The following is a 57,671-nucleotide window of genomic DNA, read 5'->3' on the forward strand; positions in this document are numbered from 1 at the left end:
ACAACGAAGTAGGGACAGTAACTCCTTCGTCAAAAATATCATCCTGCAGAGCTACGGTCACGATACCATCTTCTCCAGTTACGACCGATTCTAGAAGTGTGCCTGCTGTCAGCACCATATCCAGTTCACCGCTTCCCGGTCCTTTAATGAGTTCAGTCAGAGCTGATTTGAGGCGATCGTTACTCGGTTCTATTAACCTCGTCACTGGAACATAGTACTCTACTCCGTCTGGAGTCGAGTCGGTAAAATATACCGTAACAGGGCTTGAGTTTGTGGACAGCGAACTGCCAAGATCAAGATTGATCCCCATCCCTCGTGTTAAAGACTGTGCAACCGGTGTTCCGTTCACTGGCATTTCGTTTAGCTTCTTCCCATCTACCCACAGCTGTACGCTCTGCACATCTGGGTTTCCCGTCAGTGTCCAAGTGAGTGCTTCAAGAATTTGACGCTCTTCTTCCGGCTTATACTCCGTAAATTTGGAGTTGAATTCAACAACAGCCAGCTTGTTATCTGTATCAATACTTACATCCTTAATTTCTGTTCCTTGTGGAAGCACACCTGTAAATCCTTCCGGCAAATACCCCGAGTAAGCTCCTCCAGTTACGAGTGCGGCGAGTTCTGATTCTGCAAAGGTTAAATCTCCAAAAGTAGGAAGTGACATAGTAACAGGAGCAAGTAGACCATTCTGATCTTTCAAATAAACCGTAGCTTGCGCTGTTTGAAGAATGCCTCCTTTTCCCTCGGCTGCCTTGATCATCGCAGATTCAATGATGGAAGGCGGCTCGTCAATCGGCTCAGAAGTTTGAGATGGAAATATACCGCATCCTGTAAGTAATACAGGAACCGTAATCAGCCCCGCTGCAGATATCATTTTAACCTTGCGCTGGAAACGACTCATATCGATGTCCTCCTAACAATTTTGTACAGATTGTACTACTATGTATACGAGCCCTTGTTTAAAAAATAACTAAATTTTAAAGAAACGGGATAAACTGTGCTTTGACAAAGGAGTGAAGACAATGACACTGGACAATATACCTTATAGCTTGAACAGCCGAAAGGTAGCCGAGGCAACGAATGAATGGCTGGAGAAACGTGGTGTGAAAGTAGAAGAGATTGCGGAACTCGTCATGCTGCTGCAATCAAAATACTATCCAGAGCTCACAATGGAAGAATGCATTCATAACGTGAAACAAGTGCTCAAGAAACGCGAAGTGCAAAATGCAGTGATTACAGGGATCCAGCTAGATATCCTTGCAGAAGAAGGCAAACTCATCTCGCCGCTGCAGGATATGATTAAACATGATGAAGGCCTTTACGGAGTGGATGAAGTGCTCGCATTTTCCATTGTGAACGTATATGGCAGTATTGGATTTACCAATTACGGATACATTGACAAATTAAAGCCGGGAATTTTAGAGAAATTAAACGATAAAAACGATGGTCATATTCACACATTCCTTGACGATATTGTAGGTGCTGTCGCTGCTTCAGCAAGCAGCCGGATTGCTCACCGTAAACAAGCGGAGCGGGAAGAAGAACTCGGCGGATATCCGGTTAGAGACGATATGGAAGAGATCATGGAAATCGAAAAATAAACAGTCCTCTATCGCTGCACGAGATTGATAAGTTATTAGAAAAAGGACAACCCTATTCTCTAATCAAGGGTTGTCCTTCGTATTGATTACATAAACATACAGCGGATGCTTTCTTCCCTGCTCTGAGATCGGAATGAGATCAACTCTTCCCTGACGAACAAGCTCTTGCAGATGAGCTAACGTCTCTGCCATGGCAAAGCGCATTTGATGAATACCAAATTTCTCTCCAAATAGGGCTATGCAAACTTCAAATGCAGTCTGCGGCTGTTCACCAATCATTCTCTCCATCTGATTCAGCCGTTCTTCGTGGTGAATCTTCAGCGAACTCACACGCTCACGAAAAGATTTCATCGGATGGCGGTGACCTGGAAAAGCTTTGCGCACAGAGAGTGCTCCGAGCTCGTCTAATCCTTGCATAAAATGCAGCAGGGGCTCTGGATCACTGCCAGGCAGTAAGCTTATATTCGGTGAAATTTGCGGCAAAACCGCATCTCCGCATAGGATCAGCTCTCGGTCCACCTCGTAAAATGACAAATGTCCCGGTGCATGCCCGAAAGTTTCAAAGACCTGAAATCTCCGTCCTCCCACTTCAAAATCACCTTCTTTTACATATTGGACTATGGGTGAAGGAGTGACCTGCGGATCGAAACTTTCTAGGTGAGGAAGCAGCTGCTCCGCCCACTTCTCTGTCATACCATGGCTGCGAAAATACGCGGGCAGAACGTGATTAATCTCCGCCGCTTTTCCCCACATAAATTCCGCTTCCTGATGAGCCCTCTGAGACATCCATACGCTTGCACCTGTCTGTTCCTGCATCCAGCCGGCTAGTCCATAATGATCCGGGTGATGATGCGTCAGCACAATATCCGTAATCTCCTGCGGCGAAATCGATAGTTTATTCCAGACTACGCGCCACTCCTCTTCCGTCTGATTGCTGCGCGGGCCAGGATCCACAATGACAACACCTGTCTCCCCTCTCCACAGATAACTGTTCACCCATCGTAATGGGCCGGACATGGAGATTTTAACCTGTGTCAATTGTTCTTCCTCGTGGAATGTCCACTCAGGCAGTTTCATATGTTTCCTCTCTCTTCTATAACTGACATAAATATAAATATAAATATAAATATAATGATTCCCGTCTGTTTCAAACCGATAGGTAAGGTCGTATTAAAATGGTAGAGGTTATCGCATTTGAACCCCTATAAAACTTACTATATAATGTGCGGACAAAGAAAGCTTACCAGAAAAAAGAGGCGAGGAGGTACACCTTAATGATCCATATTGGCCTAACGGGCTGGGGCGACCATGATGATCTGTACCTGCCCGGCACGAAATCCAAAGATAAACTGGCCGAATACAGCGCCCATTTTCCCATTGTGGAAGTAGACAGCAGCTTCTATGCTGTTCAGCCGGCAGATCGCATGGCAAAGTGGGCCGAAGATACACCGGAACACTTTTCATTTATTGTTAAGGCGTATCAAGGGATGACAGGCCATCTTCGCGGCAAACCTTACTTTACAGACACAGAAAGTATGTATGCTGCTTTTAACGAATCTCTTAAACCTATGATCGAATGCGGTAAACTAAAAGCTGTGTTATTTCAGTTTCCGCCTTGGTTTGATTGTACGCGGGACAACGTAAATACACTGCGTGAGATCAAGGAACGTATGCAAGGAATTCCTTGTGCACTGGAGTTTCGCCACCAGAGCTGGTTTGAAGGAGACATGCAGGCTAAAACACTTGCCTTCATGCGCCGGGAAGGCTGGATTCACAGTATCTGCGATGAACCTAAAGCAGGACAAGGTTCTATACCTACCATCCTATCTGCCACAGACGATGACCTGTCCATTATTCGGTTCCATGGAAGAAATGCCGCCGGCTGGCATCAGAGCGGGGCTCCTAACTGGAGAGAAGTGAGATATCTTTACCGCTACAATGAAGAAGAACTTGCCGATTGGAAGCTGAAACTGGATAAGTTAGCTCGTCAAAGCAAAGAAATCTGCATCGTTTTTAACAACAACTCCGGCGGAGATGCCGCTGCTAATGCGAAACAGCTCATGACCTTATTAGGCATGTCACCGCAGCCTCTCGCTTCCGATATCGTGAAACAAAGACAGGAAGAAGAACCCGAGCAACTTGAACTCTTCTAGTCAGGAGCTATACACAAAAAGGGCAAGGGACTCTATATGAGCCTCTTACCCTTTTTTATCATTTGAACGAATCTTTGGATTCACACTTAAGAAGAACGAGGTGAAACCGCTGCGGCTTCAGCAGCTTCTATTTTTTTAAGCTCATTTTGTAAACGAAGCGCTTCTACACCTGCAAGAAGCACGATTCCAATTCCATGTGTATCATTTAGGTTCCATCCTAAATCATCTTTATAATAAGCCGCTGTAAACGAATATCCTGAGCCGCGGCAGACACCGTAAATATTGCCTTTCGCATCAATCGCAACACGAGTCAGCCCTCTCCAGCCTTGGAATACCGCATCAATATACGGAGCAGGATCGGTCAACCAGCCGTTACGAATCCCTTTGGCATAAGCATAGATAAACATAGACGTGCAAGAGCTTTCTTCATAACTATCAGGACGGTTTAGTACCTGATGCCACAGACCATTTTCTCCTTGCAGACGAAGATAACCTTCACACAAATCTCTGTAAAAAGATATCAGTTCGGAGCGCTTCGCATGATTCTCAGGAAGGATCTCCAGAAGTTCAGTGAGTGAGAAAAGAACCCACCCATTTCCTCGTCCCCATGGGATTCCCGTTGCACTGCCTCTAACAAAATCATATACATGAGACATCACTTGCAGTTTCGGAATATAGAGATATTTACGGAACAGCAAAAATTGTTGTACCGCATCCTCTAGATATGAGGAATCCCCGGTTAGCCGCGCGTAACGGGAGAGAAAAGGAGTGCTCATGTATAAATCGTCGCACCACATTGTCTCCTGGCGCATCTCACCACTGCCTCTTTGGCGAAAGAATGCCCCGTCTTCCAAACGTTCTTGCTCCTCCGTAATATAAGTAGCAATACGGTCTGCTGTCTCTCTTCCATAAGGAATATCCGCTAGATCCATCGCAGCCATCATCGTCGATCCAAAAGAACCACAGTCATCCAAACTATCGATGGCTGACAGCTGATTATTAATCCCTGCCGCTCCATACATTGCTCTGTCCCATAACCCATACTGATCAAAGGCAGTACTGAGTGAAATATGATCTACGCCATAGCGAATATAATCTTCTCTTCCAAGCTCCGTTCCCGTATGCAGAAGGCCGAGTAATGTAACCCCTAAAGGATAATTCCATTTGCCATAATGTGTGTTTTCGAGATAAGGCCGGATGGTCGTTCCTGGCTGATCCAGCTCATAGTATACGCCTCGTTTACCATCATCAAATACACGGTGCACTTCCTGAACCTGAGCAGGGGTCAGGTTGGTTCCCGGCTCAAAAGGTCCTAGGTATAAGTATGGATCGCGGCTACCCGCTACTGGATAAGGTGAGATCAGTGCTGCCCCGCTCTCCTGCTCGATCTTCTCCAGATGAAATCCCCACTTGGAAACCGAAGAATCAAGACAGGCTCCCTTAATGACTAGATGATGAACACCGAACTTGCGCTGAATCGGCAGTGTTAGTTCTCCTTCAGATGCCTTTGATTCATAGATCATCGCTCCATCTAAGTAGACCGTAATCGGTCCGTCGTGTCTGCCTTTCAATAAAAGAGGGGTGCTTCCCGGCTTATTTACAGCAATTGTTGTCCAGGCGTACGCTTCCGCCTGCTGCTCTGTTCCATAGAGCCTTGCGAATACTCCAGAATGGTCCTCTAGTTCAGTCCAATGCTGCCGAGGATACCAAGTAAGCCCTGTTTCTTCTTCGGTCATCCCTTGGCGAGGCAGCTCTGCCGGAGGTTCCTCAAACGCTTCTGAATATAGCCACCCTTCCATTCCGTCCCGGTCATGACTTGGAACAATAAAATGAAGAGGGAAATTCTTAAACGAACCTGTACCAAAGACACCACCAAACCCAACATCAGTCTTCACAAACTGAAGAATGACATCATTCCAGCCGTACTGAACGGGAATTTGCAGAGCAGTACGGCTTTCGGGAAATAGCTCCTGATGCAGATCCGAAGTGAAAAACAAGGCCCCGTTCACATAAATTTTCACAGGACTATAGCAGCTTAAACTCATATTCAGTTTCGTTTCCTGCGGATGTCCGCTCCACAACTTTCCCCATACATAAGCATAACTTCCGGTAGTCGCTTCCGGCAGACGTTCACAGAGATCCATCTCATATCTATAATCCGAAAGTCTCTTAAATCCTTCTCTATGAAAGGCGCGAAATAGAAACGAATGCTTAGGATTATCCCCGATATATCGCTGTGCGATGGTCTCAAGCACTTCTGGTATCGAGTCAGGTACACGGCTCGCTATCGCTTCATTAGCATGAAAATATCGAATGAGGACCAGTCCCTTCTGTTCTTAATTTATAGAGTCCGTCATCACGGAGAATACTCTAGTAGAACTTCACAAGATCATCAATCTGTACAGGAAGTCCGGTACGAATGGCTTTGTTAGCAGCAATCCCTGTCAAAATAGAACGTGCTCCATCCACATGATTCGCCGCGCGGTCAAATGGATCATGCACCGGCTCACCAAACAGATCATTCAGAAGAACTGGGTCGCCTCCTCCGTGTCCTCCTTCTCCTTCCTCTACATCAACCAGGTAAGGCGCATCAAACATTGGGAATACTTTGATACTATGTCCTTGCAGCGCACCTTCGTTCGCCCGGTCTCCACCTGCATTCACATAGGACTGTTCAACAATATTCATTTCAATCCGTCCCTTACTGCCGTTAAAAGCAATACGGTATCCTTCCCACGGCATATACGCATTCAGGGAATACGTAAGGACTGCACGGTTTTTGTATTTCACAAGGACACCCATCGTATCTTCGATACTAATCCCGTCTCCAAAAACGTTTTGGTCCCGCTGATATCCATCTTCGTGCTCTGCATCAAGATACATCGCTTTGAGTGATTCGTTCTCATCTAGATGCAATGCAAAAGGATCATCTTTCGCATGTTCATTCCCTGTTGCCCGCTGATAAGGATGGCTTTCTCCGCGATTCTCCGCATTCTCTTTACCATAGAAGAGTAAATCGCCAAACGCGAAGACGGTCTCTGGCTGAGAGCCGATCCAGAAATTAACCAAGTCAAAATGATGTGTTGATTTATGTACGAGCAGTCCCCCGCTGTTCCGTTTATCACGGTGCCATCTGCGGAAATAATCTGCACCATGACGAGTATTCAAAAGCCACTCAAAATGCACGGAATGAACATCGCCGATCGTTCCGTTCATGATCAGCTCACGAGCTTTCGTATGATGCGGAGCATATCTATAGTTAAACGTCACCCGAACATTCCGTCCGGTTCTTTCTACCGCATCAAGAATCTCCTGACATTTTTCCTCGTCAACCGTCATCGGCTTTTCTGTAATGACATCACAACCGAGTTCGAGAGCTCGGATAATATAGCGGTGATGCGTTCGGTCGATGCTCGTAACAATGATAGTATCCGGCTTATGCTTTTCAATCATCGTTTCAAATTCAGTATCTTTATAAGTAGGTACCTCAGGGTAATCACATTTCTCCCTCAGCACTTTATTGGCATAATCCATACGTGTCTGATTGGTATCACAAAATGCAAGAAGTTCAGACTGATCGCGATAATCCTTTGCCAGTGCCGTATAGAAAAATCCTGCTCGTCCTCCCGTACCTACAACCGCATAAGTCTTTTTGCTCATTTTATGTTACCTCCTAAGGTTTCTATTTTGTACTTTGGGATGTTAACTGTGCTTCATTTTGTCTTACTCTCACATCTACAGCGGCATGCTGCTCCTGATCAAAATAAGTACCTTCGAGCAGGCCAATCAGCGTTCCGGTAACTTTTACTTCTACATCATTGTCTCCTTCACGAAGAAGTGAGGTACTGCCCACCCAGCAGTAAGGAGACCAAGCACGAATCCCCAGCGATTGTCCATTAACTAGCACTTCGATTACATCTTGCAAACGAAAATCCGTAAATAACAGTTCAAACTGGTCGGAGCCCTGCTCTTCTACCGCCCTGCATTCAAAGGTCCGTTTTACACTTAGCGTCCCTGCATAATGCGGGAAACCTGCCATCGGTTCTGGTAGTAGGGTATCCATAGATTCAGGTAATGCTCCCAGTACAGGCATATCGTCCTCGTAGTAAACACCGAATGCGCCAGACAACATGAGCGGATCTACGATACCGTCATAGTCTTTGGTCACTTCCACGCAAACACGTATCTCATTCAGTCCTACCTTAAGGTATGGAGCAATCTCAGTCCCGATATTGGTATAATCCGTGATCCAGACAGGAGCGAAATCAGAAGCACTCAGCCGGTGCTGATTCACTTCGATTACGTAATTCCCCGAGATGGCGCTTCCATCAAAAAATAATAAGCAGTTCTCTTCTTTTCTATGACATATGAACGGAGACTTATAAACAGCATCTAGCGGATAAGCCACTTTGGCTTTCTTCGGTGTACCGAATACTTGATCAAATTGGAGAGGCAGGCTGCTTCCCGCTTCACCCGCAATCTGCTCAATGAACGTTTTAGCCTGTACTTCCAGGTCCTGAATATGTACCTGCCCGAGCGAATCAATTACGGTTAATGAAAAATCACCGATACGCAGTTTATTATCCTGCTCTGGAGTTACCGTCCACCCCCCTGCTACAGGAAGTTCGATTTGATATGGACTCGGTACTATTTTCGGTTCTCTATCCGTCATCACGTTTGCCGGGACAACGTCGAATAGGAAAATCACCGCTTCATAAGGAGCAAGTGTAACTTCCACTTCTTTATGGTCAGTGACAGACCGTCTTTCACTGGTTTCCCCTGTACGAAGTGATAAGTTCCGCACGTCCACTTGGATATTATCAATCTCCGCATTCGTACCTAATCTGCTAAGCAGTGCCTTCTTATCAATCTGCAACTTTCCTTGCAAGGTTTCTCCTTCCTGATTCGTCAGGAATAAAACAGCCTCATGCGCTGAGATCATGCGGAACTGCTGAAGGATATGCAGAGGGTCATTCTCTACCCTTAGTACGACAGCATCATCTAGCCATTCATCGAGCTGTGGTAGTAAATACTCTGAAATTTTCTGTTCCATAGCTCCATCTACAGGAAGAGAGTACACATTCTTCTTTTTGCAAAGTTTTTCCCAGTCCAAGACACCCGGAGATCCCGGTTCGACTGACTCAACTGGAAGGCACCCTGTTGTAATCACTTTTCCACCTGCGCTGACAAAAGCTTGAAGCTGATTCCAGGCAGCAGCCTCCAGATTCAGCATAGGGGGCAGAATCAACACCTCATAGGATGCTTCACCGATTTCGATGTTCCCCTCTTTAATCTGTGCTTCAGCAAGCAGTTCTGGATCAAGATGATCATAGTCACGGCGATATCGAAGCAGCAGATTTGATAGAATCAGCCAGTCTTCCTTGAGCTGATCAAGCTGTGCTTTTTCTTCTTCCTCTTCTCCGCCGTACGCAAATCCATGCAGTGGATTCCCCATCAGAGTCCAGAACGTGGTTGTTGGGTCAAGCAAAGCGATTCGAATATCTGCCTTCCCTTCACTCATTAGATAGCTAATGCGCCCTACATAATCTCCGAGCTCACGGAAATAAGGCCAATAGGGATTCTGTAAAAATTGGGACGGAGGTGCATCATGTTTTGCAAGCCCGCTGATCGTGTAGAAAAAAGCATGGAAATTATAAAAATTCGTGCCCATTGCAGCCATTCGGTCGATCATCCATTTTGCATCCTGTAAGGTCATGGACCAGCCTACGCTATGAAAGCATTCGATCATATTGCGCGGTCTGCCGAGCTGCCGAGCCAGGGAACTAACCATCTTCGGGTTATCTCGCATATTCAGTCCGTAGCGCTGTAGTATATATTCAAGCGAACGGCCTGTTTTTTCATGAGCAGAATCACCGCCTGGCAGATGACTGTACAGCTGTGTTGTCATTCGCAGGGATGGAACCTCAGCTGCATATTCGATTTGTGCCTGTTCACAGAAATCGTGCGCCTGCTTATGAACGGATTTTCGCAGCAGCAGATGAACGGATTGATAATAGTCATACCGAGTCTGTTTTGCCTTGGGTACATCACTTCGCAGTAAGGCAGGAAGCTGCTCGATAAGATCATAACCAGTTCTTTCTTTGAAAAAAGACGGCAGCTGCGGTGACCATGGAATTCGGCCAAGAGGTGCAATTTCGTCCGTAAACATCCCTTTAATCACGGTTCCGAAATCTTCTCCGAGTTCCTCCTGATACCGCTCATGCGTCAGTTCAATGAATCGTTTCATCGCCTTCTCATTAAGAGGATCTACAAAATTGCCGTAATATTTAAAATCATCGATCTCCTGCTCCATGAAAATAAAGATTTCATATTCTCCTTCAGGCACTTCCCATTCCAAACGAAACGCAGTTTCATAAGTGAAAAATCGCTTGCGATTATATGAAGTAAGTCCCGTTTCCTGATATACCTGCTGAAGCTGGATATTCCCGATCTGTTTTCGAAGTTCTATTGTTTGTTCCCACTCGTATGTCCCGTCCGCCCTAACCGGCACTGCTTTTGCATACAGAATCACCGCCCATGGCAAGGTCCATGACACATTATCGCCATGGCTCACCCTACCTGTGTGATGTATGAGTGCACGCTGTTTTGCTTCCGGCATTTCAAGGGTCACTTCTCCGCCAGCCATGCCGCTTGGATACGGATATTCGTCGTATAGCCAAACCTTCATCCCTTTTGCCTTCGCTTCCTTTACGGCAAACCGCACCTTATGAAACCAAGCCTGTGAGAGATAAGGGACGGTTAGTCCCTGTCTCGCACAGATAAAAAATCCGCCTACGCCCTGTTTTTCCATCTCAGAAATTTGGTGTCTGATCTGCTCATCATCCATCTCACCATTCCAGAACCAGAAAGGATGAGCACGATATTCATTTCCTGGATTCTGAAATGTCCCTATATTCCACATGCTGATAACCTCCCTGAAGCCTTTTATTTCTGCAGCTCGGCGTAAAGTGTATTCATCTCTTCTATATACTCTTTCCCTCCGTTTTTCTCCCACAAGGCAAAAGCGTCCTGCAACCCTTTTTCATCAATCTGACCCACGATAAACTTCGTACGCGCATCATTAATGATATTGTCAAGCTGCGGTCCTTTTTGTGCATAGACATCCGAGATCAGCGGTTCACCCGGGTTAGGAATAACGATGGATTCGTTTGCCTTTTGCACTTCAGCTACCTTCTTACGTATTTCTGTCTGCTCTACAGTGAGTCCCCGTGTCTCCGGAATAAACATGAGAATTTGGTTGGTTCCATTCAGATCTCTCATGGCAAGCTTATCTGTAGTAGGAACGATGTAATCATCCTTTTTCTCATAATGAGTGCCTTCGAGTCCATAAGACATCAGCATTTGCAGCTCCTCATCATTCAAACGGTCAAGGAAAGTAAGCACTTGTTTCAGCTCTTCCTCCGTTTTCACTGCACTTTTGGAGATAGCAATCATGCCAGCATATCCGGAAGTGGGAAGATCACGATGACCTTCAGGCCCTACCATAGCTTGCAAAACATCTACAGCATCTGTATGATTCGGGTCCTTCTCCAATATTTTTGATTCAATACGCTGCGCATTATCTGCTACATCGACCATGACTCCACCGTTGCCGTTGACCATCAGATCCGACATTTTGGTAGCATCCATTACAGCAAAATCTTTATTAATAAGGCCCTCACTATACAACTGGCGGAAGAACTTCAAAGCCTCCAGATATTGAGGTGTCTGATGCGCTGGGATCAGCTTTCCATCTTCTTCTCCCCAGCCATTTGGTGCACCAAACCACACCTGCATGATGTCCCATGGACCATTAAATTGACTCGCGATGAGCCCGTACGTATCCTTTTTCCCATTACCATCCGGGTCATTTTCTGTAAACGCCTTCATGACATTGTAAAATTCATCAATCGTAGTCGGTGCTTTTAGCTTAAGGGCATCCAGCCAGTCTTTCCGAATCGTAACCCCGTTTCTTCCAAGTGCCCGAGCCCGGTATATGCCATAGGTTTTCCCATCAATCGATGCATTGTTTAGTATGATCTCATTCGCACCTGATAGATTTTTATAATCTTTCAAATAGGGGCCGAGCTCCCAGAATGCACCACTGCGGGCCGCATTGATAAAGCTTGGCGATTTGCCGAGTACTACCATGAGACTAGGAAGCTTGCCTGATGCGAGTGTGATATTGAATTTATCATCATAGGAACTGCTTGGTACCCACTGAAACTCTACTTCTGTATCCGTAAGTTCTTCAAGTTTCTGTAGAACCGCGTTGTTATCCGCCGGCGTTTCTGCTTGGAAGTTTGGTACCATAATACTAATTTGATTTTTCGTTTCTGGACTTTTCTGACTTTCGGGTTCAGCTGTATTCTCTTTTCCCCCTGGTGAACAAGCGGCAAGCAAGGAAGTAATCAAGAACGCAGTACTCACCATTTTTACAGAATACGCTAACGTGCCTTTGGTTTTTTTCATGAACCTATACCCCCATATATGTTTAGTTTCTTGTTACCCCTTAATGGAACCAAGCAGGACCCCTTTTGCAAAATGCTTTTGCAAGAACGGATACACGATTAGAATAGGGATCGTACCAACCACGATTACCGCCATTTTAATGGACTGTTCAGGTGGCTGAACAAAGTTTTGATCAAGGTTAGCCATGTCTCCCACCGTACCTTGCGATAGAAGTACAATCTGCCTAAGCATGATCTGAAGCGGCCATTTCGCACTGTCTGTTAGATATAAAAGGGCCGAGAAAAAGTTATTCCAATGACCTACCGCGTAAAATAGAGCGAAGGTGGCAATGACAGGTTTTGATAATGGGAGTACAATTCGCCATAGCACGCCGATATCCGTACACCCATCGATTCGAGCCGCCTCCTCCAATCCTGCTGGAAGTTCTTGAAAAAAGTTTTTGACCACAATCAAGTTAAACGCGCCAATCGCCCCTGGTAGAATCAAAGCCCAGTAGCTATCGAGCAGACCGAGTCCACGAATGACGAGATAAGTTGGGATCATTCCTCCGCCAAATAACATGGAGAAGATAACTAAGTTCATCACTACATTTCGTCCCCAAAAGTCTTTGCGAGACAGGGGGTATGCCATCGTCAGCGTAAACAACAGATTGACAAAAGTTCCGGCAACCGTAATGAAAATGGAATTCCCAATACTTCTAAAAATGGTGGAAGATGAGAAGATATACTGATACGCACTAATCGAAAATTCCTTTGGTATCAGAAAGAAACTTCGGGCCGTAATCTCTGCTTCTGTGGCAAATGAATTACCAATGATGTAGAGAAACGGCAGTACTGTGACAAGTCCAAACAGACCCAAGAACACGTAGTTGAACGCATCAAACACACGCCCGCCTGGGGTATTAAACCGTTTGTTCATCTTGCGGACCCCCTACAAAAAATTTAGAATCGATGCAAGCTAACCAGCCTTGGACTAGTAGATACCGGAGTGCCCAAACTTTTTGGCCAGTTTGTTAGCTCCAAGAATCAGGACAATGCCGATTAAGGATTTAAATAATCCAACCGCAGTACTGTAGCTGAAAGCTCCCTGTGTGATACCGACTTGATACACATAGGTATCAAACACATCCGCTACATCACGGTTCAAGGAATTAGTCATTAGATAAATTTGCTCAAATCCGGTGTCCATAAAGTTACCCAAACGAAGAATCAGCAAAATAATAATCGTATTACGTATAGCAGGAAGGGTAATATGCCATATTCTTCGCATCCGTCCCGCCCCATCTACAATAGCAGCTTCATATTGTTCCATATCTACCCCTGCAAGTGCGGCCAGGAATATGATGGTTCCCCATCCTACTTCTTTCCACAACATTTGGATAATGATCAGAGGCCGGAAAGCATCTGGATTCGACAGCACGTCCACTGGCTTTCCCGTGACTTGGGCGATCAGTTCATACAGAACACCGCCATTTGGTGTAAGAAACACATACGTAATACTTGCGATAATAACCATGGATACAAAGTGAGGTACATAAACAAGCGTCTGAATCGTTCTTTTGAACCATGATTTCGTAACTTCATTAAGAAGTAAGGCGACTAGGATCGGCGCGGGAAAGAAGAAGATCAAATCATATACAGCAAGAATCAAAGTGTTTCGGAGCAGCCTGAAGAAGTCTGGATTCTGAAAGAAGGTAGTAAAGTTATCAAACCCTACCCACTGACTGTCACGAATTCCAAGAAAGGGTTGATAGTCCTGAAATGCAATGACGACCCCCCACATCGGTGCATATTTAAAGACAAGAAAATAAAGCAGTCCAGGGGCTAAGAGGACATAAAGCCACTTGTTTCGTTTTAATTGAGCCAGCCATCTTTTTCTTGCTTTTTGTTTCGCTTCAGCCTTGGTCATTCTATTCGGTGTATACGGCTGTAATGTTGCAGAATCCGGTGAACCACCAGGCAAATGTTGATTCATGAGCGATCTCCTTTCTTTGGCGAATGAAACCAGAATATTTTGTAAGCGTTAACATTTGATTAACTTTACTTTACAGACCGCTGTTCATTTCTGGCAACTGACCATTTTTGTATGTAGATGAAATCGCTCAAAAAGCCTGGTGGAACAAGGAAATTATGTCTTTTTTACTTTTTTGCTTTGTCTTTCATATCACTTTTTTGCACTCATTTCTTTTTTTGTATAGAAAGATCCGCCCCCTCCTTTAGCAGTGATTTGCATGGAGCAAGGCGGAAATTACACATCAAAAAGCAGCTGAATGGTGCATATAAAAATCAAATTAACGATTCCACTGTTCACGGTACTGCCCTGGGGTCAACCCTTCTTGTTTCTTGAAGATACGATTAAAGTAGCTGTGCTGATAACCTACCTGATCTGCGATTTCGTTAATTTTCAAATCGGTTTCTCGCAGTAAACGTTTTGCCATGTCCATACGCCGAAAGGTGACATAATCAATAAAATTGATTCCTGCAACTTGTTTAAAAGCTTTACTAAGTGCATAAGGAGTCATATCTTCCAGATCGGCACAAGCTTCAAGCGATATATCCGTCATATACTGCTGATCGATGCGTTCCATGGTGCGTTCAACTGCGGGTTTCAGCCCTGAGTGTGATCTTTCTTCCATAAAGGTAATAAAAGGAGTAATGACTTCAGATTTCAGCCAAGCTTCAATCTGCACTGGTTCCCTTAGCTGGGCAAGCTCATCATATAAATTACGGCCACTAAACAGTTCGTATGGAGGAATTCCAGACTGCAGCATCATATGCAGCATGCTTGCCAGCAGTTGAAGCATCATCTGCTGCAGCTGATAGATCGTACATTGACGCTGTGTGACTTGTTTTACAAAATCACGGAGCAGATCTCGTGCCTCTTCTTCTTTTCCCGTTCGAATGGCATGGATCAGATCTCGTTCAATAAGAAACGGATAACTCGATTGTTCTATATCGTGAGCGAGTGTCAAATGGTCCAAATCCAGAAGCTGGTTAAGTTCTTCAATGCTATGGAATGCTTCTGCTTGCTCAAGTTCCATAAATAGGGAGGGTAAATCACAAACAGAAGCCGTAGGTCTACCCACCATAATTGTCACATTCATTTTCATAATTTGGTTAATGACCACCATCAATTCTTCGGACCATTCAAGCACAGATGCCTTTAGTTTTTCTTCTTCACCGGTTAAAAGGATTGCAGCAGACAGATCGTGGAAATTCAGCACACTGACTTGCTCAAAACGCTGCTCTGCGAATTCCTCAATAATATTCACTACTGTCAAAGTAACAAGGCCTTTATCCTGCTCAAGAAAACGTCCACTCAGCTTGGAGTATCCTGTAAGTTGCAGTCTTACGAGTAAAAATTGCTGATCCTGCACCCGAAATCCAAGATCCTCTAGTCGCTGCCTTAGATCCGCTTCGGAATGAGCAGACAGATGTCCTTGAATGAGCTGCATGATATATCCATCCCGCAACTGCGGCAACTGAAGTTCAAGTCTTTTACGAACGGTACTTCGCTCCATCACAAGTTCATTCCACTGCGCTTCAAGCAGTTCGAATTCATCCACATTAACCGCAGGCGGAACAGGGTTGTTACCCGTTGATTCAGTAGAAAGCAATCTCAACAACCGTTCAATTGGTGTATAAATGCGGCGAGATACCAGCCAGGATAATAGGATCGCAAGAAGGAGTCCCGCCGTACTCATGAGTACAATCCCTTTGGACACCGATAACAAAGGGGCTGTTATGTCGGTAATCGGCGCTGCTGAAACATAGATCCAGTCCGAATCAATCCGATTCATTTTTCCATAGGAGACAGAGTAAGAGATCCCTTCAAACGTATATAGTAATGAACCCTTGTCTTGAGACAGGTCAACCTTTTGTCTAATTTCTTCATTTAACTGTCTAGAGGAACTGCCCTCATGGTCTCCACCGGACAAGAGAATATTTCCTTTTTGGTCCATTAAAAAAGTCGAACCTTGATCATAAGGGGTAAGCGTTTTCAGTAAGTTTGTCACTTTTTTGTTATCCAGCTTAACGATGAGGGCTCCGAACGGGCTGAGACTCCCCCCTGGAATTTTATGAACAAGGACTAAGCCTTCTCCTGGATCCGTCTGAAGCAAATGGGCTGAGTTGTCTTCAGTACCCTTTGTCCTCTGCTCCGACAGCGGCTGCCCTGGAATTCGATCTGTCCAGTAAATATGGCTCCCATCTTTAAGATACTCATTATAGGATTCAATCAGCGATAGATCAGTCAGCTCGCTATAAGAACGATTGAACAAGATCGGCTGAGGTTCATTCACGTACAGCTCTACTTTTTGGATAAGTGGATTAGAGCCTTGCAGTACGTATAATGTTTTCATAATATCTACTGTCTCTGTAAACTGATAGACATAATCCATTTCTTTCAATTCTTCCCCAAAACGGGGTTCAAACGCCCAATGAGATAAGCTGAGTTCCATATAACTGAACTGGTCGGCAAGATTCTCAGCCCGGTTCATAATCTGATTCTGATGGAGCCTGTTAAATTCTTTTTCCATCTGCCCGATTACAAGCCAGTACATCGTCATTCCTGTAATGAGCCCCGGAATACTTGCGATCAGCAAGATCGTAATTAAGCTTTTACGATAAAATCGTCCCTTGCGGGGACTTCCTTTTATAAAACCAAGCGGATTTAACTTCTTCTTACGAGCTGAATGAAGATGAGGAGTCATCGTTATGTTCACCTGCCTATTTCTCGAAGTCACAATGTAAGCATTTTTTAAGTTCTATAGGGTTTAACAAGACAATGAAATGGTTAATATATTGGTTTCGCCTCGTTTTACCCTTAATCCTGCAAAAATGGATTATTCTGTAGTCTAATCACTCCATATTTCGTATTCCTCGAAAAAGAGTGTAAAATAATAAGGAATCGTTGAAGACGTTATTTGAGGAGGATCTTTACACTATGAGTATTGATTACAAGGCTTATTTTGAAAACAATCGTGAACAACATCTGAATGAGTTACAAGAATGGTTATCCATTCCGAGTATCTCTGCCTTATCTGAACATAAAGGTGATGTCCATAAAGCAGCGGAGTGGCTTGCAGCTAAACTGACAGAAGCGGGCCTTGAGCACGTAGAAATCCATGAAACCAAAGGTCATCCTTTGATTACAGCAGATTATCTGCATGCGGAAGGGAAACCTACCGTTCTGGTCTATGGTCACTATGACGTACAGCCGGTTGATCCATTACATTTATGGGAGACACCTCCTTTTGAGCCTTCCATTCGTGACGGGAAATTGTATGCTCGCGGTGCAACCGACGATAAAGGACAATTGTTCTTGCATGTTAAGGCTGTTGAAGCGATTTTGAAACAAGAGAAGGAACTACCCGTTAATATCAAATTCTGTATTGAAGGTGAAGAAGAAGTATCCAGTCCAAACCTTCCGCTCTTCCTCGAAGAAAACAAGGAAAAGCTTGCAGCTGATGTCGTTCTCGTCTCAGACACATCCTTGCTTGCTCCCGGAAAACCAGCCATCTCTACAGGACTGCGTGGACTTTGTTCCCTTGAGCTTTCTTTGAATACAGCAAATACAGATCTGCATTCCGGTTCTTATGGAGGCGGCGTACCTAATGCCCTTCATGCGATGGTCGAATTACTGTCTACCTTGCATGATAAACAAGGACGAGTAAGTGTAGAAGGTTTCTATAATGGGGTACAAGAATTGTCTCCGGAAATGCGCGAAGAATTTGCTAAACAGCAATTTGACGAAGAGAAACTGAAACAAGATCTCGGTCTTGATGCGCTCTATGGCGAAGAAGGTTACTCTTTCGTGGAACGAATCGGTGCACGTCCAACGCTTGAACTTAACGGCGTATATGGCGGATTCCAAGGAGAAGGAACGAAGACGGTGATCCCTAAAGAGGCACACGCCAAGATTACTTGCCGGCTTGTTGCTGATCAAGATCCGCAAGTTTGCCTTGATGCAATCGAAGCACATCTGAATGCTCACACTCCTGTAGGAGCAAAACTAACCATCACTCCAAAAGAAAAAGCATTTGCATTTAATATCGATCCGTCTCATCCGATGCTGCAAAAAGCGGCAGATGCGTACGAAACCGTATATGGTACACGTGCACTGTTTACCAAAGATGGAGGCTCCATCCCTATCGTTGAAAAACTGTCCAGCACACTGAATGCACCTACGGTCATGATGGGCTTCGGCTTGCCAGATGAAAATCTGCATGCACCAAATGAGCATTTCAACTTGGAGAATTTTGATAAAGGTCTGCTGACCATTGTTGACTATTTGAAGCGTGTTTAAAAGTAAATAGAAAAAACTCAATTCGGGTGAAATCGAATTGAGTTCTTAGGAAGCAGGTTGGATCGAATCCAGCCTGCTTTTTATTTTAATTTCGAACCTTTAATCCATACGTCTGTAAGCTCTAGGGAAGAATCCAGCAGCAGGATATCGGCTTGTTTCCCCTGCTCAATTGTTCCTGTTACATCAAGAAGTCCGAGCAGGCTCGCCGGATTGTGACTTGCTGCCTGAGAAGCTTCTACTATACTCAGCCCCACTTCCTTAACTAGGAACTGAAACCCTCGAATCATGGTAAGCGTACTTCCTGCGAGTGTTATTCCATCTTCCAGGCGGGCTACGCCCTCTTTCACTACAACAGGCAAATCTCCTAATGTGTAATTACCATCGGGAAGACCCGTAGCTGACATGGCATCTGTAATGAGCACAAGCTTATGAATACTGCTTTTGAGCTGAGCAATGAGAGATACCGCAGCGGGGTGCACATGAATCCCATCGGCAATCACTTCCGCACTGATTCGGCGATCACTTAATACAGCCCCCGCCGTTCCTGGCTTCCGATGATGCAGTGGTGTCATCGCATTAAACGTATGAACTGCATGATGAAGTCCAGCTTCCACGGCAGCTTCCACCTCTTCATAAGTGGCATCTGTGTGCCCTAGAGCAGCAGTGATATGCTGTTTCCGCAGCCATTTAATCACTTCATGTGCCCCTTCTCGTTCAGGAGCAAGGGTAACTTGACGAATAAGACCTGGGTACATCTTTTCCCAGGAAATAAGCCAGTTCACATCAGGCAGAGAAATATGTTCTGGATTTTGTGCACCGGGCCATTTTGGACTAATAAAGGGACCTTCTAGATGAACTCCTGCCAGCTGTGCATAAGGCATCGGCTGCGCGCGATATTCATTCACTTCATGGAGAACTTTATCAATCCATTCTTTGGGAGCAGTCATTGTCGTTGCCAGCATGGTTGTTGTCCCTTGTGAAGCATGATACGAAGTAATCGTGTCTAGGATTTCTTTTGAGGAATCCATAAAATCTTCGCCGCCGCCGCCGTGAACATGAATATCTATAAAACCAGGAACAATGTATCCGTCATTTCCCTGGATCACTTCTCCTTGTTCATCAGACCATCTCTGAGGAATATCAGAAGCAGGACCTGCGTAAACGATTTTATCATTTTGTATAATTACTGCGCCTTGTTCTAGAACTTCATCTTTCATCACTACATTTCCATAAATGGTGGTCAAGCTGTTTTCGTGATTTACCATATTACATGAACCTCCCAGCTCCGCGATCCAGTAGAACAGTCACATTTGGATGGCATTGCAAAAGAGAGGCTGGACATTCCGTCGTAATTGGACCTGTCAGTGCGGTGCGAATGATCTCAGCTTTATCCTCGCCACGGGCTATAAGCACAATTTGCTTCGCCTTGAGAATAGAGGCAACCCCCATCGTCATTGCTTGTTTAGGCACATCATCAATGGATGGGAAGAAACGTGCGTTTGCCTTCAGCGTCTCTTCTTTTAAATCCACAACGTGAGTACTGCCAGTTAGACTCACTCCTGGTTCATTAAATCCAATATGTCCGTTATGTCCAATACCGAGTAGCTGAAGATCCACCGGTCCATGGTCGTTCAAGAGTTGCTCGTAATGTGCACATTCCGCATCTAGATCCGGTGCATTACCATCGGGTACATGTGTATTTTCAAGTTTAATATCGACATGATTGAACAATTTCTCATTCATAAAACTACGATAGCTCTCCGGGTGATTTACAGGCAATCCAACATACTCATCCAAATTAAAAGAAGAAGCGCTCGCAAAACTTACAAGTCCGCGGTTATACATATCGATTAGTTCGTTATAAATTCCAACAGGAGAACTCCCTGTGGCAAGACCGAGCACTGCTTTTGGTTTACTCTGTAAAAGTGATGCGATAAGTTCTGCTCCGGTTGTGTTAAGCTCTTTTTCTTGATCAAAAGTTCTAATATTCATCTTATTTATCCCCCATTCCGTAATTTCACACGTTGTACTTGCTCATAAGAGCCATCCAGTCTTGGAACAAATCGTTCAAAATCCTGACTGACCATGCCTGTAAATAAAATATCAATCACATGCAGTAATGCGATACGCGAAGCCATATCTCCTCGGCGCATCCCTTGTTCGAGTGAGGAAGTAAACAAGGGAATATCAGCGACAGATGCAAGGGTGTTGTGTCCATACGAAGTAAGAGATATCGTGCTTGCTCCGTGTTCTTTCGCACAAACGAGCGCATCAATCGTGTCCTGCGTCTCACCTGAATAGGAAACCGCAAAAGCAACATCCTCAGCACCCAGGGATGAAGCAGATGTTACCTGCATATGTCCGTCGGAAAACGCCGTACAGGAAACACCAATTCGAATTAATTTCTGATAGAAGTCCTGCGTCACGATCGATGAAGTAGCAACTCCGTACAGATCTACCCGTCTTGCTCGGCAAAGCAGATGTATCGATTTCTCAAGCCGTTCCATATCAAGCAGTCTTGTGGTGTCCGTAATCGATGCTAAATGATTCGCTTCAATGGCTTCTACAATCGTAGTAAGCGAATTTCCTGCAACGATATCTTGATACACCTCATTACCCGAATGTTGAAAAGATTCTGCTGCAAGCTTCATTTTGAAATCTGGGAATCCTCGAAAATGTCTGGATTTACAGAACCGAGTCACCGTTGCCGGGCTGGTTCCGCTTCTTTCGGCTAGTTCCTTAATAGATAACCGCGTGATCACAGAGGGTGATTCTAAAATGACCTCGGCAATTCTTCTCTCTTGAGGAGGAAGTTGCTCCATTTCTTGGAGTAACGCATGTAAGATCGCTGCCATAGGATGAATCCACCTCGGTATGAAAATTATTTTAATGATTTTTATATTAAATTAAGAAAATTATTTTTACTACCATCCCATCATAATCCATTATAGACAGTGAAATCAACCAGGTTTTGGGTTATATCAGTAACATGTTCCACCAAAAAATGGATTAGCCCAAAATTTTGCACAAACCGAACCATTCTAGGTGACTTTACATAAGATGATTTGACTGTATCCCTTAACCTTGTTACACCATACAAACCCGGGCAAGGAGGGGTGAACATTGAAGGGTGACCACAAGAGCAAATTTTTGTTGACCCACCGTGAACGCGAAGTATTCGAGCTTCTGGTGCAGGACAAAACGACGCGTGATATCGCGGGACTTCTTTTTATCAGCGAGAAAACGGTGCGCAATCATATTTCCAATGTGATGCAGAAACTCAATGTTAAGGGTCGTTCACAAGCGGTAGTAGAGTTAATTAAGCTAGGAGAATTAAAAATTTGACGAAAAAGAAGCGCTATCCTTTCGTCATAGCCCTCTTCGTTTGTCCTTAGGGATGAAAGAAGAGGGCTTTACTTGATTACTCATTAAAAAAAGAAGAACCTTGAATTTGTACAAGGTTCTTCAAAGACATTTTTGTATTTATTATTTCACATCATGCTTAGATACTTAAGTATCTTGGTCACTTTTATATTCTAATAGATCTCCAGGCTGACAATCTAAAGCCTTACAAATTGCTTCTAAAGTAGATAACCGAATCGCCTTGGCCTTCCCGTTCTTCAGGATGGAGATATTAGCCATCGTAATTCCAACCTTCTCAGATAGCTCCGTAACACTCATCTTTCTCTTAGCCAACATCACATCGATATTGATTATAATGGCCATGCGATCACCTCAGACTGTAAAGTCATTTTCTGATTTTATATCATTTGCTTCTTGTAAAAGCCTTTGAAGAACTGCTGCAAAGACGGCAATCACCATGGCGGCGAAGATTAAGATGAGTCCAATGACGATGATTCCTGGAGCGTCATCGATCTCTGCCACGACATAAAAGAGTGGCAAGGATATCACATACAACACACTGATTGTGATAGCACTGTATTTTATATTTTTCAAAGCCTTTACCGATAATTCCGAGAAAGCCCCGTTCTTGTCAATATAACTTAACAGTTTAAAGGCTTGATACAAAGCAAAGTAAAAAGGAATTGCCGTTAGATAAAAGTAAAATATAACGAAATATTGTATATAAGCGATATTCGGAATCAGTTCTCCTACAAATTCCCCGATATTAGGCACCAAAAAGATGCATAAAGCAAGAATCGGAACCCCCATAAGTACAACAGCTATTCTTAAAAAGAGTGTTGATACTCGTTTCACAAATACACCTCACCTCATTTATATTAATTTAGACTTTAACACAATGATTTATCGTTTTACAATAAAAAAATATTGTTATTTATTACTGGAATGTTCCTGATTCATGACTGCTTTGATTACAGGATCATCATGTATATTGTCTGTTTGTGTTGTATCCACAATGATATGAGGTATCGTTTTTTCCTCCTCATTAATTGAACCGTCTGATGTAAGCCCCATAACCAAAGGAAACCTGACTAGAAATCCACTATTGGGCAACTTTAGAACAACAGGATCCGTTCCGATTCCATCTCCGCTTGTTCTCTCACCGATAAGCGTTGCCCATTTCGTTTCCTTTGCAAAAACAGAAAATGCCTCTGATGAAGAAAAGACCATATCATTCACCAGCAAATAGATCTTACCTTTGTAAGCAATTGATTGTTTAGGTGATATCGTTGTTGTGGCATCTAGATACTTATCAAAATTATTCATGATTTCAGGCGTCAACCGTATGCTTTTATTCTCTTTCGTTAATTCCGATAGAGAAGGTAAATCCTCATAGCCTACTCCCAACCTACTTTCTATAAAGGGTTTAATATAGTCTCCATCTCTATATAAAAAGTAAGATGTCCAGGTAATCGGCTCACTGATTATCTGTTCAACTAAAGCCATCCAATACTCATCGGTTCCGCCTGAATTATCTCTTACATCTATAATTAGTTTATTTTTATCACTAATGGTTTGAAGATAGGGCGTTATGATCGATAATCCCTTCTTCATTTCGGCATCAGCAAAGGTAGGAATCTTTATGTATGCTGTATTTTCATCTAAATCTACCGTTTTCACACTAGGATACGTATATGAAGACGTCGAGTTTATATTTTGCTTTTTGTTGTTCATTGAATTATATCTTTGTACTACCGTAGAGTCTTCCAACGCTTCAATCCAAGGTTTATAAATTTTTGGGTTTTTCTTATAGACATTCAATAATGAATGATAGGATTCGAGAGTTACCAATTTGGTGTGCTTGTTGTTTAAATCTCCTAATATGTCATGCAGTAAACTCTCGAAATAGCCCATGGTATTAATAGTTTCGAATTTCGCTCTGTATTCCTGTTCCTTAGCAACCCAGTCGATCCCATTGATTCGTTTATTGACGTCTAAAAAAGGATAATTTTCTGACAAGATCTGAAAGAGATAGTCAAAGTCCTCCACCACCTGCTCTCTTGTTAACATAGGTAAACGTACCGCTTGAGTGACTGTAATATCATCTTGGATACTGTCATTCTGTTTTGTCGTGCGATCACAAGATGAAATCACTGTCAAGCTAATAAATACAACAATGATTAACCCTCTTTTTCTCATTAGTTCCCTCCTCTATAGATTAAGACATTACAACTTTTGAATCATATATATTGGGCTAGATTACTAACCATATTAACGTTTCATTTAACATGTAGTTATACTATGAGAAAAATTTCACATTTCTTCACGAAAAAAATCTATGCATTAGCTATTACCTCTATTGTTGTTCAGTCCCTTTTTGCCGTTGGAAACTCCACAATCTCAATGTTAAAAAGATTGAAAACCATAATGATTCCCAATGCGAAACTGCTGTTCCATACCGCTTGAATCCAGTTTTCTTCAAATTTCATCTTACATTCATCAATAAGTGCTTGGTCGATAATGATAGGAGAGGCGATCTCCACCTCTGAGTAGAGATATTTTCTTAATCCCAACTTATCGAGCATCCATTGTAGACCCGCTTGAATACCCGCATCGTACTCATCTTCAACCTTTTCGTTTAAACTTATCCAATCAAGCAACTGATCTTTACGCTCCGAAGTCATTTCTAACGTAACAATAAACATAGGCTCACTCTTTTATCGTTTAGTATTAATAAATGGCTCGGGACAGAATCGAACTGCCGACACTAGGATTTTCAGTCCTATGCTCTACCTACTGAGCTACCGAGCCTTATTTATTTAGGAATGGCTCGGGACGGGATCGAACCGCCGACACTAGGATTTTCAGTCCTATGCTCTACCTACTGAGCTACCGAGCCTTATTTTTGAGAATGGCTCGGGACGGGATCGAACCGCCGACACTAGGATTTTCAGTCCTATGCTCTACCTACTGAGCTACCGAGCCTTATTTTTGAGAATGGCTCGGGACGGAATCGAACCGCCGACACTAGGATTTTCAGTCCTATGCTCTACCTACTGAGCTACCGAGCCTTATTAAATAGATTACTGCAAATGGAACCCTATGATCTCCTTAATTGAATACAAAAAAGCCCCTCGTCCAAAGGGACGAGGAGCCGCGGTACCACCCTATATTAGAGCCTTCTTGAAAAATAAAGAAGAAAGCTCTCACTTTAATGAATAACGGTTAAACCGGTACACCTCTACTTCCCATCAAATGGTTTCAAGGGACAGCTCCAGAGCGAACTTCATTCAAACCATTACCCTAGAAACGCTCTCAATCTTCGGCGTTTCCTCCCTGTAAGCTGGTATTTGAATTACTTTTCTCCTTCAAAGCTTTTAGATCGCTATGTAATTTTCCTTATTATGATGTAATACCTATTTAAAGTCAATACTTTTAAAAAACAGGGTTTGAATTTAATTATTATCATTCTAATGCGGATAGAAAATAAGAATATTTCATTGAATTATTTTCTCTTTTTCCAAACCAATTACACCTATATATTAATAAATAACAGAAAGAAAATACATTCAAAAACGAATGATAAAAATGAATAATCCTTTTATTCAAATAGAAAGGAGATATACATAAAGTGAAACCGATCATACAACTATTACATTTTGGTTATCATCAAGCGATGAGCTGTATTTTCCCGGTGGCTATCTTTATTACGCTTGCCCTCACCCGTGTAATAGAGATCCCCTTCCTCTATCGTTATGACGCTATTCTCCTTATCCTGCTCGGAGTGCAGTTCCTCATGTACCGCAGTGGGTTAGAGTCAATAGACGAAATCAAAGTTATCTGTATATTTCACGTTATTGGATTGGTGCTGGAGATTTATAAGGTATGGATGGGGTCATGGGCTTACCCTGAACCTGGATATACCAAGCTATTTGGTGTACCGCTCTATAGCGGATTTATGTATGCAAGTGTAGCAAGCTTTATGTGTCAAATATGGCGGAGACTGCGCATGGACATGACTGGATGGCCCGGGCTCATTCCTTCGCTCTTGTTAGGAGGAGCAATTTATCTCAACTTTTTCACGCATCATTTTATTCCCGATTTTCGTTGGTGGCTGACTGTGCTTGTATTTATTGTTTTTTGGAAAACCTGGATCATTTATCGGGTACGTACTGTAACCTACCGAATGCCTCTAACTTTCGCCTTTATTATTGTAGGTTTTTTCATCTGGGCTGCGGAGAATATAGCTACTTTCTTTGACGGTTGGAAATACCCTGACCAGCATGAAACCTGGCAATTGGTTAGTTTTAGTAAAATCAGCTCTTGGTTTCTGCTAGTTATCATTAGCGTTATCATTGTTGCCCAGCTTAAACATGTTAAAGCAAGCCTTACAAATCATGATTCACGGCTGAAATGAAATTAAATGACTCTGAAATTCCTCATAAAGAAAGACGCTGTCCTACTTGGACAACGCCTTATCTTTGTTTCTTAATAAAATCAATGATATCGATGACTTTTACTTAGAAGTGGTATTGGCCGGGAAAATGCGGTCCATCATGACCTGAAACTCATTCACAATACCACTAATCGGATGACCGTTCGCCAAATCAGAGGCATAGCCTTGTGCACGTTCCAAGAAATCAGGGTTTGCTGAAATATATACATTTTTCACCTTTGGATCCATCTGCTTAATTTTCTTCGTGATTTTTTGTTTCATTTCATTTGTAACCTGTTCTTCTGCTTGGGTGTTATTCTTGTTCGTGTACGTTCCAGGCCCTTTTTGGCTCTTCATATTAATGTTATTTGGGTTAAAGATTCCGCCTGCCCCGCGGGGACCATTCGCATTATCTCCAAGCATATTGCTCTGAGAATAGTCGTTTGAACGAAGCCCTGGTGCAATACCGCTCGTTGTATAGGGAGCTCTTGTCCCCATATCATTTACACCCAAACCGCCTAAATCTTGATTCATTTGATTTCGGTTATTATGATGTCTTGTACTTTGTGGCTGGACGCCTTCTTTGAGCGATACCGCAACATAAGCATTATGATCAGTGCGCAAAACATAAGCCTCTCCCACTCCGTTCATTTCAGAGATCGCTTTTGACATTTGATTGTGTGCAGAAAGATTAGTTGTGCGATGTACACTAGCCCGGTCCGGATTTATACCATTAATCCCATAGTTGATCCCATTACGAACGTTGCGGTTTACATCCGACGCATAGTTACGGACATTGTTCGTTTTCACTCCTTGATCATCCGTCGTTGTTCCACAACCGGTTAGGGCTGACATCATAAGAATTGCAGCAGATAAAGAAAGGGTAACCGCTTTGGTTTTTTTCATTCCTGGCATGGTTCATCCTCCGCTTCAATTTGAAGTTGTTATAGCACTCCGTTAGCATGCGCGAAGCACTGCTGCCTTATGCTGAAAGGATATGGAACACGCCATTAAAAAAGCCCGAAGATTCCCACTATATAAGCAGGGGCTTCGAGCTTCCTTCCTTATTCTGTTGTATCCGTTTCTTCTGTATCACTCGTTCCATTCAGTAAATCTTTCGCTTTATCAGCTGCCTTATCCACTGAATCAGCAGAAATAACATAAGCAAGTGTAATGTCCTGGTTCGTATTCACATAATAAATACCTTCGTCAGTGGAATCCGTCAGCCCTTGATACACCTGGGTCGTTCCATCTTCTAATTCAGTCGTTACTGTAAAAGAAACAGAGGTACTTCCTTGTTTAGGTTTTTGCAACACTTGATCGGTAGCGATCGTCTTCAGCTGGTTCATAAGCGAATCTGCATCCGTGAGTTCTACACTTTCACCATTTAAAGTCCAGGCCGCTGTCTCCCCTTCTTCTCCATCTTTACGTTTCAAAACCCATGAAATATCGCTGCTTTCCCACTCAAGGGATACAAGCTGATCATTATCCCATTCAAAAGGCGTGGTATCCATCAGCTGTAGAGGACTTAACAGGAGATTCGATGCCGTCGTCTCTGCAATACTTACCACTTGTCCTGCCCCTAATTGTGCGTAAACCTTGCTTCCCGTGGGCAGATTATTCCCAAGCGCGATTTCAACCGTACCTCCATCTTCCGTTGTAATTATAATCCCCTGATCATCTAGAGAAAGTCCATATTTCTCAAGATCTGTCGGATTCTCTTCTACGACAGAGGCAAGATCCACATTGGTTACCGTATCAAGCCATTCATCCACGGCATAGCTATTCACTGGATACGCTTCTGGGGAAGTCATTACCCACTCGTTATTTTGCTTCGTAAGTTCTGTTATTTCACCGCCGCTCACAATACGAAATGAAGTAATCGCTGCTGGGTCTATCACATCCGTGCCCATTAGTTTTTCCGGTTCAGCTTGTTCCTGAAAATAGTTCTGGGAGTGAGCGAAAGCCCACATCCCTGCCAGCACAACTAATAAAAGAATCGTCGGAATAAACTTCTTCATTTTTTTCTGCGCCTCCACCATAATAAAGCACCAATGATGACAAAGATAAGCGGCATCCCGATAACGGCAATCGCAAAAATAGCGGAGCCTTGTGCCTGCGTCAAGTAAGCCAGTTCATATCCAGCCTGCTCTCTTGGACGTATAGTCAGACCGTTTTCTTTTTCAGCAAGATAATTAATGGTGTTGAGGACGAAATCCCGGTTCCCTCCACTCCCTATTTCATAATCTTGCATGAATGTGGTAGCGCCCAAAATGACAGCTTTTGGCTGGCCATCCGTGGTTTCTATCGCATAACCTAATTCGACAGGTCCTTGCAGATCTTTTTCCGTATCATTATTTGTTTCATTCTCCAAAAGTTTTGTTATATCTGTTTCTCCATAGCTCGTGTCAGAGGACTCCAGAATGGACGTTACCATCCATTTATCTTGTGTTTCAGCGCTGAGTCCAAGCGATAGACTGAATACCGGCTGAAGATGATTTTGAATTAATTTATCTGTAACTGCATGTGATTTAAGCTCAGGCATGGACCACAAAGGACCATTCGTCGTGGAAGTTTCCTGATCGACTATAATAGCATGTTCATCTACCACTCCGTACTGCTTCATCAGAGCATCAATATTTTTCCACTCGTTCTCCATATCTTCGTGAAAACCAAGCGTGAGGAATAGCTTGCCTCCATTATCCATATACTTCTGAACCTGCTTCAACTCTGCGTCACTCAGATCCTCTTGCGGACCCAAAATAGCTAGGACATCTGTATCTTCAGGTACCGCAGTATCTTCCGATAAAGTAATCTCGGTTGTCTCCATATTGCTCTGATTCAGTGAAGTTTGCAGCGTAGTAGCGGCAGACAATCCAAGTTCCCCATGTCCGGTTAGAAAGGCTACTTTATGTGTTTCATCCGACTCCAGTGAAAGAAGAGCCTGTGTTAATTTTTCTTCTCCGGAGAACAGATAAGAGCCTTCATTTTCTCCAGAAGAGAATAAATCAATCATCGACACAATTTGCTGCTTGTCCCCTTGTAAAATGACAATGGAACTTGAGTTCAGTTCATATTGCTGAGCCAGTAAAGGTTCAGATTCAAGATTGTATTTTTCCACTTTCAGTTTACTATTCAGCTTACTGTACTCATCGACTAGATCCGTTACTTCCCGGTTTAATAATTCGTCACTTGAGCTGTTCACCGTAAACACCAGCACCCGGGTATCTTCCGTAATCGCTTTGACCGCTTCTTTCGTTTGTTCTGATAACGTGTTCTGTTTTCCCTCAGAGAGATCAAGCTGAAAACCTCCGAGTGAATTCATAAATAACGTCAGCAAAATAAAAATACCGATAACCGCTGCGGAAATAATACCGCTGTTCGTATGATTCATCCATTTTTTCATTCTTCTTACCTCCACCGTTTCCGCTCAATGCCCTGAATACTGAGCGTCAGGAAAACACCGGCTAATGTAAGATAGAAAATCACATCAGGTCCGCTAATCACACCTTTTGTGAAATTCGCGAATCGATTAGACAAGGAAAATGGAGAAAGCCAAGCTGTGATCGTACTGCTGCTATCTGTAAAGGAATCAATCATCCATAGCACAAGTAATATAATGAAGCCAGCCACTGCTGATACCATCTGATGTTGGGATAAGGACGACGCAAAGAGCCCAATTGCCATCATCGAGGCACCCATCAAAAAGAGGCCAAGTGCGGACAGCCATACTGTCGTTTCATTAATATCACCATACAAGGACATAATAAGCGGGTAGGTCAGACTGCATAGAATCAGGAGCAGTAAAATGACCAAAGACGCCAAATATTTTCCGAACACAATTTCAGTTACGCTTGTGGGTGAAGTCATTAATAGTTCGTCGGTTCCCTGCTTAAATTCTTCCGCAATAAGACGCATGGTCAGCAGAGGTACAATATAAATCAATAAAGATACGGTATCTCCAAGCACAAGCCGGTAGTCCACAATGCTAGGCTGATAGTAGACAAAGCTCATAAAGAACAAAAAGCTCGACAACAATACATACACTGCAAAAGCAAAATATGTAGTCGGAGCAAGAAAATAAGACTGAAGTTCTTTATAGAAAATAGCCATCATCCGTTTCATTTTCGCTTTCTCCCTTCTTTCAAGACTTTCCCGGGCTCCTCGCTTGATTGCTCGGTGTCATCTTCTTGTTCCGTCGTCGTCAGCTTCTGGAACACTTCTTCGAGCGTCTGATCCTGTTTTTTCATTTCCAGAATCGGAATATGCTCAGAAGCAAGCATGTTAAAAAGTTCCTCTCTATAGTCATAACGAGATGGGGTGCTCAGTTGCAGCTCTAATAATCCACCTGATTGATTATGCATCCCCACGGAGATCGGATGTTCTTGAGTATCTCCCCAAGAAGTCAGTATAGGCAATATATGATCTGCTTCTCCTTTTATCGTAAGATGAACCTGGAATGTATCCTCCATGGAACTTCCTATCGAATCCGGTGATCCATCCAGTACAAGTTTCCCTTGGTTAATAATGAGAACTCGGCTGCACAAAGCACTTACTTCTGGGAGGATATGTGTACTGAGTAATACAGTGTGATTCTCTCCTAACTCTTTGATTAAATCCCGTATCTCCATAATCTGGTTAGGGTCTAGTCCAGACGTTGGTTCATCGAGAATCAGTAAATCCGGCTTATGGATAATGGCTCCTGCCAGTCCCGTCCGCTGTTTATATCCTTTGGATAAGCTTCGAATCATTTGGTGTTCTCTTCCGATCAGTCCAAGTCTGCTTACCATCTCATCTATTCTAAGCTTCTGCTCCCTTGCAGGGACATCACGTAATTTTGCGACAAATTTTAAGTAAGACAGCACGGTCATGTCTGGATATAGTGGGGGAGTCTCTGGTAAATATCCGATACGAGAACGAACTTTTCTTCCTTGCTCATGTACAGACATTCCATCCAGAAGAACCTTGCCTTCGGTTGGCCTTAAATAACCGGTAATCATTCGCATGGTCGTTGTTTTCCCTGCTCCGTTTGGGCCCAGAAAGCCAACAATCTCTCCCCGCTCCATTGAGAAATCAAGGTTCTGAACCCCTCTTTGACCATTGTAAGTTTTACTTACTTGATCTAGTTTCAGCAAAAGACTTCATCCTTTCTGCTTCTCTTCTCCGTTCATTAACGGTATTCCCAGTCTAGCCTTATAACAATAAACGATTCTTAAATGAATCTAAAAGAATCCTTAAAAAAATATGTCTAAATTGTGAACTGACACCTATCCACCCACACCGTCCCCCCATGTTATACGTACCTTATCTTATCAAAAGTAACGGGAGGGGTATGTCTTGAAAGTACTATTTACGTTCTTTATTCCAAGCGGCGGTGTGGAGACGCTTAATCGGCTGCGCTGTGCAGCCTTGAAACAACATGGTATCGAAGCACATACCTTATATCTCATGCCAGGCACCGGACTTCAGAATACTACAGGTACGGTGTTTACCATGTCAGATAATGAGGAGATTCGTGTGCTTTTGGAAGAGCAGCAATACGATGCCGTCATTTCTACTTCGGATATTAATATGCTGGAACGGCTCCGTGTTTTTCTTCATTACAAAGGAAAAATTATCTTCGAGGCACAGGGACTCGGCACAAGGGAAGCGGCTGTTGAGACCATCGAAATGGCTTCTCCTTATCTGCAAGCCTATGCAGATGCTGTTCTTATTCCTCCAACTACCCATCTCCATCAACTTTTTTTGGACATGTGCCCGTTTATGCACCTGTTTATTATTAAAGGAATGCTCGATACAACGAGCTTCGCCCCACTTGAAACCGACATCCCCCCCTATCCAGCTTTACTTTGGGTCGGTCGTCTCGAATTTAATAAAAACTGGCGGGAATTTCTCCACATTGGTCACCGCGTAATCCAAGAAAAACCGGAAGCAAGACTATGGTTTTTTCATGACCCTACCCTTGCCTTTTCAGCGGATGAACAGCAGTTCTACGAAACATTAAAAACGCTCCATTTGGAAGATAAAATCGGTATTTTCAGCAACGTTCCACACTCCAAGATGCCGATGTACTATTCCATGGCAGCGAGATCAGGCGGAGTTATGATTTCGACGTCGATTATGGAGGGCTTTGGATATGCGGTGGCTGAAGCGATTAGCTGTGAATGTCCTGTAGTCAGCACGGATTCTGACGGCGTAAGAGCGTTCATTACACATAATCAAACCGGTAAATTTTATCCGCTTGGAGAGGTCGAACAGGCAGCAAACGAGATCCTGGAACTGATGAACAATCATACGATTCGTACGCAGATTCAAAAGGCAGGCCGTGAGTATCTCGTCTCTCAATTTTCCCCAGATGCTTATGCTCATTCGTTCCGTCAAATGATGAACGCCTTGGCTATTTTTTAAAAGGAAGGAGCACACTTCTTCATGAAAATACTCATGGCAACCTTCTGGGGACTACAGAACCTTGGGGGGATCTGGACGTATATTCGGCAGTTATCGGAGTGGTACGCGGAACATGGAATAGAAGTCGATGTCATCGGAACCGATATGCAGAAAGAGACCGTTTATATATTAAAAAAGGGATGGTTATTCGAAAAAAAGGCGGTCCTCCCCGCCCTGCGTACCACATTTACTACCGACCATGTTCCAGCACTTCATGCAGACCCCTATCTTGCCTATCTGGAACTGAATCGGTATGCCTATGAACTTGGAATGGCCTATCTCGGAACCGAATCCTATGATCTGATTCATGCCCAAGACCCAATTAGCGCATACGCTATCTCTCGTGTACTGAAACGCAAAGTTCCGCTTGTGACGAGTTATCATGGTTCGCTGCATTTAGAAGGATATCTCGATGAACTGCAGATGAACCCTAATGCTCGTAAAGAAGATTATTTACGTACCCCGCTAGGAAAATACTATCAGACGATGGAACAACTCGGCATCGCTGCATCCGATGGATTTATCGTCTCATCAAGCTGGATTCAGCAGCTAATGCAGCAGTTTGGCGCCCCTCCGGCTGCATTCAGCCGAATTCCTTATGCGGTAGACCTGGTTCAGTATGATGAGCTTGCAGCAAAACAATCTTCATATCCTGCTCCTCCTAACAAAAAGGTGATTGCTTTTACAGGTCGCTTGGAATACATCAAAGGCATTCATGTTCTGCTTGAAGCGGCCGTGATTCTGAAAAAGTACAGAGAGGATTTTGTCATCTGGATTGCCGGGGAAGGAAGTATGGGACCACTCTACAGAGAACAAACGGAGCAAAAAGAATTACATGATCATGTGAAATTTTGGGGGATGGTCAATAATGTGCCTTCGTTCCTAAAAAACGCCCATATCTATGTACAGCCGAGTTTGCAGGATACTCAACCTTTCTCCGTTACAGAAGCACAGCTTGCAGGAATTCCCGTCATTGTGGCAGATACCGCCGGTATGCCGGATATGGTAGTAGAGGGCAAGACCGGATATGTCGTTCCTCCTTCTAATGCTGCCGCCCTTGCACGCAAGCTTGACTACCTGCTCACACATCCTAAAGTAAGAACCCGTGTTGGATCGGCAGCGCGTACCTGGGCACGTAAATATCGTTCACTGGAGCGGCAGGCAGAGGATACCCTTGCGGTTTATGAGCGGTATATCAAAAAGGATCGTATGGCGGAGCGTGGACAAGACGAGAAGACAGATATGAAAATCGGAAGAGGCGCGCGAACAGAATCTCTGAGTACATCATCAACTTTCTCTCTTCATCAGCTGCCGATTTCTTCCGAACTTCAAGCAGATTTGATGAGTAAACTTCCCGCCGATTACCGCCTGCCTGATCGGAAGGTAATAAAGGAAGGAACATAAAATAGGCGGTAGACAAACTAGAGGAAGCTAGTTTATCTACCGCCTGCGCGCATCGTTTGATTGAGGCACTTATTTCTCATGCTTTTGAGTCAAGGATTCATCTATTCTTTTAATAAAGTCTAACTGTTTCTTTGAACTAGAGCTCTGTAACCATCTCAATCGCATTTTTCGTTAGTGTTGAGCCAGTCACAGTGACCTTAGTAATCGCAATGAGCTGAGTATCAGTCATCAACAGTTTTACGATGGTGCCTTGTGTCTTGTACGTTTTCGTAGTGGATAGCGTGTTTGTATCCACTTGGTTAATCACATTTTTTGTTGCTGTATAGAATTTTTCTGTATGATTCTTATTCGCAACAAAGATATCAAACTTATCCATCGTACCCGCATAGTTCATATCACTCGTTTTATTATTCGTAGCAGTAAAAGCAGAACCCGCACCATTTACAATAAATTTACCATCTGGCGTAATTCCAAATACCGTGGACAATTTATAGTCTCCATGATAGGGAGAATCATAGGTGGTAGTGAACTTTCCATCCGTAAGACGGAACACATCCATATCTCTCGGACTTAACGGAGTAGTAATAGAATAAATCCGATTCTCTGATGGATGCAACATGATTTTCGTTTGGTGATATACGCGAGACGAAGACAGCTCTCTCTTGGTCGTCCGATCATAACTTTTAATATATGTCCACTGACCCGAGCCTGAAGTAAGATACACATGACCCGACTCATCAGCCGCAATATCGTAAGGATCAATATCCACATCCCACTCATCTATTACTTGTAGTGTGGATGGATCAAGTACTCTCACGGTTCCACCTTGCTCTCCATCAAACCGATAGGGACTGTATTCTCCGTCACTAAAAATGACATAAAGTTCTCCACTTGCATATACGAGTTTCCGTGGTGCCTTGCTAAATGAAGTTGAAGTCTTGGTTACTTTCTTCTCAATAAGGTCGTAGGAGACAATAGTAGATTCACTGTCATCAATAGCATAGACAACCGGCCTCGATGGATCGGTTACCGCTTCCTGTATAACTTCATTTAATACACTTACATTCCCTGTCGGTGTAACTACTGGAGGTTTTGGGGTTTCTTCCGGTGCATCTGTACCAGATCCATTCGAAGGCTCTCTAAATTGATCTTGATTTAATACCGTTATTTTTGAAAAAGTCATTGAATTATATTTGCTGATCCAGGATTTTGCATAATCAATAGGAACAGCAAAATTCAAATTGCCTTCATCTATACTAGAGGAAGTCACCCCAATGACCTCTCCTTTTTTATTAAACAGCGCTCCTCCCGAACTGCCTGAAGCAATCGGTGCTGTGAATTGAATTAAACTTTGGTTATCAATTACACGAAGTCCACTAACTACTCCAGTGGAAACGGTGTTTTGCAGTCCTTCCGGATTACCAATCGCGACTACCGCCTGTCCTTTCGCCAAGTTCTGCGTGGAACCGATATGAAGCGGAGGTACATTCGTTCGAATCTTCGCTTTTACTAAAGCCAGATCATTCGTCTTGTCCACAGCTACAATACCTGCTGCTTCATACACTTGATCTTTCCCTGTGTAAATAACATAACTGCTTGCTTCATTAATCACGTGATAATTCGTTAAGTACAAGCCATAACCTACCGCAAATGCACTGCCAAATCCGGTAGATTCACCGCTGCGATCCAGTGCTTCCAATAGAACAACACTTTGTTCAAAACCCGCGATTTGCTGATTCGTTAAGTTTTTACCTGTATAAGGACTCTTGTTATATGGTTCTAAAATAAATTTTAAATAATCGACAATCTCAGCATCTTGCGTCGGATGTAGAATTGCTTTCTCACTTATCACAATAATTCCCCGGCTGTAAAATACCTTCTTGCCGAATGTTTCACTGATCAGACGAATAGGTACAAACGTCCGGCCTTGTTTATATTCCGCCGGTGCATCAAGTGCTGTCTTTTTCCCGTTCACAAGTATTGTTTTGCTGCCAAGCGTAATTTTTATTTCCTTTCCCGCTAGGGTAATGGTTGCGGTAGAGGTAGCCTGGTTCCAGGCAACGCGTGCACCAAGGCTTTCGCTAATAAAGCGCAACGGTACCATCGTTCGCTGATTTTTCACATAGGGCACAATGTTATAGTTATTTTCATCAATAATACGATCTTCTGTATCATAGATGGCGTTTGGACTCCCGATGGATAGAATAACTGCCTCGTTAAAAAGGTCCTCGAAATTGAGCTCATCGGCTTGAGCATACCCAGAGAACGGGTAGCAAAGCAGCCCTATAATCGTAATTACAATCAGTAAACCGCGCTTCATTTGTTTCATTCTGTCTCCTTCTAGGTGTGTGATATATGTAGGACTACGTTAAAAAAGTCCGTGCCCTAAGTTAGACGCAGAATGAATTATAATGTTTCGTACGATTTAAATGAAGCCATAATTTACCTGTAAATAAAAAAACGCTTGAACCATAAAAGGCTCAAACGTTTCTCATTCTTCATTTACATATGCTTGTGCAGCGTGTTCAGCACACTGCGAAGTTCTTCGACAGGTACCTGACCTGGCGCAGATGCTTTCTTAGCAGCACCAAAAGTGAGTGCTGAACCAAATAGTTCACCCGCGATCCGGCTGATCACACCTTTGCCCGCCATGGACATCGTAATGATCGGTCTATCTGCATATTCTTCTTTCATCGTATGCGTTGCATCCATCAGCATCAGCACATCAGAGACGCTTCGCGGCATAGCTGCCAGTTTTGGAATATCCCCGCCGAGTTCTTGTGCCTTACGAAGACGGGATACGATTTCTTCTTTAGAAGGTGTTTTGTCAAAATCATGGTTCGAGATGATCACATAGACATTATGCTTATGAGCTTCTTCGATTATTGCTTTTACTTCTGCATCACCAGTGAACAGCTCAGCATCCACGATATCCACTTGGCCAGTTGCCGCAATAGCTTGGTTCAGTTCTACATAATAAGCGGTGCTGACTTCTTTTTCTCCGCCTTCTTTTGCGCTGCGGAACGTAAAGACAATCGGCTGGGAAGGAAGAATCAAGCGGATCTCCGCTAGAGCTTCTTTCACTTTTTCAATATCTTCTACATGTTCATAGAAATCAACGCGCCATTCAATGACATCAAAATCCTGGGATGTTAGAAAACTCGCTTCCTCTTTTAATTGTTCAATCGTCTCACCCACGAGAGGAACGCAAATTTTAGGGGCGCCTTCGCCAATTGCGACGTTCTTAACGATAACGGGTTTTAGCGTGTTTTGCATGTTGGTAGACTCCTTTGTCTTCTGTATAAGGTTGTTACTACTATGAGATAAAGACTATCTATTAACTTGTAGCTTAGCCTTGTACTGCTTTTAGCGGTGCATTCATTACTTTCCGGTAACGGATATTAACAACAATAGCTAGAACCACACCGATCAGCGTAACGACCGCATCGAATAGGATAATGCTGCTAATACTCGTTTTGGATAGTATACCTGTTATTACAGGAATTGAGAATGTAGCAAGGCTGGATGCCGTATATACAATCCCGGTAATTTTCCCTTTGCTGGTCGGAAAGAGTTCGGACATCGTAGTAAGTGCGAGCTGCAATACGCCGCCAGCTGCAGAGAAACCAATGACAAACCCTGCGATTACGCATACCGCCGCGGATGGGTATGCCCATAGTACCATCAGTGCAATAAAGGAAATTAACGGATAAATAAATACAAAAGTTACAGGTTTCACAAGACTCTTCACAAGGAAAGAGGTAACAAATACGGAGATCAAGGAACCGATACTATAGTAACTGATCAGCTGCAAAGATGAAGTGTTTGACATCCCTGCCACTTGCTCTCCATACGTTGGAAGCCATACGGAAATTAAATAAAACGTTGCTGTTGCGGTATAACCGATCAGAATCAGGCACAGACCTTCAATCCAGAAGCTAGGTTTTCTAGCAGAATTGTTCTCGTCTACAACGCTTGCTGCTGCTTGCTGTTCTTGTGGCTGCTCCTGATCTGGGAATGGCAAGCGAATAAGGAATAGACCATTCACGATAAAGATTGCTACACAGATCAAGAAGGAGTAACCATAATACAAGTTGCTGCTAATAAGTACACTGATGATCATGGGAAGTGCAAACTGACCACCGGAAATGAACGCTTTGATAATAACATTTGCGGTTCCTGCTGCTTTCGGAAAAGCTTCCATAAGTGCAGGATAGGTACCGGAATCAAGCACTGAGTTCGCCATCCCTGCAAGCAAGGCAAAAATAAAGGCGACGGTCACGTTCGGTGATAACAGGATTCCGATAAAGAATACGGCATACATGGCCATCCCGATAAAAACAAATGGTTTCCGTCCTAATTTGTCCGACAGTACACCAGAGATAAACAGGACGAGTAATCGTCCGATACCAAGTGCGGAAATAACATAGGATATCCCGGCGCTATCGGTATTTAACTGTTCGCTTAGGAAACCCATATTCTGTGCCAGGATAATAGCACCCATACCGTGTACAAAATAGTTGATATACAAAGCTAATGCCGTCGGCATATACTTGTTCTTCACAACATTCCACTGCTCCTTTAGAGTAGATTCGTTTGTTAAGATCGAATTAGTTTGTTCATATTTTCACAAGAGTTGCCGTGAGAAGGCAGACGCCTTCCTAGAACAACAATTCTTTAATATAATCAACAGGCATATCTTCCCCTGTCCAGATTTTGAATGCTTCTGCACCTTGCCATAGCATCATGCCAAGACCGTTAATTGTACGGCATCCTTGTTCTTCTGCCATCTCAAGCAGACGTGTTTTTTCAGGAATATAAACGACATCAGATACAATCAGATCACTGCGCAGTACAGCAGGGTCGGTAATGAGGCTTTGACCTACGAGTGGTTTCATGCCCACACCTGTTGCATTCGTAAAGATTGCACTGTCTTCAATTTCCTTATACAGAGTGTTCGTGTCTTCCAGGTCAAACAGCTTCACGTTGCAATCTGTTTTTTCCATAATATTTTTAACGGTTTGTTCCGCACGCTCATAGAATGCATCTTTTCTATTAAAAATAGAGATCTCTTTTACGCCATCCAGTGCTGCCTGAATGCAGATCGCTGTGGCTGCTCCGCCGGCACCTGTAATCGTCATTTTTTTGCCGATGATATCGATACCATCTTCTTTCAGTGCTCTCATGTACCCTACCCCATCCGTGATATGGCCGGTAAGTACTCCGTTATCATTAACAACCGTGTTAACTGCCCCCGCAAGTTCTGCTGCTGGTGATAACTTATCTAGATATTGAAGAACAACCGTTTTATTCGGCATCGTCACGTTGCAACCACGTACATTAAGGGAGCGGAAGCCTTGAATTACCCCAGGAAGCTGCTCATTATCCACATCAAATGCTAAATACACATAGTCTAATCCGAGTTTAGCGAAAGCTTCGTTATGCATTTTTGGGGACAAACTGTGAGAAATCGGAGTTCCTAATAAACCAATAAGTTTTGTTTTTCCTGAAATACGTTCTGCCATGATTAACATCTCCTTTAGTTGTTTACCTTCATTATTTATCAATAGACAAGACACAAGATCTTTAACTCGTTTGTCATTCCCTTGGGCAGCCTCGTGCCAGAACTTTTTATTCCAGCACGCAGACACCTCTAACTGATCTTACAAGGAACCTATCTTTTTCAAGGTAGAAAGAATATTTCTTCCTTCGCGTACCCCATCCAAGATTTTACGTGCGCCGAGACTATCTCCAATATTAATAACTTCTACTCCCTGAGGAATAAAATGCTTCTCTACCTCACTAAGTTCAGGACGTTCTGGTCTCATACCCAGGCAGACAAATCCGAAGTCAAAATCAAGTGAGCTCACTTCACCCTCATATTCTAGTTTGAAATGATCCCCTACCACTTCAACCAAGGATGTGCTTGTTCTCACATCAACTTCATGTTTCTTCAGCATGTCCATCATAGAGAGTTTCGTAATAATATCAAGATCCTTACCTAGCTCAGGAAGTCGTTCTACAATGGTAACCTCAGCTTTTTGAGATGAGAAAAATTCAACTACATCCAGCCCAACTGCACCACCGCCGATAACGGCTACTTTCTTTCCTTCCATATTAGGGAACTGATTCACGTCACTCAGCAGACTGAAAATAGAATGAACACGGCTGCCCGGCTTATCGATATGTTCTAATAACCCTTGAATTGGCGGAAGCAGTGGTTTAGATCCTGTTGCATTTACAATCACATCAGGTTTCAAATTCTCAATGCGAGCAATATCGGCAACGGTATCCGTAAAGGTAATGAGATTTTTCAACCGTTTGCTTCTTTGATTTAAATATTTAGGGAAATCAGCGATCCGTTTTTTGTCCGGCAATCTTGAGATTTCAGCAGCGAGTCCGCCCAGATACGATTTCTGTTCAAATAAGAATGTATTGCATCCTACTTCTGCTGCTGTACATGCTGCCTCGAGTCCAGCTGTACCTCCGCCGATAACTACAACATTCGTTTGTTTCTTCACTTGCTTTTCTTTATATTCATCTCCATTGATGACATCTGGATTTACTGTACATTTAATTGGACGATTGAGTGCAATTCGGTGACCGGCACATCCGATGTTACAAGAAATACATTTACGAAGCATTTCTTCTTCACCACGGCTTACTTTGCTTACCCAGTCAGGATCTGCAATAAGTCCGCGCCCGATCGCAATGAGATCCGCTTCTCCTTTAGAGAGTACATTTTCAGCCACCTGTGGATGACGGAAGTTACCGCTCGCAATCGTCGGTTTATTAAATTTATCACGTACTGCTTTTGCCAGATAGGAGCGCCATCCATCAGGCAGATTCATTTGATCAATCTGATATTGCAGGGAATCATTCAGTGCCGCGGACACATTAATGACGTCGACTTCCTCATGCAGATAATCAAGAAGCTGGAGTGAATCTTCTAAAGTGTTGCCTCCGGCAACAAATTCATCCGCACTGATTCGAAGCATGATCGGGAACATGGGTCCAACCTCTGCTCTGATCCGGTCAATAACCATGCGAGCGAAGCGGGCACGATTCTCGTAACTGCCGCCGAACTCATCTGTACGTTTGTTATATACAGGAGATAAGAACTGACAGAGCAAGTAGGAGTGTCCTGCATGAATTTCAATCGCATCAAAACCTGCCATTTTCACTCGTTTTGCTGCTTTTCCGTATTTCTCTACAATCTCTAAAATTTCTTCTTTCGTAAGCGGTCGAGGAATCGCTCCGCCGGCTTTCGAAGGAATATTAGAAGACGATACCGGCTGCTGTCCAATTCGATCCGGAGCTGCAGAAGCACCCGCATGGTTAATCTGAATCGCTACTTTGGCACCTTGATTATGAAGACGTTCTGTCAGCTCATAGAAACCTGGAATATAACGATCATGGTCTATACGCAGCTGAGTCGTTCCATTGGAGCCTAAAGGGAAATCAAGACAAGCATTTTCTACAATAATTAGGCCCGTTCCGCCTTTTGCACGCTGCTCATAATATTTCATATGATTTGGGGTCATTTCCCCGTTCGTACCGGCAAAATTCGTTCCCATCGGCGGCATCACAATTCGGTTCTTAAGGGTCATGCTTTTCACGGTTAAGGGTGAAAAAATAGTAGGATACATTTACTTTTCCTCCAGTTATTCAATCTAAGATGTTCAAGACCAGCATCCTTAATACCTTACAATTCTCTAATGTGATTTTTTTCACATATAAGGTCTAAAATATAACCGCTAATCGAGCGGCTCTGAGAGATCATCTGTACTTTTCGTTTGCCCATAAGTCTAATCACTATTCATTATCTAATTGAATTTCATTCAGCTGAACGTTATGGCTACATTGTAAAACCCGTTTTTCAATAAAACAAATTCATATTTTTGTGAAAATCAATAGATTTTATCTATAGATTAATTTATAATACATTTGCATTAACCTCTTAGGAAAGGAAGTTCTACTTATGAATCTTAGGCATCTGCAGTACTTTCAAGTCCTAGCCGAACTAGAACACTTCACCCAGGCTTCAGCTAAACTGCATATTACACAACCAAGTCTAAGTCACGCCATCGCAGAACTAGAGAAGAAACTTGGCGTTCCCTTATTCGAGAAAAAAGGACGGAATGTTCGTCTGACCAAGTATGGCCGTGTATTCCTCGAACATGTTGACAAGGCTTTGTCAGAGCTTAGTAAAGGTGAGCAGAAAATCCAGGAACTTGCTAGTCCCAATCATGGCCGAGTTGATCTAGCTTTTATCTACACACTCGGACCGCACTTTGCCCCTTCTCTGATTCAATCCTTTACTTCTCGTGAGGAATTCAAGGATATTACGCTCTCTTTTCATCAAGGAAATACACAAACTTTAATTCAGGAATTAAAAAATGACACCTTTGATATCGCGTTCTGTTCCTTTCTCCCTGAAGAACAAGAACATATTGAGTTCATTCCCGTCACAAAAGAAGAACTGGTGGTAATTGTTCATCCAGAGCATCCTTTAGCGAATCAGGAATCTATTGATTTAAAAGATACAGCCGGTTATCCATTCATTTTCTTTAATGAGGCGAGCGGTGTAAGGCCCATTATTGACGACCTATTTGCCCAAGTGGACGTGACTCCGCACATTATCTGTGAGATTGAGGAGGATAATGCGATGGCAGGACTTGTATCTGTAAATTATGGGATTGGCATTATGCCCCGGATCAGTACGTTAAATCATTTTCAGGTCAAAGCACTGCCCATCTCTAACCCAAGCTATGAGCGATATATCTATATGGCTACAATAAAAAATCGCTATTTATCACCCGCAGCCGTTGCATTTCGTGATTATGTCATTGCACATTGTCAGGGAAATAGTAAGAAGTTTATCTAAAGTTATCTTTATATTTTTCATTTAATACCATATTTTCTTAATATTTAATCTATTGATTTATATAAAATTGTACTTTATACTCCAGTTTGAGAGTTTCAATCCGTTTTTATGTTATTGAGTTATCGTTTGTGATTTTTTTCACTATCATTATCGGTTAGGTGGAGTACATTATGAATATCCTGAAAAATAGTTATCTTCACGCAGCATCTGGTATGTACATCAACTATTTCTTATACGGGATGGTTAATATTATTCTGGCATCTCATATGTCATTTCTAACCGAATCACTTCATACGAATGCAGCCGGTATCAGCTTGCTGGTATCTGCTATCGGATTTGGACGCCTGGCTACACTATACGTATCAGGCTTATTATCGGATCGATTTGGACGAAAACCGTTTATTATCATTGCAGGTATTCTCATGGCTGTCTTCCTCGTCGGAATTCCGCTCAGTCCAAACTTAGGAACAGCCGTTATTTTTGCAGTGCTCGCAGGAGTTGCCAACGCCTGTATGGATTCGGGTACCTATCCCGCGCTCATTGAAGCATTTCCAAAGGCGGCTGGCTCAGCAACGGTATTAGTAAGAGGTGTTATCTCTGTCGGAGCATCGCTGCTGCCAATTATGATTTTATTTATCATGAACCAAGGTTGGTTTTATGGATATGCCTTTTTCCTGCCTGCTGTTATCTTTCTGCTCAATACCTTTTTGATCTATAGAGCAAAGTTTCCGAGTATAAAGTGTAATGACGAAAACAAAGAAACTAAGACGGTTACGGAAGAAGTACCCCAAAAACCGGTATTTCATTCTCCCCCGAAGTTTCGGATAGAAGGACTTTGCTTAATCTTACTTGGATTCACAGGACCTGCTCTTCTATATGTTATGCAGCTCTGGCTGCCTACGTATGGACAGCAAATGATCGGACTAACCGAAGCAGAGTCGCTTAAGCTGATCAGCTACTATAATATCGGCTCCTTAGTCTCTGTGTTTTTTCTTGTTATTGCACTTAGCAAGTGGTTAAAACCAGTGAGTGTCATTCTTTTATATCCTATTCTTTCCCTATTCGCATTTATACTGCTTCTGACCGTGAAATCTCATATGGCTGTGATTGCAGCAGTCTTCTTGATTGGATTTACCATTTCAGGCGTATTACAGTTATCGCTTACTGTAATGAGTGAATTTTTTAGTGAACGAAAAGGACAGATTACTGGTTTCATGTACACTGCTACCTCCATTTCCTATACGACAATCCCCTTTGTCACAGGACTGTTGCTAGAGCATTTCCATGTTCGAAGTGTATTTGAACTCGCTGTTGCTATCAATCTAATCAGTATTGTATTAGCCATTGTGGTCAATTACAGATACGCTAGTGTGTTTTTTACCAGAACACTGTTTTTCCGAAAAAAAGCAGATTCTCGAAAAGAAAAACGAAATCTTTTATATCGTTAAAAACAAATGAAACAGCCCCTGCCTTCTAAACAGGGGTTTTTTCATATAGAACTAACCTTATAAGAAACTTAGGGCTAATTCGCGTGGGCTCTGCTCACGATATCGTTCACAATCCGTTCCAGCTCGGAATAGCTTTTTTCCCAGGTGAAGACATTCGAGTCGCGCTCTCCATTCTTCGCCAGTTTTAATCTCAGATGATCATCTTCAATCAGCCTGATGACATCTTTAGCTAACCGATTCTCGTATCGATAAGACATAAGACAGTTTCGTTCATGCACTGCATATTCTGTGTTGCCTCCTGAATAACAAGCGACAAGAGCTGCTCCGCATCTCATGGCTTCAAGACCCGGAAGTGAACCAGTATCGTATGAACCTGAACTAACATAGATATCTGTCTGGTTATAATGATATCTCAATTCTTCATCGTTCTCTGGAGTGAAGATATTATATTTTCCTGTCGATTGAAGAAACTGTATATCCTTGGAGTCTGCATATTCCCCAGGAGGTGTGATTAAGTTCAACGTCACTTCTGGATGGGCAGCCTTCACAAGATCAAGCTCGGCAAGTAAATATTTTTGTTCCCGATGCCACGAAAAATCCCCTTCTTCTTTTCGGTAGATCGAAGTAATACTCAGTGGACCATTTAATTGCTCCCGGATCTGCATATTTTGAAAAAAGTGGCTGACACCTATAGGTACAATTCTGCCCTTGATTCCATGATTAAGAAAAATCATATCTTGCTGCCACCGAGATAATACAAGTAAATGAGGGGTTAGATGATACGAAGGAAAAGAATACTGGTTATCTCTCAGAAAAGTAGGCTCATAACACAAGGACAATCGTACATGCAGCCCCTTCCCTTCTTCGCTGGCTTGCTGCGCCGGATAAGCTGTTGTGTAAAAATTAGATAATATGACATCCCCTTTAGGAATATGGCGTGATTGTAAAATGGTCTCCTTTACTTGCAAAATCCGTGCTTTGATCTCATATTCCACTACACCTTGACTTGGCATTACGATCAATACCTCATGCCCCGTATCCACAAGCCGATTCGTAAGTTCCGCGATCATCCGCTGTGCACCGCCGTGACATAACGTATATACAGGTAAAATGTAACGCACCTGCCCTTCACCTCCATACATTCACAGTAAAGCTAACAGAGCAGTCCTATGAAGATTCTGAATGACAGCTACCTCTTTTTCTATCTCTTCCATATGTCTTGCGGTCCCCATCTGTTCATGCATCCGGTACTTGATCAGCGGGATATCCACACATCCAAGTTCATAATGCGGAAGTAATCTAAGCCACATCTCATAATCATGTGCATAGCGGAAGTTCGGATTGAACAGCCCCACTTTACCGAATACCTGCGTATCTAGCATGACGGAACAACCGTTGATCGGACAATACGATAAAAGAGTATGAATCATGTCTGACCTGCTTCCGAGTTTCGGATAGATCGTTTCGGTCTGCTCACTAAGTGAATTCATATAATGATAAGCCGATTGGGTAAAAGACAAGCGTTTTTCAAGCATATAATTCACTTGTGTCTCCACTTTATGGGGAAGAAAGGCATCATCACTGCTCAGCCAGGCAAAATACTGCCCCTTCGCATGTACAATTCCTGTATTTAGTGCCGTAGCTGTCCCCCCATTCACTTTACGGATATAGCGAATTTGATCTTTATAAGGTGTAATGAGTTCTGTATGCTGAGTTGATCCATCATCCACGACAATAATTTCGATATGGAGATAGGTTTGCTGTAAAGCACTCTCGATGGCTTCTCCAATATATTTGCAATTATAAAAGGGAATGACGATGGTCACGACAGGTTTGCTATTCACAAGCTTCTCACCTCACTTTTACTCATCAAGGATTTTCCAGGCCAATAGTGCATCAACAGGTTCATGTTCTGTTCCATAGGATTCCTCAAAAGAGGGGTTCTTTTGATTGTGAAACCCTTTGAGGACAATGACCTGATATCCAATACTTTCGAGTTCCTCTGCTTCCCAACCGCTGTAATGATTTTGATACACTTCACCCTGTAAGTTGTAGTGATCAACCCCTTCTTGAGGAAAAAAACCGCGCGGTGTAAAGATAATAATCCGATTTTTTGCAATTTTTTCTGCTTGCTGAAGGATCGAGGTTCCATCTTCTTTTGTAAAGTGTTCCAGAGAATCAATCATGGTTACCGCAGAAAATGAATTGGGAAGAAATAATTGATCTAATAGTTTAGCATCTGCGTTCAGGGGGATGACATGTGGAGCTCGGTAGACGCGATGTTCCAGATAGGGCCGGTAGATATCCAGTGCTACAATGAGCCTAGACTCGTAATATTCTAATAAAACACCTAGACCGCTTCCAACATCAAGTACACTATCTGAGAACCGAAGCAATTCACTCAATAATGGCAAAAAATCAGTTTTCTGTATTTCATGATACACTCGTTTTCCCCCCTTCCTTACCCTCCTTGCGCTTGAATCATCTGCTGAACCCGTTCCGCATACCTGGTTTGAATCATTCGGATTTCTTGCTGGATTGCATCTGCATATTTTACAGACCCCATTTCATGATGTTTACGGTAGGCAGTCAGCGGTTCCGACAAATAGGGAACTGAATATCCCTTCAGCAGAACACGGTACCATAAATCATAATCATGCGTATAAGGCAGAGATTCATCAAATAATCCTACGGTCTCAACCAGTGATTTATGAAACATAACCGTACATCCATTCACTGGATTCCCCGAAAGAAAAACTCGCAGCATTTCCGTACCTGTCATCGGGGAACTCCCAGCACGGTATTGGGTTACACTGTTATCTTCATTAATATAGTTAAAATTGGTATGAGAAATGACAGCCTGCTGATTCAGCATGAACTGTACTTGTTTCTCTATTTTCTCTGGATAGAACCGGTCATCCGAGCTGAGCCAAACGATGTACTCTCCAGAGGCATACCGAATTCCATGATTGAGTGCGGATGCCGTCCCGCCATTCGCCTTACCAAGATAATAAATAAAAGGAAGATAGGGATGAATTTGTTCCGTATACTGTGTAGATCCGTCATCCACTACGATAATTTCTACCATAGAATACGTTTGACTGATTGCACTGCGAATGGCATGTGAGATATAGGGACAGTTATAGAAAGGAATGACCACCGTGACCAGAGGGAGCGAATTCATGCTTGCCCTCCTTCCTTACTACGGCGATGGCGGTGATCCTGGAGTACATCTTCTATAGAAGAGGCAAATGGGATTTCTGGTTTCCATCCTAATTTGGTAAGAGAAGCGCAGGACTCCGAATCATCCTCTATAGCAGAGACACCTCCAGGACCAGAAGAAGGCGATCCCCACAGCAGTGGTACCTGCACTTTTGTATTAGAAAGGAGTACGTCAGCGATCTCTCCAAGCGTTCTTTCTTTCCCTGAAATAACAGGATAGATTCTGCCTGGCTCCCCATTCAGCAAAAGCGCAAGATATGCCCGAACGGCATCCCGCACATCTAAATAATCACGAGCATCATCACGGGATGATAGGCGGAAAGGATTCGGATTTTCTCCTTGTTCAGCCGAAATGACATGTGCAGCAAGTAATGAACATATGCCAGTGGAAGGTCCGGGCCCAATCAGATTTCCTGGTTCGGCGTAGATCATCTGCTGGCTATACATCGCTGAGAATGACATAGAAACGAGTTCCTCCATGTACTTACTGAGACTATAAGGGTGAGGAGGCGATAGAGGGAGATCTGGATCAGGAATGTATTTCAGCCGTGAACCAACGATGACTGCCCGGCATTCGGGCAGCGTTCGCATGGCATCGAGCAGGTACAGCGGGGACATCACATTCATTTCAATCGTAGACACGGGGTCTGCCCAGGAGGCAGGTACGGAATTCTGACCTGCTAGATGTAAGATATAATCAGGCTGAGTATGATTCACCAGCCGATTCACTGCTTGACGATCTCCGAGATCACATAAATGGACGGTTACGTGATCATCTTGCAAATCTGCAGAAAGAGATCGGGTGACGGCCGCAACCTTTGCACCACAGGCACGGAGAAGCTGAACTGCATGCCGACCTGTAAATCCAGAAGCACCGGTTACCAGTACGACTTTGTCTTTCAGCCTTGTTGTATCCATTCTTTCAACTCCTTCAGCATGTCGCGATAAGACGGCAGAGGAGGGTTTACATCCTCCCTAGTGACAGCGAGGGTTCGATCCTGTACAAATGTACTATTGGGGACGATTACTGTTTCTTTCAGATCCCATATTTCTTTGAAAAATAATAAAAGCTCATACTTCGATACGGGTTCAGGATGAGCCAGATGAATCAGACCCGACACTTTCGAAGTCATGTACTCATCCACCACCTTAGCAAGCATGAGTGTAGTCACTCCATTCCATCTTGCTTTCGCATACCCTTGCACAACCCCTTTTTGCTGAAAGAACCAATGCATGAGACCGATCCCGTTCTTACGCACTTCCGGTCCGATAATGGAGGTACGTATCGTAAGATGACCCGGGGAACAAACTTCCCCGAGTGATTTGGTAATCGCATATATCGTCTCTCCATCTGGTAAATCCTCTTCTGTATACCCTCCTGACCGGTCTCCTTTGAATACACAATCTGTGCTGATATGAATGAGTTTTGCACCGATTTGATCAGCCAGATTCGCAAGGCGATGCGGTAAAAAACCATTTACATGGTAGGCTTGAATTATATTTTTCTCTGCATATTGATTTAAAATCCCCACTGCGTTGATAATGACATCAGGGTGAACCGCTTTTACGAGCAGATCGACACTGTGAATATCATTTACATCCAGGATCAGTCCGTTTGGATCTTTCTTATTACGAGATGTATAAAACACCGTGTGGTGTCCTTGTTGTTTGAAGTATTGAACCATCATGTGCCCTGCCATACCTTGACCACCAATGATGAGCAGTTTCATCCAAGGAACCCCCCGCGCTGCAGGATTTCCTTAATCTCCTCTTTCGACATCAGATTAAATTCCGAACTGAAACTGGAGAAGGTCACCGGCTCGTAGTATTTATAGTGTTCTTTTAGTTCAGGCAGATTAATCGTTGGAAGAATGACAAGGTATTTTTCATCATAAACAACGGTCGTTCTGCTCTCGAACTCACTCATCAGAATTTCGTGAATTTTTTCTCCTGGCCGAGTACCTCGTTCCACGATTTGAACACCAGATACCCCTGCATCTTCGATTAATACTTCTGCCAGATCTACAATTTTGCAGGTAGGCATCGTCATTACAAAAATTTCTCCGCCCACACTTTTTACAGAAGCATCAAATAAAAGCGATATCGCATCGCGAAGCGTAAGGAAGAATCGTGTCATCTCCATATCCGTAATCGATACTACGCCTTTATTCTTAATCTGATCCTTAAACAGATGGACTACACTTCCGTTCGTACCCAGCACATTACCGCCCCGCACGGTTACGAATGCTGTTTTGCTGCGGAGTAAGTTCGCATATACAATCAGCTTTTCTCCAATCGCCTTTGTCATTCCATAAAAGTTCGATGGATTTGCTGCTTTATCCGTGGAGATATAGATCACTTTCTTTACTTCATTCTCTACCGCTGCCTCAATTACATTCTGAGTACCAATGACATTGGTCTTTAACGCTTCATAGGGTTGATCTTCGCAGACAGGTACATGCTTCAGCGCTGCTAAATGATATACATAATCGACTTCTTTGCAAGCGGCAACGAGCGCTTCCTTATCCCTGATATCTCCGATACAAAAACTGAGGCGGCTGTCTTCAAATTCACGGCTCATGGCTACTTGACTTGATTCACCGCGAGAATATACGATGACTTCTTTAGGATTTAAAGTCAGTAATTGAGTGATTAATTCATGCCCCCAAGAACCGGTACCTCCGGTAACGAGAATTCGTTGATTTTCAAACATGCAGCTTCCCTCCAAGCAGAAATTTAACTACTTTGTCCGATACGTCTTCGGCAAGATACCCTTTGGGACACTCCCAGGAACGATTTAGTTCCATCATCAGCGCTGCGGATGCAGCAATGCGGTCTGCTTCAAGCCCTGATACAATGTTACTTCCGCAATCGACGGTCTCTGGCCGTTCGGTAGTCTTACGCATGGTCACGGTAGGCACTCCCATAATGCAGCACTCTTCCTGTACCGTTCCGCTGTCCGTTAGGGCGCAGCATGCATTTTGCTCCAGCAAAAGAAAGTCAAAAAAGCCGAAAGGCTCATGAAATTCTACTAGCGGATGCATCGTAAGCTTCAAATGTTCTTTAATCCGTGCAGCTGTACGAGGGTGAATACTGCAAATAATCCGTTTTCCATGTTTCTCTGCTACGAGATTAAGTCCTGTCATAATGGCTGCTAGATGCGCGGGATGATCTACATTTTCTGCACGGTGGGCGGTAACGAGAAAGTATTCTCCTTTTTCAAGGCCCAAGGTTTTCATAATTTTGCTGTCCAGCATACGGTTTTCATAATGCTTCATTACTTCGTATATGGGATTGCCCGTGAGTACGATTCGCTGACTAGGGACACCTTCCCGGATTAAGTGTGCTTTGCTTTGTTCTGTATAAGGCATATTAATGCTTGATATGGCATCAATTACCCGGCGGTTTTTCTCTTCTGGTACATTGAGGTCGTAACACCGATTCCCTGCTTCCATGTGAATGACCGGAATACCCATTCTTTCCGCAAGAATGGCCGATAAAGCACTGTTCGTATCTCCTAGCAGCAAGATTTTATCCGGCTTTTCCTGAATTAGAATCGTTTCCAGCTGACTAAACATCGCAGACAATTGCTTACCAAGCGTAGCTGCTTCATCCTGAAGTACATAATCTGGAGATCTCAGACCTAAATCTCTAAAAAATTGGCCGCTGAGACTTTCTGTGAAATTCTGTCCTGTATGCACAAGGATGTGCCGATCTGCATAACGATCCAGCTTAGGAATAATAAGACTCAGCCGGATAATTTCCGGTCTTGTTCCAAGTACCGTCATGATCTTCAAGGTGACCCCTCCTTTTTCATGAAGTCAACTTTCGTTTTTTCTGAGACCTCAGAGGCTTCATGGCAGAACGTGTTTGTTTCCTTTTATTTTTCTTCATTGGCTTTATCTTCATTGTATTCCTCGATTTTTTAACGGTTTTTCTCAACCGCGCAGAGGTTGATTTTTTCTTTCTTTGATGAATAATCTTTTTCTTGCTTTTCGCCGGTTTACGCTTTTTGGCATGAGTTCGCAGACGAGCAGAGGGTGTACCAAACCAATCCGGGAATCGGCTCATGAGGTTACGAAACATCTCTTCCGCGCGGTTCTTATATGCTTCTGCACCGTATCGCTGCTCTGCGGCTACTTTGCTTCGTTCGCCCGTACGTGCAGTTTCCTCTGGGTTTTGGATACAGACAGCCATCTTGCTTGCTAGTTCCTCAACGCTACCCGGCTCAGCGAGTAAATGCGAATTACCGACAGCCTCCATCATCTCCTGAAGACCTCCCTGCCCAAAGGCAACAACCGGTGTTCCAAAGTAAAGACTCTCCAGTGCCGTCATCCCAAAACCTTCTTTGACCATACTCGGAACGACGGTAAGATCCATCGCACAGTACGCCTCACTAACTTGTTCAAGAAAAGGAGTAAAGATGAATTGATGACGGTATCTCGATTCAGCAATCATTCTCACACATTCGTTGTAATAGACTTCATCAACCGGGTTTCCTATAATCCAAAACCTGCTATGGGGATATGATTCACATAAAGACAGAGCACTTTGTACGAAAGGCAGTAACCCTTTGGCATCGTATATAAATGTGGAGATATAACCAATGCAGAAATGTTCAGGCGATAGTCCAATCATGCTGCGCCTTGTTGCTCGAAGATCGTTCCACTGATGAATTGCAGCAAGAGAAGCATCCCATGTGGGCGATAATACGGTGGATTTTGCGGAGATATTGCCGCCTTGTAAGGGTTCGAAGACGGTTTGCGAGATGCCGATTACCCAGTTGCTGAACTCATCAATGATCTTTATGGATTCACCAGTATACGCGTTCATGGTAATGGTTTCGGTAATTTTCCAAATCACCGGGATGTTAAGCATTCGTGCTGCCATGGCAGGTACCGCATTCACACAGGTATTCGTGAGTACGATTTGGGGGGATTCTTTTTGCAGCAGACGGATCACAGCGTGGGAAGATGGGGTATGCATTAACCGATCTGCTTCATGCCTAAGTCCCTCATAGGGGGTGTATATGGTGTGAAGCAGTTCATAAGACTGGACTTTTACCCGAATTCCATTCTTTCGAGCTAGCCAGGAGATCAATCCTTCACTAGGGACCACGAGTACACAGCGAAAGTAAGGACTCATTTCTTGGCAAAAGCGCAACAACAGCTTTTCTGCCCCCGTAATACTTTGGCTGTGACTGATATGACTGAATAACATTAGTTTTGGCTTTCGTGTCATCTCGGGCGTACAACCTTCCTGCTTACTTGCCTAACTATAGCCAGCGAAAGGATGTGCGTTGTTCACCTCCTTCGATTGTGCGTTTGAAGGATCATGGCTCTACCTCAATATATGAAATACGGCAAATGACGGCACGACATATGAACCCTATCATTCGCACATAATTTACAGCATGCTCGCTATGAGCCGAATATCGTCTGAAGCAGGGAGTGAATACGGTGGTGATACGAGTGCTCTTTCCAAGTGCGCTCAAAGCCTCTTAGCGCGATTTCTCTCCGTTTATCTTCATTTGAAAGATAATAATCAATTTTGTCCATCATCTCAGCAGCCGTCTCGTACGTCTCAATCTCTACTCCAGGTGTATAAAAACGGGCTAAATCTGTCCTAGCATCGGTAAGCTGCAGGGTTGCACAAGCGTTAATCTCAAAAGTACGAGGATTGGGCGATAAAGCGGGGATTTTCAGACTATTATTATTTACGGAATCATCGTCATGGGAACGGTGTAAGTTGAGCACAATCTTTGTTCCGTTATAGACATCTTTCGTCTCTTCTGGACTCATCCAGCGATTCAGTTCAATCTTGCGTTTATATTTTTCAAAGTCAGGGAGTCGATCCCACCATATTCCGTTGAATACGGTTTGATGCGACATCATGCGGGGGAGAAGAGGATTGAAGTAATTCACACGATTCCAATATCCTGACCCAATGAAGCTGACGTCTCTGCGATGAATGGTAGGCAGCGTATTCGGGTGAAACTGGGGGAGATATGCAGCAAAAGGTAAATAATGCACCTCAGGACATCCATGACTCTCATATAGCTCGATGCAATTGAGTTCAAGTGTGAATATATAATCATAGCGGGGAGCAATATTTATCGTTATATCTGTATAGTAAGGATCATCTGTCAGCCAAATTGCGGTTCGAATTCCTTGATTTCGAATCGCATCTACCTGTTCTACCGGAAAGTACATTCCATCTAAGACCAGCACGAGATCAGGCTTCAACAAGGCTGCCATTTCTGCAATCGGTTCATGAGGTTCTACTACATGAAGAGTCGTAACTAAGTCTCGCAACGTCCCTCTTATTGCCTCGTCCAGCGGCGAATAAGGAAACCCCTTGCCAGAAGAAACATATAGAACATGAACAGGGCGTACAGGAAAAGGCTCTACTGCTCGGTTCATCATAAAATTTGCGCGGCCGCGCAGATATCCATCTTCATAACCTCTTTGGAAAGATGTACTCTGATTCGCTGGATTTACTGAATATGGTAACCGCTTCGGTCTTGCTCGTACTGTGTTCTTTTTCGAAGGCTTTACTCGCTTTATGGCCACCACGATCACCCTCCTTCTTCTTGTCTATTCACGAAGTGAATAGTTTACACATACCTCAGCAGCATCTGAATGCGCGTCTGAAAGGTATGATTCTCATGTGTTGTATATAGACTTCTCCAAGCAACAGCTAGCCTTTCTTCTTCATTCCTAAGATAATATGCAATCTTATCCTGCAGCTCAGCACCATTTACAAAAGTCTCTATATCGTATCCTGGCCTGTAGTAATTCGATAGATCCTCTCTAATATCTGTGATTTGCAGGGTTCCACAGGCGTTAATTTCATACGTTCTGGGATTAATAGAACCTGCAGTAATCTGATGAGTGTTCCGATTATCCAGCCCATATTCATGAGGTCTATGCATATTAATCACGATTTTTGCTCCGTTGTAGTAATCTACCGTTTCCACTGGAGGAATCCAGTCCGGCTTGATAAAAGAAGCGAGTAAGTCTTGTCTCTGCAGTCTGCCCCACTGTCCTCCTGCAATCAGGACACGCTTATTTCTCAGAAAAGGAGCAAGTTCATCACATAAAGAAATACGATTCCAGAATCCATTGCCAATGAAGCAAACATCATATTGATAATCTAAGGATGTCTTACGAGGTGAGAAAAGGGATGTGTTTACACCGAGCGGAACATGATGGACATGCTTAGCTCCCTGGTTTTGATAGAATGGTATCGCCCTAATTTCATGGGTGAACACTAGATCGTAGTGCAGACAAATGTCTGCTGTATCTTCTGTAAAATAAGGATCATCTACGAACCAGATCGCTGTACGAATACCTAATGCCCGAATCTCATCGATTTGTGATAAATGATTCTCAGGAAAGACATGAAGACCATTCATGACAAGCACAAGATCCGGCCTATGGATCGTTGCATATTCTTTCATATGAGCTGGACCCGCTACGATACATTCAGAGACCGTCATTTGAAGCGCAGCAATCACGCCATCATCGATCGCTTCAAAACCTTGCGGAACATAAAGTACTTTCATGTTTCGGATAACGGTCCCCGGTTGCTTTACTCTCTGAAGGATTGCTTCACACCCGCCGAACCGAACCCCTTCCGCATATCCATCACGATAACTTTGCTTCCTCCTTGTAAGTTTCACCTCGCACTCCCCTATCTCTCTTGTACATTAGTTCATGTAGTCCCTTCTAACTATATGCCCTAAGGTCAAGTGCATCATGGACGTGTGTCCGGAGCCTACGAAAATTGGCGTTTGTACGGCAGACAGTTGTCTATGTTGCGTTATGTATATGTAAGTCTATTCGAGTGACTTGTCCTTCCGAAAATAGAGCCTAAGCCGTCATCTTACACGTCTGTTTTACATAAGACAGACAAAGATGACGGCCCTTACGAGCTTAGATCTCTTCACCTTGATAAGCGAGTGCATGACCATCTTCGAACCCTTTGGCAAATCCGACGTTGAACCCTTCGTTGTATGCGTCGTTGTACGATTTGAGTCCGGTTTTTTTTGCTTGCGAGTGTCCTCTCTCGGTAGTTTTGCGTGAGACCTTTCGTTTTCGGTTCTTCTTTTTGATTATTGAAGAGGTTTTCTTTCTCAACAGAGATTTGGTCTTCCGCCCTGTCATCTTCTTTTTTTTCTTCGCTGATCCCCCTGATTTCGGCACCGAACGAGTTACCTTTTTGGCAGTACCTTTTTTTAAGGGTCCCGCTTTTGAAGACTTTTTTCTTTTCACCATCATTCCTCCTGTCTAAGCTCCGTCTTGGGATGCGCCCTTGCATGGCAATAGCTGATTTGCATACCATGGAGGTGCTGGAGTTCCCTTATTCAGTGGACTAAACTTGATCATCCCGGCCATCTCTGCCATCTCCAGTCGACAACGTTCAATAAGAAGCATATGCTCAGGTACGATGTCTTCGGTGGAGCTAATTAGCTCATAGCGATCGGCAATGATGGTCAATATCCGTGACAGTGCTAGCTGACTTCTTGTCATAGATTCAAGAAATGCGATTTTCGCTTCTTTTTCTTTGGATAGTAAATTCATCTCTACCCCTTACCGTTATCGTAGTCCATCATCATTTGATCAAAACCATTCTCTTCACTTTGATGAAGCAGTGCTTTCAAATTCTTGTTCAGTCCTGCTTCCATTCGGTTAATACCCTCGAGCAGTTCAATTAACTGCTCCTGTAATTTAAGGGAGACGGTTAGTTGATCCTCATGACTGTCATAGGTGGCACCACTTAAGTGGTTGACAGACCAGTTTCTCATCTTTTCTGCTTCGAGTGCCTTCGCTTCCAATATAAAGGAAATATTGTACTGGACTTTGACCGCAGCATCGAGCATTTGGAGCAGTGACTTCTCTCTGTTCATTTCCACGATCACCTGCCTTTAAAATATAGAAATTTACTCTTCATCAGCTACTGCCAGTTCCTTTACCAAATGAGAAATGGAATCCGCAATCATCTCTTGTAAATCAGCAAGTCCGCTGAGATAAGCGACAATCCCTGCATTCACAGAAGCAGAACCATCAAGCAAGCCTTGAGCATCTGCAAATTGCGGCATCAAATCTGGCATTTCATTCATGAGTTCTGCCATACGGACATTGACTTCTCGTTCCGCATCGAGTACTCTGGCGACTTGCTGATGAGCATGCGCCATATGTGCAAGCATTTCATCTAATTTGTTTTGCATGTCCCGGCCCCTCCTTATAAAATTTGAGATCGGTTATTTAATTTTTCGAAAGAACAAAAAAATCCCCGGCCTTCGCATTGCCTTAAGTAGCATATGCCGGGCCGGGGAACTCAGTTCCTATATATGGAGGGGATTAGCTATAAACTTTAGCGATCAATTCTTTGAGTACTTTTGCAGAGTGATTGAATTTCGCTTTTTCTTCTTCGTTCAGATCAATCTCGATGACTTCACGCACACCGCCGCGGTTAACAACGGATGGCACACCGATATATAGATCTTCTTGTCCATATTGTCCTTCAAGAAGCGAAGAAACAGTTAAGATACTGTTCTCATTACCAAGAATTGCTTTGGTAACACGAGCGAGTGCCATACCAATTGCATAGTAAGTTGCACCTTTACGCTCAATGATGTGATACGCTGCATCACGAACGTTGACAAAAATTTCATCAAGTTTAGCGCGGTCTTCTGGGTTATTACGACGCTCAATTACTTTATCAAGGGTTTCAATACCGATGGAAGCTTGACTCCATACAGCAAATTCTGTATCACCATGCTCACCAATAATGGCTGCGTGAACGTTACGTGTATCCACTTCCAGGTATTCACCCACCATATAACGAAGACGAGCTGTATCGAGAGTTGTACCAGAACCAAGCACACGCTCTTTTGGCAATCCGGACTCTTTCCAAGTTACATAAGTAAGG

51 protein-coding genes, 4 tRNA genes and 1 other annotated feature (2 of these 56 cut by a window edge) are annotated in these 57,671 nt (G+C 43.4%); of the genes, 9 read left to right on the forward strand and 46 right to left on the reverse strand.

The features are described from left to right. On the reverse strand, window positions 1-898 hold the 5' portion of the coding sequence (locus PV403_RS15240) for a GerMN domain-containing protein (RefSeq protein ID WP_332085176.1). The gene continues 158 nt to the left of window position 1, outside the view; the window shows 898 of its 1,056 coding nt (coding positions 1-898); its start codon is at window positions 896-898; its stop codon lies beyond the left edge, outside the window. 121 nt (window positions 899-1,019) lie between these two features. Between PV403_RS15240 and PV403_RS15245 the strand changes: the two genes are divergently transcribed. Beyond that, the gene (locus PV403_RS15245) at window positions 1,020-1,598 is read left to right on the forward strand and encodes a phosphatidylglycerophosphatase A family protein (RefSeq protein WP_213535218.1); all 579 of its coding nucleotides are present in this window, start codon (window positions 1,020-1,022) and stop codon (window positions 1,596-1,598) included. Window positions 1,599-1,661: 63 nt separating this feature from the next. On the opposite strand, the gene PV403_RS15250 is transcribed toward PV403_RS15245, so the two are convergent. After that, a complete protein-coding gene (locus PV403_RS15250; RefSeq protein WP_332085177.1) occupies window positions 1,662-2,675 on the reverse strand; it encodes an MBL fold metallo-hydrolase in 1,014 nt (337 codons plus the stop codon). A gap of 197 nt (window positions 2,676-2,872) precedes the next feature. Here PV403_RS15250 and PV403_RS15255 point away from each other — a divergent pair, with 197 nt between their 5' ends. Continuing rightward, on the forward strand, window positions 2,873-3,751 hold the full coding sequence (locus PV403_RS15255; RefSeq protein WP_332085178.1) for a DUF72 domain-containing protein: 879 nt from the start codon (window positions 2,873-2,875) through the stop codon (window positions 3,749-3,751). 86 nt (window positions 3,752-3,837) lie between these two features. On the opposite strand, the gene PV403_RS15260 is transcribed toward PV403_RS15255, so the two are convergent. From PV403_RS15260 to PV403_RS15290, 7 genes are all read right to left on the reverse strand, one after another. Beyond that, window positions 3,838-5,895, reverse strand: coding sequence for a glycoside hydrolase family 88/105 protein (locus tag PV403_RS15260; protein WP_332085179.1), 2,058 nt, complete (start codon window positions 5,893-5,895; stop codon window positions 3,838-3,840). A gap of 226 nt (window positions 5,896-6,121) precedes the next feature. Next, window positions 6,122-7,411: a Gfo/Idh/MocA family oxidoreductase gene (locus PV403_RS15265; RefSeq protein ID WP_332085180.1), complete on the reverse strand. Its 1,290-nt coding sequence runs from the start codon at window positions 7,409-7,411 to the stop codon at window positions 6,122-6,124. 22 nt (window positions 7,412-7,433) lie between these two features. Next, window positions 7,434-10,673, reverse strand: a complete 3,240-nt coding sequence (locus tag PV403_RS15270) for a glycosyl hydrolase (RefSeq protein WP_332085181.1) — start codon at window positions 10,671-10,673, stop codon at window positions 7,434-7,436. Window positions 10,674-10,696: 23 nt separating this feature from the next. Beyond that, window positions 10,697-12,223, reverse strand: a complete 1,527-nt coding sequence (locus PV403_RS15275) for an extracellular solute-binding protein (RefSeq protein WP_332085182.1) — start codon at window positions 12,221-12,223, stop codon at window positions 10,697-10,699. Between the two features lie 33 nt (window positions 12,224-12,256). After that, the gene (locus tag PV403_RS15280; RefSeq protein WP_213535226.1) at window positions 12,257-13,141 is read right to left on the reverse strand and encodes a carbohydrate ABC transporter permease; all 885 of its coding nucleotides are present in this window, start codon (window positions 13,139-13,141) and stop codon (window positions 12,257-12,259) included. A gap of 54 nt (window positions 13,142-13,195) precedes the next feature. Then, complete coding sequence (locus PV403_RS15285; RefSeq protein WP_332085269.1) at window positions 13,196-14,131, reverse strand: ABC transporter permease; 936 nt, start codon at window positions 14,129-14,131, stop codon at window positions 13,196-13,198. Between the two features lie 382 nt (window positions 14,132-14,513). Further along, window positions 14,514-16,934 (reverse strand): AraC family transcriptional regulator, encoded by a 2,421-nt coding sequence (locus tag PV403_RS15290; RefSeq protein ID WP_332085183.1) that lies wholly within the window; start codon window positions 16,932-16,934, stop codon window positions 14,514-14,516. Between the two features lie 239 nt (window positions 16,935-17,173). On the opposite strand from PV403_RS15290, the gene PV403_RS15295 reads away from it, so the two are divergent. Continuing rightward, window positions 17,174-18,529: a dipeptidase gene (locus PV403_RS15295; protein ID WP_332085270.1), complete on the forward strand. Its 1,356-nt coding sequence runs from the start codon at window positions 17,174-17,176 to the stop codon at window positions 18,527-18,529. Between the two features lie 80 nt (window positions 18,530-18,609). Here the strand turns inward: PV403_RS15295 and nagA are convergent, their stop codons facing one another. The 3 genes from nagA to PV403_RS15310 are packed head-to-tail and all read right to left on the reverse strand — an operon-like array spanning window position 18,610 to window position 21,384. After that, window positions 18,610-19,794 carry an N-acetylglucosamine-6-phosphate deacetylase gene (gene nagA, locus PV403_RS15300; RefSeq protein ID WP_332085184.1) on the reverse strand — a complete coding sequence of 395 codons (1,185 nt, stop codon included), beginning with the start codon at window positions 19,792-19,794 and terminating at the stop codon, window positions 18,610-18,612. 1 nt (window position 19,795) lies between these two features. Then, window positions 19,796-20,521: a glucosamine-6-phosphate deaminase gene (gene nagB, locus PV403_RS15305; RefSeq protein ID WP_332085185.1), complete on the reverse strand. Its 726-nt coding sequence runs from the start codon at window positions 20,519-20,521 to the stop codon at window positions 19,796-19,798. Between the two features lie 5 nt (window positions 20,522-20,526). Continuing rightward, window positions 20,527-21,384, reverse strand: coding sequence for a MurR/RpiR family transcriptional regulator (locus PV403_RS15310; RefSeq protein WP_332085186.1), 858 nt, complete (start codon window positions 21,382-21,384; stop codon window positions 20,527-20,529). Between the two features lie 268 nt (window positions 21,385-21,652). Between PV403_RS15310 and PV403_RS15315 the strand changes: the two genes are divergently transcribed. Beyond that, window positions 21,653-21,874, forward strand: coding sequence for a helix-turn-helix domain-containing protein (locus tag PV403_RS15315; RefSeq protein WP_047913631.1), 222 nt, complete (start codon window positions 21,653-21,655; stop codon window positions 21,872-21,874). A gap of 165 nt (window positions 21,875-22,039) precedes the next feature. On the opposite strand, the gene PV403_RS15320 is transcribed toward PV403_RS15315, so the two are convergent. The 8 genes from PV403_RS15320 to PV403_RS15355 form a co-directional block, all read right to left on the reverse strand. Next, window positions 22,040-22,255, reverse strand: coding sequence for a helix-turn-helix domain-containing protein (locus tag PV403_RS15320; protein WP_332085187.1), 216 nt, complete (start codon window positions 22,253-22,255; stop codon window positions 22,040-22,042). A gap of 9 nt (window positions 22,256-22,264) precedes the next feature. Next, on the reverse strand, window positions 22,265-22,747 hold the full coding sequence (locus PV403_RS15325; protein ID WP_332085188.1) for a DUF2975 domain-containing protein: 483 nt from the start codon (window positions 22,745-22,747) through the stop codon (window positions 22,265-22,267). 75 nt (window positions 22,748-22,822) lie between these two features. Further along, window positions 22,823-24,091 (reverse strand): S41 family peptidase, encoded by a 1,269-nt coding sequence (locus tag PV403_RS15330; protein WP_332085189.1) that lies wholly within the window; start codon window positions 24,089-24,091, stop codon window positions 22,823-22,825. Between the two features lie 167 nt (window positions 24,092-24,258). Continuing rightward, on the reverse strand, window positions 24,259-24,597 hold the full coding sequence (locus PV403_RS15335) for a hypothetical protein (protein ID WP_332085190.1): 339 nt from the start codon (window positions 24,595-24,597) through the stop codon (window positions 24,259-24,261). Between the two features lie 33 nt (window positions 24,598-24,630). After that, window positions 24,631-24,703, reverse strand: a tRNA-Phe gene (locus PV403_RS15340). A gap of 15 nt (window positions 24,704-24,718) precedes the next feature. After that, window positions 24,719-24,791: transfer RNA gene (locus PV403_RS15345), tRNA-Phe, on the reverse strand. 13 nt (window positions 24,792-24,804) lie between these two features. Further along, window positions 24,805-24,877: transfer RNA gene (locus PV403_RS15350), tRNA-Phe, on the reverse strand. A gap of 13 nt (window positions 24,878-24,890) precedes the next feature. Next, window positions 24,891-24,963: transfer RNA gene (locus PV403_RS15355), tRNA-Phe, on the reverse strand. 68 nt (window positions 24,964-25,031) lie between these two features. Further along, window positions 25,032-25,273, reverse strand: a binding site (T-box leader). Window positions 25,274-25,523: 250 nt separating this feature from the next. Between PV403_RS15355 and PV403_RS15360 the strand changes: the two genes are divergently transcribed. Further along, window positions 25,524-26,309: a DUF817 domain-containing protein gene (locus tag PV403_RS15360; RefSeq protein ID WP_332085191.1), complete on the forward strand. Its 786-nt coding sequence runs from the start codon at window positions 25,524-25,526 to the stop codon at window positions 26,307-26,309. A 99-nt stretch (window positions 26,310-26,408) separates the two neighbouring features. On the opposite strand, the gene PV403_RS15365 is transcribed toward PV403_RS15360, so the two are convergent. The 5 genes from PV403_RS15365 to PV403_RS15385 all read right to left on the reverse strand — a co-directional run bounded on the left by PV403_RS15365 (window position 26,409) and on the right by PV403_RS15385 (window position 31,462). Then, window positions 26,409-27,242, reverse strand: coding sequence for a YhcN/YlaJ family sporulation lipoprotein (locus PV403_RS15365; RefSeq protein ID WP_332085192.1), 834 nt, complete (start codon window positions 27,240-27,242; stop codon window positions 26,409-26,411). A gap of 149 nt (window positions 27,243-27,391) precedes the next feature. Continuing rightward, complete coding sequence (locus PV403_RS15370) at window positions 27,392-28,348, reverse strand: DUF4340 domain-containing protein (protein WP_332085193.1); 957 nt, start codon at window positions 28,346-28,348, stop codon at window positions 27,392-27,394. Then, window positions 28,345-29,733 carry a GldG family protein gene (locus tag PV403_RS15375; RefSeq protein WP_332085194.1) on the reverse strand — a complete coding sequence of 463 codons (1,389 nt, stop codon included), beginning with the start codon at window positions 29,731-29,733 and terminating at the stop codon, window positions 28,345-28,347. Before PV403_RS15375 ends, PV403_RS15370 begins: the two co-directional genes overlap by 4 nt. A gap of 5 nt (window positions 29,734-29,738) precedes the next feature. Beyond that, window positions 29,739-30,452 carry an ABC transporter permease subunit gene (locus PV403_RS15380; protein ID WP_213535250.1) on the reverse strand — a complete coding sequence of 238 codons (714 nt, stop codon included), beginning with the start codon at window positions 30,450-30,452 and terminating at the stop codon, window positions 29,739-29,741. Then, window positions 30,449-31,462, reverse strand: coding sequence for an ABC transporter ATP-binding protein (locus tag PV403_RS15385; RefSeq protein ID WP_332085195.1), 1,014 nt, complete (start codon window positions 31,460-31,462; stop codon window positions 30,449-30,451). Before PV403_RS15385 ends, PV403_RS15380 begins: the two co-directional genes overlap by 4 nt. Window positions 31,463-31,664: 202 nt before the next feature. On the opposite strand from PV403_RS15385, the gene PV403_RS15390 reads away from it, so the two are divergent. Beyond that, window positions 31,665-32,735, forward strand: a complete 1,071-nt coding sequence (locus PV403_RS15390; RefSeq protein WP_332085196.1) for a glycosyltransferase family 4 protein — start codon at window positions 31,665-31,667, stop codon at window positions 32,733-32,735. Window positions 32,736-32,756: 21 nt separating this feature from the next. After that, window positions 32,757-34,178 carry a glycosyltransferase family 4 protein gene (locus PV403_RS15395; RefSeq protein ID WP_332085197.1) on the forward strand — a complete coding sequence of 474 codons (1,422 nt, stop codon included), beginning with the start codon at window positions 32,757-32,759 and terminating at the stop codon, window positions 34,176-34,178. 136 nt (window positions 34,179-34,314) lie between these two features. On the opposite strand, the gene PV403_RS15400 is transcribed toward PV403_RS15395, so the two are convergent. The 5 genes from PV403_RS15400 to PV403_RS15420 form a co-directional block, all read right to left on the reverse strand. Next, window positions 34,315-36,507: a stalk domain-containing protein gene (locus tag PV403_RS15400; protein ID WP_332085198.1), complete on the reverse strand. Its 2,193-nt coding sequence runs from the start codon at window positions 36,505-36,507 to the stop codon at window positions 34,315-34,317. 173 nt (window positions 36,508-36,680) lie between these two features. Beyond that, window positions 36,681-37,454 (reverse strand): type I 3-dehydroquinate dehydratase, encoded by a 774-nt coding sequence (gene aroD, locus PV403_RS15405; protein WP_332085199.1) that lies wholly within the window; start codon window positions 37,452-37,454, stop codon window positions 36,681-36,683. Between the two features lie 73 nt (window positions 37,455-37,527). Then, on the reverse strand, window positions 37,528-38,742 hold the full coding sequence (locus PV403_RS15410; RefSeq protein WP_332085200.1) for an MFS transporter: 1,215 nt from the start codon (window positions 38,740-38,742) through the stop codon (window positions 37,528-37,530). Between the two features lie 97 nt (window positions 38,743-38,839). After that, window positions 38,840-39,703, reverse strand: coding sequence for a shikimate dehydrogenase (locus PV403_RS15415; RefSeq protein ID WP_332085201.1), 864 nt, complete (start codon window positions 39,701-39,703; stop codon window positions 38,840-38,842). Between the two features lie 138 nt (window positions 39,704-39,841). Then, window positions 39,842-41,827 (reverse strand): NAD(P)/FAD-dependent oxidoreductase, encoded by a 1,986-nt coding sequence (locus tag PV403_RS15420; RefSeq protein ID WP_332085202.1) that lies wholly within the window; start codon window positions 41,825-41,827, stop codon window positions 39,842-39,844. A 332-nt stretch (window positions 41,828-42,159) separates the two neighbouring features. Here PV403_RS15420 and PV403_RS15425 point away from each other — a divergent pair, with 332 nt between their 5' ends. Then, the gene (locus PV403_RS15425) at window positions 42,160-43,065 is read left to right on the forward strand and encodes a LysR family transcriptional regulator (RefSeq protein WP_332085204.1); all 906 of its coding nucleotides are present in this window, start codon (window positions 42,160-42,162) and stop codon (window positions 43,063-43,065) included. Between the two features lie 170 nt (window positions 43,066-43,235). Then, window positions 43,236-44,513: an MFS transporter gene (locus PV403_RS15430; RefSeq protein ID WP_332085205.1), complete on the forward strand. Its 1,278-nt coding sequence runs from the start codon at window positions 43,236-43,238 to the stop codon at window positions 44,511-44,513. 74 nt (window positions 44,514-44,587) lie between these two features. Here the strand turns inward: PV403_RS15430 and PV403_RS15435 are convergent, their stop codons facing one another. The 16 genes from PV403_RS15435 to PV403_RS15510 all read right to left on the reverse strand — a co-directional run. Then, a complete protein-coding gene (locus PV403_RS15435) occupies window positions 44,588-45,634 on the reverse strand; it encodes a glycosyltransferase family 4 protein (protein ID WP_332085206.1) in 1,047 nt (348 codons plus the stop codon). 21 nt (window positions 45,635-45,655) lie between these two features. Beyond that, the gene (locus PV403_RS15440; RefSeq protein ID WP_332085208.1) at window positions 45,656-46,357 is read right to left on the reverse strand and encodes a glycosyltransferase family 2 protein; all 702 of its coding nucleotides are present in this window, start codon (window positions 46,355-46,357) and stop codon (window positions 45,656-45,658) included. An 18-nt stretch (window positions 46,358-46,375) separates the two neighbouring features. Next, complete coding sequence (locus PV403_RS15445; protein WP_332085209.1) at window positions 46,376-46,957, reverse strand: class I SAM-dependent methyltransferase; 582 nt, start codon at window positions 46,955-46,957, stop codon at window positions 46,376-46,378. Window positions 46,958-46,974: 17 nt separating this feature from the next. After that, window positions 46,975-47,697 (reverse strand): glycosyltransferase, encoded by a 723-nt coding sequence (locus PV403_RS15450; RefSeq protein WP_332085210.1) that lies wholly within the window; start codon window positions 47,695-47,697, stop codon window positions 46,975-46,977. Continuing rightward, window positions 47,694-48,653: an NAD-dependent epimerase/dehydratase family protein gene (locus PV403_RS15455; protein WP_332085211.1), complete on the reverse strand. Its 960-nt coding sequence runs from the start codon at window positions 48,651-48,653 to the stop codon at window positions 47,694-47,696. The genes PV403_RS15450 and PV403_RS15455 overlap by 4 nt, the downstream gene beginning before the upstream one ends. Then, complete coding sequence (locus PV403_RS15460; RefSeq protein ID WP_332085212.1) at window positions 48,635-49,465, reverse strand: dTDP-4-dehydrorhamnose reductase family protein; 831 nt, start codon at window positions 49,463-49,465, stop codon at window positions 48,635-48,637. The genes PV403_RS15455 and PV403_RS15460 overlap by 19 nt, the downstream gene beginning before the upstream one ends. After that, window positions 49,462-50,448, reverse strand: a complete 987-nt coding sequence (locus tag PV403_RS15465; protein WP_213533954.1) for a polysaccharide biosynthesis protein — start codon at window positions 50,446-50,448, stop codon at window positions 49,462-49,464. The genes PV403_RS15460 and PV403_RS15465 overlap by 4 nt, the downstream gene beginning before the upstream one ends. Beyond that, entirely contained in the window at window positions 50,441-51,532 is a 1,092-nt protein-coding gene (gene wecB, locus PV403_RS15470) for a non-hydrolyzing UDP-N-acetylglucosamine 2-epimerase (protein WP_332085213.1), read from the reverse strand. The genes PV403_RS15465 and wecB overlap by 8 nt, the downstream gene beginning before the upstream one ends. 16 nt (window positions 51,533-51,548) lie before the next feature. Further along, window positions 51,549-52,976 carry a glycosyltransferase family 4 protein gene (locus PV403_RS15475; RefSeq protein ID WP_332085214.1) on the reverse strand — a complete coding sequence of 476 codons (1,428 nt, stop codon included), beginning with the start codon at window positions 52,974-52,976 and terminating at the stop codon, window positions 51,549-51,551. Between the two features lie 179 nt (window positions 52,977-53,155). Beyond that, on the reverse strand, window positions 53,156-54,307 hold the full coding sequence (locus PV403_RS15480; RefSeq protein WP_332085215.1) for a CgeB family protein: 1,152 nt from the start codon (window positions 54,305-54,307) through the stop codon (window positions 53,156-53,158). A gap of 44 nt (window positions 54,308-54,351) precedes the next feature. Continuing rightward, complete coding sequence (locus PV403_RS15485) at window positions 54,352-55,419, reverse strand: CgeB family protein (protein ID WP_332085216.1); 1,068 nt, start codon at window positions 55,417-55,419, stop codon at window positions 54,352-54,354. Window positions 55,420-55,672: 253 nt separating this feature from the next. Further along, window positions 55,673-56,011, reverse strand: coding sequence for a hypothetical protein (locus tag PV403_RS15490; RefSeq protein WP_332085217.1), 339 nt, complete (start codon window positions 56,009-56,011; stop codon window positions 55,673-55,675). Between the two features lie 15 nt (window positions 56,012-56,026). After that, on the reverse strand, window positions 56,027-56,320 hold the full coding sequence (locus tag PV403_RS15495; protein WP_332085218.1) for a hypothetical protein: 294 nt from the start codon (window positions 56,318-56,320) through the stop codon (window positions 56,027-56,029). Between the two features lie 2 nt (window positions 56,321-56,322). Then, entirely contained in the window at window positions 56,323-56,646 is a 324-nt protein-coding gene (locus PV403_RS15500) for a restriction endonuclease subunit S (RefSeq protein ID WP_332085219.1), read from the reverse strand. A 33-nt stretch (window positions 56,647-56,679) separates the two neighbouring features. Then, on the reverse strand, window positions 56,680-56,967 hold the full coding sequence (locus PV403_RS15505) for a nucleoside-diphosphate sugar epimerase (RefSeq protein WP_213533966.1): 288 nt from the start codon (window positions 56,965-56,967) through the stop codon (window positions 56,680-56,682). Window positions 56,968-57,100: 133 nt separating this feature from the next. Next, window positions 57,101-57,671 carry the 3' portion of an L-lactate dehydrogenase gene (locus PV403_RS15510; protein WP_213533968.1) on the reverse strand. The gene runs 383 nt beyond the window's last position, so 571 of the gene's 954 nt are visible here — the last part of the coding sequence; its start codon lies beyond the right edge, outside the window; the stop codon is at window positions 57,101-57,103.

Source organism: Paenibacillus sp. GYB006, from assembly GCF_036577645.1.
Classification (GTDB): domain Bacteria; phylum Bacillota; class Bacilli; order Paenibacillales; family Paenibacillaceae; genus Paenibacillus.

What these genes read in the sequence shown, in the direction of transcription:
- PV403_RS15450 (WP_332085210.1), bottom strand. Translation starts at nt 47,697, where the DNA reads ATGAATTCGCTCCCTCTGGTCACGGTGGTCATTCCTTTCTATAACTGT.
- PV403_RS15400 (WP_332085198.1), bottom strand. Translation starts at nt 36,507, where the DNA reads ATGAAACAAATGAAGCGCGGTTTACTGATTGTAATTACGATTATAGGG.
- PV403_RS15425 (WP_332085204.1), top strand. Translation starts at nt 42,160, where the DNA reads ATGAATCTTAGGCATCTGCAGTACTTTCAAGTCCTAGCCGAACTAGAA.
- PV403_RS15500 (WP_332085219.1), bottom strand. Translation starts at nt 56,646, where the DNA reads ATGAACAGAGAGAAGTCACTGCTCCAAATGCTCGATGCTGCGGTCAAA.
- nagB (WP_332085185.1), bottom strand. Translation starts at nt 20,521, where the DNA reads ATGAATATTAGAACTTTTGATCAAGAAAAAGAGCTTAACACAACCGGA.
- PV403_RS15395 (WP_332085197.1), top strand. Translation starts at nt 32,757, where the DNA reads ATGAAAATACTCATGGCAACCTTCTGGGGACTACAGAACCTTGGGGGG.
- PV403_RS15270 (WP_332085181.1), bottom strand. Translation starts at nt 10,673, where the DNA reads ATGTGGAATATAGGGACATTTCAGAATCCAGGAAATGAATATCGTGCT.
- PV403_RS15330 (WP_332085189.1), bottom strand. Translation starts at nt 24,091, where the DNA reads ATGAGAAAAAGAGGGTTAATCATTGTTGTATTTATTAGCTTGACAGTG.
- PV403_RS15495 (WP_332085218.1), bottom strand. Translation starts at nt 56,320, where the DNA reads ATGAATTTACTATCCAAAGAAAAAGAAGCGAAAATCGCATTTCTTGAA.
- PV403_RS15265 (WP_332085180.1), bottom strand. Translation starts at nt 7,411, where the DNA reads ATGAGCAAAAAGACTTATGCGGTTGTAGGTACGGGAGGACGAGCAGGA.
- PV403_RS15415 (WP_332085201.1), bottom strand. Translation starts at nt 39,703, where the DNA reads ATGGCAGAACGTATTTCAGGAAAAACAAAACTTATTGGTTTATTAGGA.
- PV403_RS15310 (WP_332085186.1), bottom strand. Translation starts at nt 21,384, where the DNA reads ATGGCAGCGATCTTACATGCGTTACTCCAAGAAATGGAGCAACTTCCT.
- PV403_RS15285 (WP_332085269.1), bottom strand. Translation starts at nt 14,131, where the DNA reads ATGACCAAGGCTGAAGCGAAACAAAAAGCAAGAAAAAGATGGCTGGCT.
- PV403_RS15290 (WP_332085183.1), bottom strand. Translation starts at nt 16,934, where the DNA reads ATGACTCCTCATCTTCATTCAGCTCGTAAGAAGAAGTTAAATCCGCTT.
- PV403_RS15255 (WP_332085178.1), top strand. Translation starts at nt 2,873, where the DNA reads ATGATCCATATTGGCCTAACGGGCTGGGGCGACCATGATGATCTGTAC.
- PV403_RS15320 (WP_332085187.1), bottom strand. Translation starts at nt 22,255, where the DNA reads ATGGCCATTATAATCAATATCGATGTGATGTTGGCTAAGAGAAAGATG.
- PV403_RS15465 (WP_213533954.1), bottom strand. Translation starts at nt 50,448, where the DNA reads ATGTTTGAAAATCAACGAATTCTCGTTACCGGAGGTACCGGTTCTTGG.
- PV403_RS15430 (WP_332085205.1), top strand. Translation starts at nt 43,236, where the DNA reads ATGAATATCCTGAAAAATAGTTATCTTCACGCAGCATCTGGTATGTAC.
- PV403_RS15475 (WP_332085214.1), bottom strand. Translation starts at nt 52,976, where the DNA reads ATGACACGAAAGCCAAAACTAATGTTATTCAGTCATATCAGTCACAGC.
- PV403_RS15455 (WP_332085211.1), bottom strand. Translation starts at nt 48,653, where the DNA reads ATGGATACAACAAGGCTGAAAGACAAAGTCGTACTGGTAACCGGTGCT.
- PV403_RS15260 (WP_332085179.1), bottom strand. Translation starts at nt 5,895, where the DNA reads ATGGATCTCTGTGAACGTCTGCCGGAAGCGACTACCGGAAGTTATGCT.
- PV403_RS15505 (WP_213533966.1), bottom strand. Translation starts at nt 56,967, where the DNA reads ATGCAAAACAAATTAGATGAAATGCTTGCACATATGGCGCATGCTCAT.
- PV403_RS15460 (WP_332085212.1), bottom strand. Translation starts at nt 49,465, where the DNA reads ATGAAACTGCTCATCATTGGTGGTCAAGGTATGGCAGGGCACATGATG.
- PV403_RS15335 (WP_332085190.1), bottom strand. Translation starts at nt 24,597, where the DNA reads ATGTTTATTGTTACGTTAGAAATGACTTCGGAGCGTAAAGATCAGTTG.
- PV403_RS15365 (WP_332085192.1), bottom strand. Translation starts at nt 27,242, where the DNA reads ATGCCAGGAATGAAAAAAACCAAAGCGGTTACCCTTTCTTTATCTGCT.
- PV403_RS15250 (WP_332085177.1), bottom strand. Translation starts at nt 2,675, where the DNA reads ATGAAACTGCCTGAGTGGACATTCCACGAGGAAGAACAATTGACACAG.
- PV403_RS15275 (WP_332085182.1), bottom strand. Translation starts at nt 12,223, where the DNA reads ATGAAAAAAACCAAAGGCACGTTAGCGTATTCTGTAAAAATGGTGAGT.
- nagA (WP_332085184.1), bottom strand. Translation starts at nt 19,794, where the DNA reads ATGGTAAATCACGAAAACAGCTTGACCACCATTTATGGAAATGTAGTG.
- PV403_RS15370 (WP_332085193.1), bottom strand. Translation starts at nt 28,348, where the DNA reads ATGAAGAAGTTTATTCCGACGATTCTTTTATTAGTTGTGCTGGCAGGG.
- PV403_RS15375 (WP_332085194.1), bottom strand. Translation starts at nt 29,733, where the DNA reads ATGAAAAAATGGATGAATCATACGAACAGCGGTATTATTTCCGCAGCG.
- PV403_RS15420 (WP_332085202.1), bottom strand. Translation starts at nt 41,827, where the DNA reads ATGTATCCTACTATTTTTTCACCCTTAACCGTGAAAAGCATGACCCTT.
- PV403_RS15245 (WP_213535218.1), top strand. Translation starts at nt 1,020, where the DNA reads ATGACACTGGACAATATACCTTATAGCTTGAACAGCCGAAAGGTAGCC.
- PV403_RS15280 (WP_213535226.1), bottom strand. Translation starts at nt 13,141, where the DNA reads ATGAACAAACGGTTTAATACCCCAGGCGGGCGTGTGTTTGATGCGTTC.
- PV403_RS15380 (WP_213535250.1), bottom strand. Translation starts at nt 30,452, where the DNA reads ATGAAACGGATGATGGCTATTTTCTATAAAGAACTTCAGTCTTATTTT.
- aroD (WP_332085199.1), bottom strand. Translation starts at nt 37,454, where the DNA reads ATGCAAAACACGCTAAAACCCGTTATCGTTAAGAACGTCGCAATTGGC.